At 71.2% G+C, this 55591-nt stretch carries 55 protein-coding genes and 3 tRNA genes (2 of these 58 cut by a window edge); 25 read left to right on the forward strand and 33 right to left on the reverse strand.

The annotated features are described in order from the left end of the window. The 3 genes from ACWDX6_RS10355 to ACWDX6_RS10365 all read right to left on the reverse strand — a co-directional run. Positions 1–471: the 5' portion of an MFS transporter gene (locus ACWDX6_RS10355; RefSeq protein WP_451484520.1), read on the reverse strand. It extends 588 nt beyond the left edge of the window; 471 of the gene's 1059 nt are visible here — the first part of the coding sequence; its start codon is at positions 469–471; the stop codon falls past the left edge of the window. Continuing rightward, a complete protein-coding gene (locus ACWDX6_RS10360) occupies positions 468–692 on the reverse strand; it encodes a hypothetical protein (RefSeq protein WP_451484521.1) in 225 nt (74 codons plus the stop codon). Before ACWDX6_RS10360 ends, ACWDX6_RS10355 begins: the two co-directional genes overlap by 4 nt. Positions 693–760: 68 nt before the next feature. Further along, positions 761–1459, reverse strand: a complete 699-nt coding sequence (locus ACWDX6_RS10365; RefSeq protein ID WP_451484522.1) for a FadR/GntR family transcriptional regulator — start codon at positions 1457–1459, stop codon at positions 761–763. Positions 1460–1577: 118 nt separating this feature from the next. Between ACWDX6_RS10365 and lpdA the strand changes: the two genes are divergently transcribed. Then, positions 1578–2981, forward strand: a complete 1404-nt coding sequence (gene lpdA, locus ACWDX6_RS10370; protein ID WP_451484523.1) for a dihydrolipoyl dehydrogenase — start codon at positions 1578–1580, stop codon at positions 2979–2981. Between the two features lie 44 nt (positions 2982–3025). Beyond that, a complete protein-coding gene (locus tag ACWDX6_RS10375; RefSeq protein ID WP_451484524.1) occupies positions 3026–3784 on the forward strand; it encodes a rhomboid-like protein in 759 nt (252 codons plus the stop codon). 107 nt (positions 3785–3891) lie between these two features. Here the strand turns inward: ACWDX6_RS10375 and ACWDX6_RS10380 are convergent, their stop codons facing one another. From ACWDX6_RS10380 to ACWDX6_RS10420, 9 genes are all read right to left on the reverse strand, one after another. Beyond that, entirely contained in the window at positions 3892–4698 is an 807-nt protein-coding gene (locus ACWDX6_RS10380; protein WP_451484525.1) for an HAD family hydrolase, read from the reverse strand. Beyond that, entirely contained in the window at positions 4695–5984 is a 1290-nt protein-coding gene (serS, locus tag ACWDX6_RS10385; RefSeq protein ID WP_451484526.1) for a serine--tRNA ligase, read from the reverse strand. Before serS ends, ACWDX6_RS10380 begins: the two co-directional genes overlap by 4 nt. Before the next feature lie 573 nt (positions 5985–6557). Continuing rightward, entirely contained in the window at positions 6558–7493 is a 936-nt protein-coding gene (pheA, locus tag ACWDX6_RS10390; protein WP_356887390.1) for a prephenate dehydratase, read from the reverse strand. A 47-nt stretch (positions 7494–7540) separates the two neighbouring features. After that, positions 7541–8803, reverse strand: a complete 1263-nt coding sequence (gene efeB / locus ACWDX6_RS10395; RefSeq protein WP_451484527.1) for an iron uptake transporter deferrochelatase/peroxidase subunit — start codon at positions 8801–8803, stop codon at positions 7541–7543. Between the two features lie 4 nt (positions 8804–8807). Continuing rightward, on the reverse strand, positions 8808–10742 hold the full coding sequence (locus tag ACWDX6_RS10400; protein WP_451484528.1) for a copper resistance protein CopC: 1935 nt from the start codon (positions 10740–10742) through the stop codon (positions 8808–8810). 22 nt (positions 10743–10764) lie between these two features. Beyond that, positions 10765–11232: a copper chaperone PCu(A)C gene (locus ACWDX6_RS10405; RefSeq protein WP_451484529.1), complete on the reverse strand. Its 468-nt coding sequence runs from the start codon at positions 11230–11232 to the stop codon at positions 10765–10767. Further along, complete coding sequence (locus ACWDX6_RS10410) at positions 11229–11939, reverse strand: SCO family protein (RefSeq protein WP_451484530.1); 711 nt, start codon at positions 11937–11939, stop codon at positions 11229–11231. Before ACWDX6_RS10410 ends, ACWDX6_RS10405 begins: the two co-directional genes overlap by 4 nt. Before the next feature lie 35 nt (positions 11940–11974). After that, on the reverse strand, positions 11975–12742 hold the full coding sequence (locus tag ACWDX6_RS10415) for a YcnI family copper-binding membrane protein (RefSeq protein ID WP_451484531.1): 768 nt from the start codon (positions 12740–12742) through the stop codon (positions 11975–11977). A gap of 115 nt (positions 12743–12857) precedes the next feature. Continuing rightward, entirely contained in the window at positions 12858–13673 is an 816-nt protein-coding gene (locus ACWDX6_RS10420; RefSeq protein ID WP_451484532.1) for a hypothetical protein, read from the reverse strand. Positions 13674–13879: 206 nt separating this feature from the next. Between ACWDX6_RS10420 and ACWDX6_RS10425 the strand changes: the two genes are divergently transcribed. Continuing rightward, a complete protein-coding gene (locus tag ACWDX6_RS10425) occupies positions 13880–14332 on the forward strand; it encodes an ATP-binding protein (protein WP_451484533.1) in 453 nt (150 codons plus the stop codon). A gap of 159 nt (positions 14333–14491) precedes the next feature. On the opposite strand, the gene ACWDX6_RS10430 is transcribed toward ACWDX6_RS10425, so the two are convergent. Together ACWDX6_RS10430 and ACWDX6_RS10435 are read right to left on the reverse strand one after the other, a co-directional pair. Beyond that, complete coding sequence (locus tag ACWDX6_RS10430; protein WP_451484534.1) at positions 14492–15976, reverse strand: aminopeptidase P family protein; 1485 nt, start codon at positions 15974–15976, stop codon at positions 14492–14494. A gap of 128 nt (positions 15977–16104) precedes the next feature. Beyond that, positions 16105–17610, reverse strand: a complete 1506-nt coding sequence (locus ACWDX6_RS10435) for a PP2C family protein-serine/threonine phosphatase (RefSeq protein ID WP_451484603.1) — start codon at positions 17608–17610, stop codon at positions 16105–16107. Positions 17611–18025: 415 nt separating this feature from the next. Here ACWDX6_RS10435 and ACWDX6_RS10440 point away from each other — a divergent pair, with 415 nt between their 5' ends. After that, a complete protein-coding gene (locus ACWDX6_RS10440; RefSeq protein ID WP_451484535.1) occupies positions 18026–18721 on the forward strand; it encodes a bifunctional DNA primase/polymerase in 696 nt (231 codons plus the stop codon). A gap of 288 nt (positions 18722–19009) precedes the next feature. Continuing rightward, on the forward strand, positions 19010–19591 hold the full coding sequence (locus tag ACWDX6_RS10445; RefSeq protein WP_451484536.1) for a hypothetical protein: 582 nt from the start codon (positions 19010–19012) through the stop codon (positions 19589–19591). Between the two features lie 213 nt (positions 19592–19804). On the opposite strand, the gene ACWDX6_RS10450 is transcribed toward ACWDX6_RS10445, so the two are convergent. From ACWDX6_RS10450 to ACWDX6_RS10460, 3 genes are all read right to left on the reverse strand, one after another. Continuing rightward, the gene (locus tag ACWDX6_RS10450) at positions 19805–20773 is read right to left on the reverse strand and encodes a DUF5926 family protein (protein ID WP_451484537.1); all 969 of its coding nucleotides are present in this window, start codon (positions 20771–20773) and stop codon (positions 19805–19807) included. Positions 20774–21066: 293 nt separating this feature from the next. Then, entirely contained in the window at positions 21067–21669 is a 603-nt protein-coding gene (locus tag ACWDX6_RS10455) for an ATP-binding protein (RefSeq protein ID WP_451484538.1), read from the reverse strand. A gap of 72 nt (positions 21670–21741) precedes the next feature. Then, positions 21742–22563, reverse strand: coding sequence for a glycerophosphodiester phosphodiesterase (locus ACWDX6_RS10460; RefSeq protein ID WP_451484539.1), 822 nt, complete (start codon positions 22561–22563; stop codon positions 21742–21744). Positions 22564–22741: 178 nt separating this feature from the next. Between ACWDX6_RS10460 and ACWDX6_RS10465 the strand changes: the two genes are divergently transcribed. The 5 genes from ACWDX6_RS10465 (at position 22742) to ACWDX6_RS10485 (ending at position 28233) form a co-directional block, all read left to right on the forward strand. Then, positions 22742–24205 (forward strand): S1C family serine protease, encoded by a 1464-nt coding sequence (locus ACWDX6_RS10465; RefSeq protein WP_451484540.1) that lies wholly within the window; start codon positions 22742–22744, stop codon positions 24203–24205. Between the two features lie 45 nt (positions 24206–24250). Beyond that, a tRNA-Ser gene (locus ACWDX6_RS10470) sits at positions 24251–24337 on the forward strand. A gap of 283 nt (positions 24338–24620) precedes the next feature. Continuing rightward, on the forward strand, positions 24621–25640 hold the full coding sequence (locus tag ACWDX6_RS10475) for a DUF1906 domain-containing protein (RefSeq protein ID WP_451484541.1): 1020 nt from the start codon (positions 24621–24623) through the stop codon (positions 25638–25640). 220 nt (positions 25641–25860) lie between these two features. Next, a complete protein-coding gene (locus tag ACWDX6_RS10480) occupies positions 25861–26427 on the forward strand; it encodes a SigE family RNA polymerase sigma factor (protein ID WP_451484542.1) in 567 nt (188 codons plus the stop codon). Positions 26428–26580: 153 nt separating this feature from the next. Beyond that, positions 26581–28233: a long-chain fatty acid--CoA ligase gene (locus ACWDX6_RS10485; protein WP_451484543.1), complete on the forward strand. Its 1653-nt coding sequence runs from the start codon at positions 26581–26583 to the stop codon at positions 28231–28233. A 164-nt stretch (positions 28234–28397) separates the two neighbouring features. Here ACWDX6_RS10485 and ACWDX6_RS10490 read toward each other — a convergent pair whose 3' ends face one another. Then, positions 28398–32240 (reverse strand): PAS domain-containing protein, encoded by a 3843-nt coding sequence (locus tag ACWDX6_RS10490; RefSeq protein ID WP_451484544.1) that lies wholly within the window; start codon positions 32238–32240, stop codon positions 28398–28400. A gap of 161 nt (positions 32241–32401) precedes the next feature. After that, positions 32402–32869: an SSI family serine proteinase inhibitor gene (locus ACWDX6_RS10495; RefSeq protein ID WP_451484545.1), complete on the reverse strand. Its 468-nt coding sequence runs from the start codon at positions 32867–32869 to the stop codon at positions 32402–32404. A 231-nt stretch (positions 32870–33100) separates the two neighbouring features. Here ACWDX6_RS10495 and ACWDX6_RS10500 point away from each other — a divergent pair. The 3 genes from ACWDX6_RS10500 to ACWDX6_RS10510 all read left to right on the forward strand — a co-directional run bounded on the left by ACWDX6_RS10500 (position 33101) and on the right by ACWDX6_RS10510 (position 34100). Further along, positions 33101–33191 (forward strand) — tRNA-Ser (locus ACWDX6_RS10500). Positions 33192–33478: 287 nt separating this feature from the next. Continuing rightward, positions 33479–33551 (forward strand) — tRNA-Arg (locus ACWDX6_RS10505). 96 nt (positions 33552–33647) lie between these two features. Then, positions 33648–34100 carry a DUF5959 family protein gene (locus ACWDX6_RS10510; RefSeq protein WP_451484546.1) on the forward strand — a complete coding sequence of 151 codons (453 nt, stop codon included), beginning with the start codon at positions 33648–33650 and terminating at the stop codon, positions 34098–34100. 7 nt (positions 34101–34107) lie between these two features. Here the strand turns inward: ACWDX6_RS10510 and ACWDX6_RS10515 are convergent, their stop codons facing one another. The 12 genes from ACWDX6_RS10515 to ACWDX6_RS10570 form a co-directional block, all read right to left on the reverse strand. After that, positions 34108–35331, reverse strand: coding sequence for a site-specific integrase (locus ACWDX6_RS10515; RefSeq protein ID WP_451484547.1), 1224 nt, complete (start codon positions 35329–35331; stop codon positions 34108–34110). Next, positions 35328–35534 carry an excisionase family DNA-binding protein gene (locus ACWDX6_RS10520; RefSeq protein ID WP_451484548.1) on the reverse strand — a complete coding sequence of 69 codons (207 nt, stop codon included), beginning with the start codon at positions 35532–35534 and terminating at the stop codon, positions 35328–35330. The genes ACWDX6_RS10515 and ACWDX6_RS10520 overlap by 4 nt, the downstream gene beginning before the upstream one ends. Beyond that, positions 35531–36925, reverse strand: coding sequence for a replication initiator protein RepSA (repSA, locus tag ACWDX6_RS10525; RefSeq protein ID WP_451484549.1), 1395 nt, complete (start codon positions 36923–36925; stop codon positions 35531–35533). The genes ACWDX6_RS10520 and repSA overlap by 4 nt, the downstream gene beginning before the upstream one ends. Before the next feature lie 5 nt (positions 36926–36930). Further along, on the reverse strand, positions 36931–37110 hold the full coding sequence (locus ACWDX6_RS10530; RefSeq protein ID WP_451484550.1) for a hypothetical protein: 180 nt from the start codon (positions 37108–37110) through the stop codon (positions 36931–36933). A gap of 93 nt (positions 37111–37203) precedes the next feature. Then, positions 37204–37752 (reverse strand): GGDEF domain-containing protein, encoded by a 549-nt coding sequence (locus ACWDX6_RS10535; protein ID WP_451484604.1) that lies wholly within the window; start codon positions 37750–37752, stop codon positions 37204–37206. A gap of 5 nt (positions 37753–37757) precedes the next feature. Continuing rightward, a complete protein-coding gene (locus ACWDX6_RS10540; RefSeq protein ID WP_451484551.1) occupies positions 37758–38090 on the reverse strand; it encodes a SpdD-like protein in 333 nt (110 codons plus the stop codon). An 11-nt stretch (positions 38091–38101) separates the two neighbouring features. Continuing rightward, complete coding sequence (locus ACWDX6_RS10545) at positions 38102–38257, reverse strand: hypothetical protein (RefSeq protein ID WP_451484552.1); 156 nt, start codon at positions 38255–38257, stop codon at positions 38102–38104. A gap of 19 nt (positions 38258–38276) precedes the next feature. Further along, positions 38277–38468 (reverse strand): mobile element transfer protein, encoded by a 192-nt coding sequence (locus ACWDX6_RS10550; protein WP_265862070.1) that lies wholly within the window; start codon positions 38466–38468, stop codon positions 38277–38279. A 12-nt stretch (positions 38469–38480) separates the two neighbouring features. Next, on the reverse strand, positions 38481–39197 hold the full coding sequence (locus ACWDX6_RS10555) for a DUF2637 domain-containing protein (RefSeq protein ID WP_451484553.1): 717 nt from the start codon (positions 39195–39197) through the stop codon (positions 38481–38483). A gap of 84 nt (positions 39198–39281) precedes the next feature. Then, positions 39282–40637, reverse strand: a complete 1356-nt coding sequence (locus ACWDX6_RS10560) for an FtsK/SpoIIIE domain-containing protein (RefSeq protein WP_451484554.1) — start codon at positions 40635–40637, stop codon at positions 39282–39284. A gap of 2 nt (positions 40638–40639) precedes the next feature. Further along, positions 40640–40984: an SCO3933 family regulatory protein gene (locus ACWDX6_RS10565; RefSeq protein WP_392288315.1), complete on the reverse strand. Its 345-nt coding sequence runs from the start codon at positions 40982–40984 to the stop codon at positions 40640–40642. 139 nt (positions 40985–41123) lie between these two features. Then, positions 41124–41903, reverse strand: coding sequence for a GntR family transcriptional regulator (locus tag ACWDX6_RS10570; RefSeq protein WP_265862714.1), 780 nt, complete (start codon positions 41901–41903; stop codon positions 41124–41126). Positions 41904–41921: 18 nt separating this feature from the next. Between ACWDX6_RS10570 and ACWDX6_RS10575 the strand changes: the two genes are divergently transcribed. Together ACWDX6_RS10575 and ACWDX6_RS10580 are read left to right on the forward strand one after the other, a co-directional pair. Next, positions 41922–42392: an NUDIX hydrolase gene (locus tag ACWDX6_RS10575; protein ID WP_451484555.1), complete on the forward strand. Its 471-nt coding sequence runs from the start codon at positions 41922–41924 to the stop codon at positions 42390–42392. Further along, the gene (locus tag ACWDX6_RS10580) at positions 42389–42742 is read left to right on the forward strand and encodes a hypothetical protein (RefSeq protein ID WP_451484556.1); all 354 of its coding nucleotides are present in this window, start codon (positions 42389–42391) and stop codon (positions 42740–42742) included. The genes ACWDX6_RS10575 and ACWDX6_RS10580 overlap by 4 nt, the downstream gene beginning before the upstream one ends. Before the next feature lie 358 nt (positions 42743–43100). On the opposite strand, the gene ACWDX6_RS10585 is transcribed toward ACWDX6_RS10580, so the two are convergent. Both ACWDX6_RS10585 and ACWDX6_RS10590 read right to left on the reverse strand, forming a co-directional pair. Further along, positions 43101–44516: a hypothetical protein gene (locus ACWDX6_RS10585; RefSeq protein WP_451484557.1), complete on the reverse strand. Its 1416-nt coding sequence runs from the start codon at positions 44514–44516 to the stop codon at positions 43101–43103. Positions 44517–45061: 545 nt separating this feature from the next. Next, positions 45062–45373 carry a hypothetical protein gene (locus tag ACWDX6_RS10590; RefSeq protein ID WP_451484558.1) on the reverse strand — a complete coding sequence of 104 codons (312 nt, stop codon included), beginning with the start codon at positions 45371–45373 and terminating at the stop codon, positions 45062–45064. A gap of 116 nt (positions 45374–45489) precedes the next feature. Here ACWDX6_RS10590 and ACWDX6_RS10595 point away from each other — a divergent pair, with 116 nt between their 5' ends. The 10 genes from ACWDX6_RS10595 to ACWDX6_RS10640 all read left to right on the forward strand — a co-directional run. Further along, positions 45490–45855: a PH domain-containing protein gene (locus tag ACWDX6_RS10595; protein WP_403292597.1), complete on the forward strand. Its 366-nt coding sequence runs from the start codon at positions 45490–45492 to the stop codon at positions 45853–45855. A 132-nt stretch (positions 45856–45987) separates the two neighbouring features. Then, the gene (locus tag ACWDX6_RS10600; RefSeq protein WP_451484559.1) at positions 45988–46857 is read left to right on the forward strand and encodes a BRO-N domain-containing protein; all 870 of its coding nucleotides are present in this window, start codon (positions 45988–45990) and stop codon (positions 46855–46857) included. A gap of 155 nt (positions 46858–47012) precedes the next feature. Further along, positions 47013–47855: a DUF2797 domain-containing protein gene (locus ACWDX6_RS10605; protein WP_451484560.1), complete on the forward strand. Its 843-nt coding sequence runs from the start codon at positions 47013–47015 to the stop codon at positions 47853–47855. A gap of 85 nt (positions 47856–47940) precedes the next feature. Next, positions 47941–48276 carry an antibiotic biosynthesis monooxygenase family protein gene (locus ACWDX6_RS10610; protein WP_451484561.1) on the forward strand — a complete coding sequence of 112 codons (336 nt, stop codon included), beginning with the start codon at positions 47941–47943 and terminating at the stop codon, positions 48274–48276. Beyond that, on the forward strand, positions 48233–49195 hold the full coding sequence (locus ACWDX6_RS10615; RefSeq protein ID WP_451484562.1) for an amidohydrolase family protein: 963 nt from the start codon (positions 48233–48235) through the stop codon (positions 49193–49195). The genes ACWDX6_RS10610 and ACWDX6_RS10615 overlap by 44 nt, the downstream gene beginning before the upstream one ends. Before the next feature lie 156 nt (positions 49196–49351). Continuing rightward, positions 49352–50089 carry a response regulator transcription factor gene (locus tag ACWDX6_RS10620; protein WP_403292588.1) on the forward strand — a complete coding sequence of 246 codons (738 nt, stop codon included), beginning with the start codon at positions 49352–49354 and terminating at the stop codon, positions 50087–50089. A 115-nt stretch (positions 50090–50204) separates the two neighbouring features. Next, positions 50205–51797, forward strand: coding sequence for a sensor histidine kinase (locus tag ACWDX6_RS10625; protein ID WP_451484605.1), 1593 nt, complete (start codon positions 50205–50207; stop codon positions 51795–51797). A gap of 25 nt (positions 51798–51822) precedes the next feature. Beyond that, on the forward strand, positions 51823–53229 hold the full coding sequence (locus tag ACWDX6_RS10630; protein WP_451484563.1) for a glycosyltransferase: 1407 nt from the start codon (positions 51823–51825) through the stop codon (positions 53227–53229). Beyond that, entirely contained in the window at positions 53226–55310 is a 2085-nt protein-coding gene (locus ACWDX6_RS10635) for an ArnT family glycosyltransferase (RefSeq protein ID WP_451484564.1), read from the forward strand. The genes ACWDX6_RS10630 and ACWDX6_RS10635 overlap by 4 nt, the downstream gene beginning before the upstream one ends. Positions 55311–55417: 107 nt before the next feature. Next, positions 55418–55591, forward strand: partial view of an MFS transporter gene (locus tag ACWDX6_RS10640; RefSeq protein WP_451484565.1) — the beginning only. It continues 1371 nt past the right edge of the window; only the first 174 of its 1545 coding nucleotides appear in the window; its start codon is at positions 55418–55420; the stop codon falls past the right edge of the window.

A 55591-nucleotide genomic window follows, 5' to 3' on the forward strand; every position in this document is an offset into this window, starting at 1 on the left:
GCCCAGGCCGCCTGCGGGTACGCCCGCACCCACCGCGTGGCCCGTACGGCCCCGCGCGATCAGCACCTGCGGCAGCCACGCCACCGCCGCGAGCGCCGCGAGCAGCGACCAGAAGGCGAGCGAGGCCTCCCAACGCCCGCCGAAGGCCCGCTCCAGCGGAACGGAGGCCGCCGCGACCACCGTCGCACCCGCGATCATCGCGCCCGTGTAGAGCGAGGTCATGGACGCCGCCCGGTCCGGGAAGTCCCGCTTGATCAGGCCCGGCATCAGCACATTGAGCAGCGCGATCGCCGTACCGACCAGCACCCCGCCGCCGTACAGCGCGTACACCGACGGCAGGACACGCACCAGGATGCCCGCCCCCAGCAGTACCAGAGCGGCGAGGAGCACCGGTTCGGCGCCGAAGCGCCGCCCGAGCCACGGAGCCACCAGCGCGCCGACCCCGAGGAAGAGCACCGGCACCGATGTCACCAGCGAACTCGCCGTCGACGACAGCCCGAAGCCGTCGAGATCTCGCTCACCAGCGGCGAGACACTGGCCAGCGCGGCTCGCATGTTGAGGGAGGCGAGGACGATCCCGACCATCAGCAGGGCGGGGTGGGTGAGCAACGCCCGCCGCCCGCCGCCCCCTTGTGGCGAGAGCCGGACATCGGCCTCGGCGTCGACGAGCAGGGGTGTTACGGGGCGGGACAAGAGACCGTTCCTTTTTCTTCTGCGTACGGGTTCGTTCTGCGTACGGGTTTCTTCTCCGTACGGGATATTCAGCGGCCGGGCGGCGGGGGCACGGCGGTGCCGGCGAGCAGGGCGACCGTGTCCATCGGGACGCGCAGCAGCTCCCGGGCACCCGCCTCCGCGCCCGCCGCGTCCCCCGCCTCGATCGCCCCGACCAGCGCCTCGTGCGCGTCGATGTCGACCGGGGGCATCTCCCGGTCGCCCAGCGCCTCCACCAGCACCTCGTGCACCTGGGCGGAGAAGAAGCGGTACACCTCGACGAAGGCGGCGTTGTGCGTGGCCTCGACGACCGCGAGGTGGAAGGCCATGTCCGCGTCCGCGTCGCGGTCGCCCTCCTCGCGCAGGGTCGCCAGGGCCGCCCGCAACCGCAGCAGGTCGCGGGTGTCCCGCCGTACCGCCGCAAGCCGCGCGGCCTCGGTCTCCAGGGCGACCCGCAGCTCCAGGACGTCCCGCGCACCCGCGTGGCGCATGCCGCGCAGGACGGCGGCCGGGTCGGCCGTCGACCTGACGAATGTGCCGTTGCCCTGGCGCGACTCCAGCAGACCCGCGTGGACCAGCACCCGTACCGCCTCGCGGACGGTGTTGCGCCCGACGCGCAACTGCTCGGCGAGCTCGTGCTCGGTCGGAATGCGGTCGCCGACCGCCCACTCGCCCTCCGCGAGCTGGGCCCGCAGCTGCTCCACCACGGAGTCCACCAGCGAGGTCCGACCCGCCGCCTTGAGCGCCATCACCACTCCCTATTCGCCCGGTTGCCCAGTCATCCTACAAGTGGGTCGCTCGGGTCCCCGGGATTACTGTGGGCTCGTACGCGGACACGAACATCCTCACCACCTTCGGGAGTCAGCCATGTCAGACCGCTTCGACGTCGTCGTACTCGGAGCTGGCCCCGGCGGCTACGTCGCCGCCATTCGCGCCGCTCAGCTGGGCAAGCGGGTCGCGGTCGTCGAAGAGAAGTACTGGGGCGGTGTCTGTCTGAACGTCGGCTGCATCCCCACCAAGGCACTGCTGCGCAACGCCGAGCTCGCCCACATCTTCAACCACGACGCCAAGACGTTCGGCATCAAGGTCGACGGCACGCTCTCCTTCGACTACGGCGAGGCGTTCCGCCGCAGCCGTACGGTCGCGGACGGCCGGGTCAAGGGCGTCCACTACCTGATGAAGAAGAACGGGATCACCGAGTTCGACGGCCGGGGCACCTTCCTCGACGCGAACACGCTCCAGGTGGCGAAGTCCGACGGCACGACGCAGACGATCGCCTTCGACAACTGCATCATCGCCACCGGTGCCACGCCCCGCCTGCTGCCCGGCACCGCCCGCAGCGAGCGCGTGGTGACCTACGAGGAGCAGATCGTCGCCGAGGACGTCCCGCAGTCGATCGTCATCGCGGGCGCGGGAGCCATCGGCATCGAGTTCGCGTACGTCCTGCACAACTACGGCGTGAAGGTCACCATCGTCGAGTTCCTCGACCGGATCGCCCCGCTGGAGGACGAGGACGTCTCCAAGGAGCTGGCCAAGCAGTACCGCAAGCTCGGCATCGACGTCCTGACCTCCACCCGTGTCGAGACGATCGACGAGTCGGGCCCGCAGGTCCGTGTCACCGTCACCGGCAAGGACGGCGCCCAGAAGGTCCTGGAGGCCGACAAGGTCCTCCAGGCCATCGGCTTCGCTCCCAACGTCAGCGGCTACGGCCTGGAGAACACCGGCGTCGCCCTCACCGAGCGGGGCGCGATCGACGTCGACGGCCGCTGCCGCACCAGCGTGCCGCACATCTACGCGATCGGCGACGTCACCGCCAAGCTGATGCTCGCGCACACCGCCGAGGCCATGGGCGTCATCGCCTCCGAGACCATCGCGGACGCCGAGACGATGGAGCTCGACTACCCGATGATCCCGCGCGCCACCTACTGCCAGCCGCAGATCGCCAGCTTCGGCTGGACCGAGGCGCAGGCGCGGGAGAAGGGCTTCGACGTCAAGGTCGCCAAGTTCCCGTTCACGGCGAACGGCAAGGCGCACGGCCTCGGCGACTACACCGGCTTCGTGAAGATCATCAGCGACGCGAAGTACGGCGAGATCATCGGCGCCCACCTGATCGGCCCCGACGTCACCGAACTGCTGCCCGAGCTGACCCTGGCCCAGCAGTGGGACCTGACCGTCCACGAGGTGGCGCGCAACGTGCACGCCCACCCGACCCTGGGCGAAGCGGTGAAGGAAGCGATCCACGGCCTGGCCGGCCACATGATCAATTTCTGAGGCTTCTCAGGATTCCCCCATCTCACCGTGGTAGGCACGGTGGCGTGACGGGCGAAACACTCCCGGGTGGCGAACCGTCCCGGCCGATCAGGTCGTGGGTGCGTTCGTCACCCGGTACGCATCTCTGGCTGCTGATCATCGTGATCACCGGCCTCGTCATCGGGCTGTCCTCCGACGGCCTGGAGCACTATCTGCTGCACCGCAACAGCAGCAATCTGCACCAGCTCTCCCGCCACCCCGTCCAGGCGCTGCTCGGCAGCGCGTTCTGGATCGAGACCCCGTCGGCCCTGCCGCTGTACGCGTTGCTCTTCGAGGCCCTCCACGCGCCCGTCGAACGGTGGATCGGGACGCCGAGGTGGCTCCTCACCGTCGCCACGGCCCATGTCGCGGCGACGCTCATCAGCCAACAGCTGGTCCTGGAGGCCATCCAGGACCACGACGTGCCACGCAGCATGGCGCATGTGGTGGACATCGGCGTCAGCTACGGCCTCGCGGCGTCGGCGGGCGTCCTGACGTACCGGCTGCCCCGGCCGTGGCGTCGGCTCTACCTGGCGGCGGCGGTGGCGTTCTTCGCCGTACCGCTGTGCATCCGGCACACGTACACCGACGTCGGTCACGCGCTCTCGCTGGTGATCGGCCTGGCGTGCCGGCCGCCGGCGCGCGGAAAACCGGTGGCCGTCCACGGGCCCCCTCCCGCACACTTGTTCGGCGGGGGACGTCTTCCTCGCCTGGGACCGGGGAGGAGTACGACGATGACCGACGCCAGTTCGAGCCGGAGTTCGAGTCCGTCGGACTTCTCGTAGCGCGGCGCTTTCCGAGCGCCGCCGGGGCGGTCGCTTCGAGCGCGCGGTTCCACCGCGCGGACCGCCCTCCCGCCGTCTCGGGGCTAGCGCCCCAACAGGCTCCGGGGCTAGCGCCCCAGCAGGCGCTCCAGGACGACCGCGATGCCGTCGTCCTCGTTCGACGACGTCACCTCGTCCGCCACGGCCTTCAGCTCGTCGTGCGCGTTCGCCATCGCCACGCCCCGCGCCGCCCACGCGAACATCGGGATGTCGTTCGGCATGTCCCCGAACGCGATCGTCTCCGCCGCCTTCACGCCGAGCCGGCGCGCGGCCAGCGACAGGCCCGTCGCCTTGCTCAGGCCGAGCGGGAGGATCTCCACGATGTCCTGCCCCGCCATGACGACGTCCACCAGACTGCCGACCGTCGCGCGGGTGACCCGGGCCAGCTCGTCGGCCGACAGGGTCGGGTGCTGGATGTAGACCTTGTTCAGCGGGGCCGACCACAGCTCCGAGGGGTCCTCGTACGGGACCGACGGCAGCCGGCCTCCGAGGACGCGGTAGCCGGGGCCGACCAGGACTTCCCCGTCCAGGCCGTCGCGGCTCGCGGCCAGCGCCAGCGGGCCCACCTCCGCCTCGACCTTCGACAGGGCCAGTCCCGCGAGCTGCCGGTCCAGCGTGAGCGAGGTCAGCAGGCGGTGCTCGCCCGCGTGGTACACCTGCGCGCCCTGACCGCACACCGCGAGCCCGTCGTAACCGAGGTCGTCGAGGATGTGCCGGGTCCACGGCACGGACCGGCCGGTGACGACGATGTGCGCCGCCCCCGCCGCCACCACGGCGGCGAGAGCGTCACGCGTGCGCTCCGAGACGGACTCGTCGTCACGCAGCAGCGTGCCGTCCAGGTCCGTCGCGACGAGCCGGTAGGGAAAGGAGCTCACTTGGAGATCGGCTCCAGGACCTCGCGGCCACCGAGGTACGGCCGCAGGACCTCGGGCACCCGCACCGAGCCGTCGGCCAGCTGGTGGTTCTCCAGAAGCGCCACGATCGTGCGCGGTACGGCGCACAGCGTGCCGTTCAGCGTCGCCAGCGGCTGGACGACCTTCTTGCCGTCGCGGTCGTCACGCATCCGCACGGACAGCCGGCGCGCCTGGAAGCCGTCGCAGTTCGACGCCGAGGTCAGCTCGCGGTACTTCCCCTGCGTCGGGATCCACGCCTCGCAGTCGAACTTCCGCGAGGCGGAGGCGCCCAGGTCGCCGGTGGCCACGTCGATGACCTGGAACGGCAGCTCCAGGCTGGTCAGCCACTGCTTCTCCCACTCCAGGAGACGCTTGTGCTCGTTCTCGGCGTCCTCCGGAGCGACGTACGAGAACATCTCGACCTTGTCGAACTGGTGGACCCGGAAGATGCCCCGGGTGTCCTTGCCGTAGGTGCCGGCCTCGCGGCGGAAGCACGGGGAGAATCCGGCGTAGCGCAGCGGCAGCTTGTCCGCGTCGATGATTTCGTCCATGTGGTACGCGGCGAGCGGCACCTCGGACGTACCGACGAGGTAGTAGTCGTCCTTCTCCAGGTGGTACACGTTCTCGGCGGCCTGGCCGAGGAAGCCCGTGCCCTCCATGGCGCGCGGACGGACCAGCGCCGGCGTCAGCATCGGGATGAACCCGGCCTCCGTGGCCTGCGCGATCGCCGCGTTGACGAGCGCGAGCTCGAGGAGCGCGCCGACGCCCGTGAGGTAGTAGAAGCGCGAGCCGGAGACCTTGGCGCCCCGCTCGACGTCGATGGCGCCCAGCGCCTCGCCCAGCTCCAGGTGGTCCTTGGGCTCGAAGCCCTCGGCCGCGAAGTCGCGGATGGTGCCGTGCGTCTCCAGGACGACGAAGTCCTCCTCGCCGCCGACCGGCACGTCCTCGTGGACGATGTTGCCGAGCTGGAGGAGAAGGGCGCGCGCCGTCTCGTCGGCCTCGTTCTGCTCGGCCTCGGCGGCCTTGACGTCGGCCTTCAGCTGCTCGGCCTTCCGCAGGAGCTCGGCGCGCTCCTCCGGGGTGGCCTTGGGGATCAGCTTGCCGAGCGCCTTCTGCTCGGAACGGAGCTCGTCGAAGCGGACGCCGGACGACCTGCGCCGCTCATCGGCGGAGAGCAGGGCGTCGACGAGCTCGACGTCCTCTCCACGGGCGCGCTGGGAGGCGCGAACACGGTCGGGGTCCTCACGGAGCAGGCGAAGGTCAATCACCCCACCAGGCTACCGGTGCGGGCTCTCGGCCCCCCACCCGATATAGCCGAGCGTGTCACTTTGCCCTAATTGCCGCAAATGGGAAATGCTCTGCCTATTCGTCAATAAACAGGGGGCGAGCCCCGAAAAGGGGCGGAGCGCCCGGGGCGGCTCGACCGAACCGCCGAGTCGATCACGTGACTTCTCCACAGGAGGGCGAGGCTCCGGCGAGTTATCCACAGGGTGTGCGGGAGTTCTGTGGATCACGGAGGAGATCATTCCGAATCGGGCACCGGCGCTCGAGAATTCTCCGACCAAACCCCCCTCGCCCACTCATTCGGGTGGGAATTCCTCGCCCTAAAGAGTTGATCAAGGGAATTGAGCTGACACGGGCAGACGTGCGGCGCTGTGGACGCATGCGAGTAACTAGGGCGATTTGTCGATCATGTCTGCAAGCATTATCGACTTGTCCCCAGGTCGAGAGAGGGTCTGTGGATAACTTCTGTGGGCAAGTGAAAAGTATGCAGGTAGGACTAATGGTCCAAACCTGTGGACGGCCGCCCCCGGCCACGGGAGCGATCGGGGACTATCTCCTCAGGCCCGACCGTCCTGGGCCCTCGCCAGCCAATCGGAGGCCGCCATGAACTCCGCGTCCGACGTCCCGAGCCGCAGCGCCCGTACGTCCTTCTTCGCGACGCCCGCTCGCGGGTACGACCCGAGGAACCGCACCTGGGGGCAGATCCGCTTCAGCCCCATGAGCGCCTCGCCCACGCGCCGGTCCGAGATATGGCCCTCGGCGTCCACGGCGAAGCAGTAGTTGCCGATGCCGGCGCCGGTGGGGCGGGACTGGATCAGCATCAGGTTGACCCCGCGCACGGCGAACTCCTGGAGCAGTTCGAGGAGCGCACCGGGGTGGTCCTCGCGCAGCCACAGCACGACGGAGGTCTTGTCCGCGCCGGTGGGCGCCGCCGGCCGGGCAGGGCGGCCGACGAGGACGAAGCGGGTCTCGGCGTTCTCCGCGTCGTGGATCTCGGTGACCAGCGACTCCAGACCGTAGGTCGCGGCCGCGAACTCACCGGCGAAGGCCGCGTCGAAACGGCCCTCCTGCACGAGCCGGGCACCGTCCGCGTTGGACGCGGCCGACTCCCACAGGGCATCGGGCAGATGGGCGCGCAGCCAGTTCCGTACCTGCGGCTGGGCGACCGGATGGCCGGTGACGGTCTTGATCTCGGAGAGCTTCGTTCCCGGCCGTACGAGCAGGGCGAAGGCGATGGGGAGGACGACCTCGCGGTAGATCATCAGCGGTTCGCCGGAGGCCAGCTCGTCCAGGGTGGCGGTGACCCCGCCCTCCACCGAGTTCTCGATCGGTACGAGCGCGGCCGCGGCCTCTCCGTTGCGTACGGCGTCCAGCGCGGCCGGGACGGAGACCATCGGGACGAGTTCCCGGGTCGCCGCCTCGGGCAGCGTACGCAGCGCGGCCTCCGTGAAAGTGCCTTCGGGGCCGAGATACGTATACCGGGTGGCTGACATACGGTCACCCTAATAGGCGCCGACGGCGCACGCCTCGCCCGAGCGGGTCACGACTCCAGAAGCCGCTGGCCCACGTACTCGCCCTCGGCGGGCCCGCCGGGTACCGCGAAGAGGCCGCTCGACTCGTGCCGGACGAAGGGGGACAGGGCGTCGCCCCGGTCGAGCTTGCGCTGGACCGGTACGAAGCCGCGCAGCGGATCGGCCTGCCAGCAGATGAAGAGGAGACCGGCGTCGGGAGTCCCGTCCGGGCCGATCCCGTCATGGAAGGAGAAGGGCCGGCGCAGCATGGCAGCTCCGCCGTTCTGTTCGGGGGCGGAGATACGGGCATGGGCGTTGTCGGGGATGACCGGTTTCCCGTCCGGGCCGAGCTTCTCCAGGTCCGGCTCGGTCGTCTCGGTGCCGCCGGTGAGCGGGGCGCCGTCCGCCTTGCGCCGTCCGATGACCTTCTCCTGCTTGTCCTGGGACAGCTTCTCCCAGTCGTCGAGCAGCATCCGGATCCGGCGGACGACGGCGTACGAACCTCCGGCCATCCATTCCTGCGTCCCGGCCGCCCCCTGCGGGACGAAGATCCGGCGGTCGAAGTCGGGGTCGCTCGGCTTGGGGTTGCCGGTTCCGTCGATCTGGCCCATGAGGTTCCGGGCCGTCATCGGGCGGGCGGTGGCGCCGGCCGACCGGTTGAAGCCGTTCATCTGCCAGCGGACCCTGGCCGCGGCGCCCGCGTCCTTCTGCAGCGCGCGCAGGGCGTGGAAGGCGACCAGCGCGTCGTCGGCGCCGATCTGCACCCACAGGTCGCCCTCCGACCGCTTCGGGTCGAGGGCGTCGGCGGAGAAGGCGGGCAGCGGGTCGAGCTGCGCCGGGCGGCGCGTGGTGAGTCCGGTACGGCCGAAGAAGGAGTGGCCGAAGCCGAAGGTGACCGTCAGAGAGGAGGGACCGGCGTCGAGCGCGATGCCCGTGTCGTCGGTGGACGGCTTGCCCTCCATGAGCGCCTTCGCCGTCACCGACCAGCGGCGCAGCAGGGCGGCGGCTTCCTTGCGGCCCGCGCCGGGGGCGAGGTCGAAGGCGACGAGATGACCCCGGGACTGAAGCGGAGTGGTGATCCCCGCTTGATGTTTCCCGTGAAACATCACCTCTGTCGACCCGACCGTGGTCAGGGCGGGGGAGGCGCCGGACCCGGCCTCCGAGCCGCCCCCCGAGACGGCCGCGTACATCCCGGCGCCGCCGGCGGTGCCGAGCGCGAGACCGGCCGCGCCCGCCGCACCGACCGTGCCGAGCATCCGCCGCCGGGAGATCTCAAGGTTGTCGTCGCTCATGAGGTCAGCCGATCTTCACGTTCTTGTCGATGGTGGTCTGGTCGATGTCGGAGGTGCGGACGGTCACCTGGATCTGCCATTCGCCGGGCATCGGGATCTGTACGCCGCTGGCGCTCCAGTGCCCGGTCTGGATCCGGTCCGGTACGACGGGGAGCGGGCCGACGTCCTTCTCCTTGAGGGTGAAGGCAACCTTGACCTCCGGGACGTCGAGGGGGCGTCCGTTGGGCCGGTCCACATAGATGTGCAGGGCGTTGGCTCCGGTGCGGCCCGGATCGAGGCTCAGCCGTACGGTGCCCTTGCCGTCCACGCCCCCGGTGTCGAACGGGAGGCGGATGTCGACGGGCCGGTCGGGTACGGCGGTCGAGCCGGAGACGGAGGACCGGCCGGCCTCCTCCTCCGTACGGGCGGGCTCCGTCGACGTCAGTACGGTCGTCACGGCGAGCAGCACCACGGCGACGGCGGCTTCGGTCAGTACGGAGCGCCGGAGTCCGGAGCGCTCGGGGTCGGCGTCCCTGTCCCGCTTGCGGCGGGCGGTGGCGACGGCGGCCCGCTGCCGGGCGAGCTGCGCGGCGCGCTCGGGGTCAACGGTTTCCGCCCGTACGCCCTCGGCGACCTCCGCGCCCTCGGCGACCCCCGAGCCCTCCGCCGCCTCGTCCTCGGTGGCCGTGTCCGTCTCGCCGGACGCCTCGGTCCTCGCCGGTGCGCCCAGTCGCCGGGTCCAGCGGCGCGAGACCCAGGCGATGCCGACGAGCACGGCGACGAGTCCGATCTTGACGAGCAGGAGCCTTCCGTACGAGGTGCCGGTCAGCGCGGACCACGATCCGACCTGCCGCCAGGACTGGTACAGCCCGGTCGCCGCCAGGACGAGCACGGCGCCGAAGGCGATTGCGGAGAAGCGCTCCACGGCGGCCCGTTCGATCCCGGGTGCCCGGTACAGCGCGACGAGCAGGGTCGCGAGGCCGCCGAGCCAGGCCGCCACCGCGAGCAGGTGCAGGATGTCGACGGGCATGGCGACACCCGGCTGGAGACCCGTGGAGGCGTGTTCGGCGAGTGCCCAGGTACCGGCGATGCCGGCCGCCACCACCGTGCCGCCGATCGCGAGTCCGAAGGTGAGGTCCTTCTTCTCCTTCTCGTCGGTCCGTTTCGTGTACGCCCCGAACAGCACGGCCACGAAGAGCGCCGCCGCGCCGAGGAGCATCAGCCGGGAGATCAGTGCCGCGCCCGTCTTGGTCTCCAGGACCGCCTTCAGTCCGCCGAGGTCGAAGGCGTCGGCGAGCTCTCCCGATCCGGTGTACGGGTTGCGGAGCAGCAGCATGGCGAGGGTGGCCGCGGTGAGGGTCAGCCAGCCCCGGACCACGAGCCGTTGGACCGGCCGGGCGCTCGCGCCGCGCGGCCAGCAGGCGAGGACGAAGACGCCGCCGCCGACGAGGACGGTGAAACCGGCGTACGCGAGATAGCGCGCGATGCCGTACAGCGCGCCGACGAGTCCGCCGCCGGCCTCCCGGTCGGGCAGGGCGACGGAGGTCTGCGACGGGGCGCCGATGGAGAAGGTGAAGGCGCCCGCGATGGGGTGGCTGTCGGCGGAGACGGTCTGCCAGGCCACGGTGTAGGTGCCCTCGGGCAGGCCGGAGCGGAGCCCCACGCCGTACCGGACGATCGATCCGCTGCACAGATCGCGGATCTCGCCGGTGTCGACGCGCTTTCCCGACGGGTCGAGGACCCGGATCGAGTCGGCGCTCATGGCGACCTGTTCGGAGAAGGTGAGGTTGACGTCCTTGGGGGCGGTGGCGACCACCGCCCCGTCCCTCGGGTCGCTGCCCGTGAGCGCGGCGTGCGCGGACGCGGGAGCGGCACCGGCGAGCAGGGTGCCCAGCAGTGCGGCCACGACGAGCAGCAGCCGGGTCAGGGCGGTTCCGAGGCGCGGGGCGGTGGCTGGCATGTGTGTCAGTCCCTCGACTGGCTCAGTGCTGCTTCGGGTTGTGGGTGGCGGCCTCGACGGGGAGGTCGACCTTGATGGGGCCCGACTTCTCGAAGTGCAGCTCGATGCTGACCTTCTCGCCCTGCTTCGGCTTCTGCTTGATGTTCATGAACATGATGTGGTCGCCGCCCCGCACGAGCTTCAGCTCGCCCTTGGCGGGGATGTCGAAGGACTTCACCTCCCGCATCTTCTGGTCCTTCGTCTCGTGGATCTCGACGTCGTCCGAGAGGGGGCTGGTGACGGAGGTGAGCTTGTCCGCGGTGTCGCTGTCGTTCTCGATGGTCAGGAAGCCGCCGGCCATGTCCATCACGGGCTGGGGCATGAAGGCGCCGCTGACCTTCAGCCTGGGCTCGTCGCCGGAGCCGTCGGACGAGCACCCGGTCAGCGCGGACCCGCAGGAGAGCGCGAGGGCGGCGAACAGGACGGTGGTGCGGGTGGTGCGGCGGTTCACGGGTTCTCCCCCTTGATGAGCTTCGGCAGGTCCTTGGCGTATTCGTCGACGGTGGTGTCCTCGCCGTACAGGACGTAGCCCTGGTCGGTCGTGGGCGAGAACGCGATCACCTGGGCTCCGTGCATGGAGACGACCGAGCCGTCCTTCTCCTTCTTCGGCGGGTCGATGCCGATGCCGATCTGGCGGGCACCCGCCTGGATGGTGGAGAAGTCACCGGTGAGGCCGGTGAAGGAGGGGTCACCGGCGGCCGGCAGCCACTTGGCGAGCTCGGCCGCGGTGTCCCGCTCGGGGTCGGTGGTGACGAAGACGACCTGGAGTCTGTCCTGGTCGGCCTTGGGGAGCTGCTTCTTCGCGATGGCGATGTTGCTCATCGTCAGCGGGCAGACGTCGGGGCAGTGGGTGTAGCCGAAGTAGATCAGGGTCGGCTTGCCCTTGGTCCGCTCGCGCAGGTCGTACGTCCTGCCCTGGGTGTCGGTGAGGACGAGGTCGGGCTTGGCGAACGGGCGGTCGAGGACGGTGGCCGCCTTGGTGGTGTCGGTGGCGCTGGAGATCTCGGCGACGGGACCGGCGCCGGCGCTCGTGGTGTCGTCACCGGACAGGCTGACGACGGCCGTGACGCTCAGGGCCGCGACGGCGGCGGCCACGGCGACGATCAGGGGGGCGCGTCGGCTGGGCCGGGTCCGCTCGTCGTTCTTCTGGACAGACATGGAGTTCTCTCTCGGGAAGGGCTCGGGCCGGGGCGTCAGGCCGAGCGGCGGCGTCCGGCGAGCACGCCGAAGGCGACGCCCGCGATGCCGATGAGGATGCCGACGACGGCGAGGACCCGCGCGACGTTGTCGCTGGAACCGGCGTCGGCGGTCTCGGTGTGGCCGTTGGCACCGGCCTTCTCGCCGTGACCGGCCGAGTCCTCGGCCTTGCCGCCGGCCTGGTCCTCGGCCTGGTCACCGGTGGTGGCGCCGCCGTGGTGGTCGTCCGCCGCCGCGGAGAGCTTCAGTACGGGGGCCGGGTTCTGCGGTTCGGCCGCGCCCTCCTTGGGCTCCTCGATCCAGCGGACGACCTCGTTGTTGTCGTAGGTCTGGATGGCCTTGAGGACGAGCCGGTCGGTGGTCTCCGGCAGCTGTCCGAGGGAGAGCGGGAACTGCTGGAACTGGCCCGGGCCGATCTTCGAGCCGTCGGCGGTCCAGGTGACCTTCGCGACGGCCTCGTTGATCTTCTTGCCGTGCAGCTCCAGCGGCTTGGCGAGCTTGGCCTTGGTGACCTCGGCCTTCCAGCCCGGCACCGGCTGCGGCATGACGGAGGCGAGGGGGTGGGCGGTGGGGAAGTTGATCTCGACCTTGACGGTGGAGGCGTTGTCGCGCTCGTTGGGGACCTTGACGTTGACGGTCGCGTAGCCGCCCTTCGCGGCCTCGCCCTGGGGCTGCACGCTGACATGCGCGAAGGCCGTGCCGGAGAGCAGGACGACGGAGGAGAGGGCGACGCCGCCGACGGCGGCGAGACGGGAAACGTTCATGGCGGAGGACACTCCAGCTCTGAGGAGAAGGTGAGCGTCGCCCGGCGCGCCGACGGTTTCGACCGGTCGTGCGTGCGGGGGCGACCGCGGACCCGCTCCCTTCGAGCGGTCCGCGTCAGGCTGCGAGGACGCAGGCGGCGGCCGGCGGGCCGCGCCGGATCAGCGTGTGCTGGAGTGCCTCCGCCACCGGCGGCGGCGGGTCGTCGGCCGCGGTACGGACGGGGCGGCGCGGCGTGCCCGCCGGGACCCCGGGAAGGCCGGCGAGCAGCGCCCGTACGAGAGCGAGCGCGGCACGCAGCGACTGGACGAGGGCGGCCTCGGCGAGCCCGGTCGCGCCCTGCGCCGAGAGCTGGACGAGCCGGCGCAGCGCGAGGTCGCCTCGGCGCAGCAGCCAGCCGGTGGCGAGTGCGGCCAGGAGGTGGCCGATCACCATGGGCGGGTTCGGCAGCAGCTCGGCGCTCTGCGGAGCGCCGGCGGCCAGGTGGCCGGCGTGGACGTGCCCGCCCGCGGCGGCCGGGTCGAGGCCGGCGTCGGTGATGATCCGGCCGGCGTCGGCCGGGCTGAGGGAGGCGGCACCCGCGCCGCAGACCAGTTTGGCGGCCATGCGGATGAGTGCGTCGTTCGCCTCCGCCCCGAGGCCGGGGCCGGGCGAGGCGCCCGCCCCGAGTGGGAGAGGTCGCTGCCCGAGCCCGAACAGCGTGTGCAGCCCGAGCTGTCCGACGGTCAGCGCCCCGACGACGAACCGCAGCGAGCGTTCCCGCCCCGTGAAGAGCAGGATGCTCGCGAACACCCCCAGGAAACCGGCGAGCACGCTCCACAGGGCGATGCCCGCGCAGGCGGCGAGGGCGTGTCCCAGGCCGGACAGCACGACACAGACCGCGGCGAACACCGCGGCCCGCAGCAGCTGGGGTCCGAGCGTGGGGGCAGACATGGCCGCCCCATCATCGCACCAGCGCCCCCGCCGCCATGCGGCAGGTCCGGAAGGTCACACTTGGGGCGTCTTCAGGCCGACATACACCGGCGCGTGGTTTGCGTGCATCCGCCGAATGAGGGCTGTTGTGCTCCCGGAGGGCTTACGGACGGCAGAGCGCGGCAATACGTATCGGTAATGTCGAGCCGCGGCCGGGAGGCTGGAGCATGAGCATCTGGTGGTCTCTCCATCTGCGGCGCGAGGCTGCGAGCGTTCCGCTCGCCAGGCGGCTCCTCCTCGGCACGATGGAGACGGCGGGCGTCGATCCGGACATCTCCTACGAGCTGTCGGTCGCGCTGACCGAGGCCTGCGCCAACGCCGTCGAGCACGGCGGCGACCAGGCCATGGGCGACGCTTCGGAGGCGTACCGGGTGACCGCCTATCTGGACGGCGAGACCTGCCGTATCGAGGTGGCCGACTCGGGGCCGGGGTTCCCGGGGGGCCGGCCCGCGACGGTCCAGCGGGCGGCACCGGACGGCGAGAACGGCCGCGGACTGCGGCTGATCGAGGAGCTGGCCGACCATGTCCACTTCGGCAACAGAACGGGCCGGGGCGGGGCCGTGGTCAGCTTCGACAAGATCGTGAAGTGGCGGGCCGACGCGCCGCTGGCGCTGACCTGACCCGCACCGGCCTCATCCGCGCCGGCCTGACAGCGCTGACCTGACCCGCGCTTATCCGCGTACGTTCGAGCGCGAGCGCGAGAAAGCCCCCGCCGATACCGATACCGATACAGGTACGCGGATCGGCGAGGGCTTTCTCATGCTCAAGGCGGCGGTGGATCAGCCCTTCAGGCCGGCCATCCACGCCTCGACCTCGTCGGCCTGGCGCGGCAGCGAGTCGGAGAGGTTCCGGTTGCCGTCCTCCGTGACGAGGATGTCGTCCTCGATCCGGACGCCGATGCCGCGGTACTCCTCCGGCACGGTCAGATCGTCGGCCTGGAAGTACAGACCCGGCTCGACGGTCAGGCACATGCCCGGCTCCAGCGTCGTGTCGACGTACGCCTCGGTGCGCGCGGCGGCGCAGTCGTGGACGTCCATGCCGAGCATGTGACCGGTGCCGTGCAGGGTCCAGCGGCGCTGGAGGCCGAGCTCCAGGACGCGCTCGACCGGGCCCTCGATCAGGCCCCACTCGACGAGCTTCTCGGCGAGCACCCGCTGGGCGGCGTCGTGGAAGTCGCGGTAGGCGGCGCCGGGCTTGACCGCGGCGATGCCCGCCTCCTGCGCCTCGTACACGGCGTCGTAGATCTTGCGCTGGAGTTCGGTGTACCGGCCGTTGATCGGCAGCGTGCGGGTCACGTCGGCGGTGTAGAGCTCGTTGGTCTCCACGCCGGCGTCGAGCAGCAGCAGCTCGCCGGAGCGGACCGGGCCGTCGTTGCGGACCCAGTGCAGGGTGGTGGCGTGCGGGCCGGCGGCGCAGATGGAGCCGTAGCCGATGTCGTTGCCCTCGACGCGGGCGCGCAGGAAGAACGTGCCTTCGATGTAGCGCTCGCTGGTCGCCTCGGCCTTGTCGAGGACCTTGACGACGTCCTCGAAACCGCGGGCGGTGGCGTCGCAGGCCTTCTGGAGCTCGGCGATCTCGAAGTCGTCCTTGACGAGCCGGGCCTCGGAGAGGTAGACCCGCAGCTCCTCGTCGCGCTCGGCGGTGACCTTGTCGGTGAGGGCCGCCTCGATGGCGGCGTCGTGGCCGCGGACCACGCGGACCGGGCCGGTGGCCTCCTTGAGGGCGGCGGGCAGCTCGCGCACGTCCTTGGCGGGGATGCCGAGCAGCTGCTCGGCCTCGGTCAGGGAGTGGCGGCGGCCGACCCACAGCTCGCCCTGGCCGTCCAGCCAGAACTCGCCGTTCTCGCGGTTCGAGCGCGGCAGCAGGTAGATCGTCGCGCGGTGGCCGGCCTTCGCCGGCTCGAGCACCAGGACGCCGTCCTGCGTCTGGTCACCGGTGAGGTAGGCGTACTCGGTGGAGGCGCGGAAGCTGTACTCGGTGTCGTTCGAGCGGGTCTTGAGGTTGCCCGCGGGGATCACCAGCCGCTCGCCGGGGAAGCGCGCGGACAGCGCGGCGCGGCGGGCCGCGGTGTGCTCGGCCTGCGCGATCGGCGCCAGGTCGTGCAGCTCGGTGTCGGCCCAGCCGGACTTCATGTTCTCGGCCAGCTCGTCGGAGACGCCCTGGTAAAGGCCGTTCTTGCGCTGCTTGATCGGCTCTTCGTCCGCTGCGTCAGCAACGAGATCCAACTCAGCTTCCGGGGTCTCCGGGGTGAGCTCCTCGGCCACGGGTCTGCCTCCTCTTGGTACGACACTGAACCTTCACCATCGTACGGTCGTACGGAAGAGGGCCCCAGGGCCGTAAGTCCCCTGGCCGGCGAGCTGACCGGTGAGTCATCCGGCCTGTCGTGTCCCGCTCACTCGAAGCGGGCGGCGAGCAGGACCACGTCCTCTCCGTCGGCGGTGTCGCCGAGCCCGTCGGGAAGCATCGTGCGCAGAACATGGTCGGCGACGGCGGCCGGGTCGGTCCGGTCCGCCTTCGGAACGCTCACGGCGGCGGCGTGCAGCCGGGCGAAGGCGCGGTCGATGGGGTCGCCGGTGCGGCGGAGCAGTCCGTCGGTGTAGAGCAGCACCGTTTCTCCGGGCGCGGGGACGAGCTCGACGCTGGGCGCCTCCCAGCAGGCGAGCATGCCGAGGGGCGCCGACAGGGAGGTCTCGACGAACTCGGTGCGGTGGTCCCCGATGATCAACGGCGGGGTGTGCCCAGCGCCCGCCAGCACGATCTTGCGCTGCTTGGGCTCGCAGTAGGCGAAGAGCGCGGTCGCCGAGCGGGCCGGTTCGGTGAGCCGGAGGAGGAGTTCCAGGTCGGAGAGGACGGCGACGGGGTCCTCGCCTTCCATGACGGCGTACGCCCGCAGGGAGGCGCGTAGTCGTCCCATGGCGGCGAGCGCGCTGGGGCCGGTGCCGGAGACGGAGCCGACGGCGAGTCCGAGGGCGCCTTCGGGCAGCGGGAGCGCGTCGTACCAGTCGCCGCCGCCCTGGGGGCCGGTGCGGTGGCGGGCGGCGAGCTGGACGCCGGGCACGCGGGGGAGGCGGCTGGGGAGCAGCTCCTCGGCGACGGTGGCCACCTGGACCCGGGCGCGCTCCAGCTCCAGGAGGCGGGCGAGGTGCTCGGTGGCGTACCGGCCGTAGAGGCCGACGAGATGGCGCCGGCGTTCGGAGGGTTCGGCGGGTTCGTCGTACAGCCAGACGACGGCGCCGAGTCTCCCGGCGGCCTCGGTGGCCAGCGGAAGGGCGTAACTGGCGGCGTAGCCCAGGCGGGCGGCGACTTCGCGGTGGCGCGGGTCGAGCTCGGCCTCGCCGAGCAGGTCGGGTACGGCGACGGGGCCGGGGATCGCGACCGGATCGGGGAAGCCTTCGAGGATGCGGCCGTAGGAGGTGGCGCTGCGCGGCACGGTCTCGATGGTGCCGAGGTCGGCGTGGGCGAGGCCGAGGCCGACGGTGGTGGCCGGGCCGAGTCCGTCGGCGGGTTCGAGGACCGCCATGCCGCGGCGCGCGCCGACGAGGGTGGCTCCGGCGCTGAGCAGTTCGTGCAGCGCGTCGTCAAGTGAACCGGTCCTGACCAGGCGCTCGGTGAGTTCATGGAGGGTGGTGAGGTCGGAGACCCAGCCGGCCAGCCGGTCCTGGATCAGTGCGCCGGGCGGGAGGGGCGCGGCGGGCACGCCCGGGAGGGGCGTCGCAGTGTGCGTGGGAGAGGGAACCGTTGAATCGATTCCAGCCACTTTCGGCAGGTGAGGGGCGCTCATAGCAGTCGGCTTTCCGACTGGTGCGTTTCGCGCAATAGCATCGCAAACCCCCATGTCATTCTGCGCCGCTATCCATGCATCCACATGTACACGCACAAGAGGAGCGATGTCCAGCATTGTCCCCACGGGACTTGTGGTGTCTATGGGGTTCTGCAGAAGGGTTGAAGTGCGAGGGAAGTTGGCCGAAAATTGCCCTCGGTGTGCACCTTTCGCGGTCGACTGGCGACGTTTGAAAGCGCGTCATCCCGAGCGTGCTGGGTACGTAAACGGTGACAGTCAGGGGCAGTTGACGCTGCTCCGGAACCTGACGCGGAGCCCGGGCGTCTTCATCGCCGCAGGCCGCACCGATCCCCGAGTGGCGGGGAACGTGTTTCGAGTGGCCCGAGTGGATGACGAGCTGCGGCTCGGTCCGTCCCGCCCCGTCGGCACGGGGCGGCGAACCGCCGACCTTGTACGCGCTGATACGCACAGTGAAGTGATCTGCACGTGGTGTGATGTGGATTCGGCGTTCAACGGAAAGGAACGAGCGCACATGCGCGAGATCCTCGGAAGGCGACGCAGGCTCCGGTTCCGGCGCAAGGGGAGGACCGCCCAGCTCGACGCGGCGCTCACCTGCGCTCTCGAGTGGGACTGGCCCGTACTGCCCGGCGTGGGGCTGAAGGCGACGACGACACGGGCCGCGGCCCGCGGGTCGGGAGGGGCGGGCTGCGCCTGCCCGGACCCCGAGTGCGTGGTGCCCGGCGCGCACCCCTTCGACCCGGGACTGCTCGCGGCGACCACGGACGAGCGCATGGTCCGCTGGTGGTGGACGCGGCGGCCGGACGCGCCGATCCTCCTGGCGACCGGCGGGGGCGCGCCGTGCGCGGTGAGCCTGCCGGCCGTGGCGGGGGCGCGGGCCCTGGTCGCGCTCGACGCGATGGGCATGCGGCTGGGCCCGGTGCTCGCGACCCCGACGCGATGGTCGCTGATGGTCGCCCCGTACAGCCTTGAGCGGCTGGGCGAACTCCTCTACGCGAAGGACAGCGTGCCCAGTTCGCTGCGTTTCCACGGCGAGGGCGGCTACCTCCTGCTGCCGCCGTCGGTCGCGGGTACGGGCCAGGTGCGCTGGGAACGCGCCCCACTGGCCGGCTCCGCCCGTCCCTGGCTGCCGGACGTGGAGGCCGTGGTCGACGCCCTGGTGGAGGCGAGCACGGGCGCGCCGGGCGGCGGCAGCAGACTCGCCTACTGATCGGCAGCGGACTCGCCTGCTGATCCGATGCGGGCCGGGGCGCGGGGCGTACGCGCACGCCGGCCCGACACCGTAAAGGCATCGGCCTCGGCATCGGCCTCGGATCAGCCTGGGCATCGGCATCGGCCTCGGCAACCTCGGGTTGTCGGGGCCGTTTGTGTCACTCGTACGGGTGCGAGCCGGACCCACTTGTACGGAAACGGGCGCGGGGCGTGCGGCGCGCCCGCGATCCGCCGATATCTTCGGCGCACCGTTCACGAGTCGCAGCCAGCCGGGCAGGTGGGTCCCATGAATCTCCGCATGATCGGGCTGGGGGCCGCCGTGGTGTGCGCCACGCTTCTGCCGCTGGCCGCCCTCGCGAGCCCCGCGGCCGGCCCGGGCCCCTCCGACGACGCGAAGGCGGCGGATGGCCGCGGCGGGGCCGACGGCGGCCTGCTGTCGGGTACCGGCCTGGTCGTCGGGGGTCCGGCTTCCGCGTCCGCGTCCCCTTCATCACCGGCGCACGCCCGGCCGCCCGCGCGCGCCTCGCGCTGCGGACCCGAACTCACCGCTCCCGACGGGATCGAGGCGCAGACCTGTGTCATGACCGAAGGGCCGGACACCTGGGGGCGTACGTACTACCGCAATGCCACCGGTCGGGAGCTCGAATCCGTCCTCACCCTGATGGGGCCCGGCGGACGGACCGTACAAGTGCGTTGCTCGATCACGGCGCAGGACGAACCGGGGGCGTGTGAGACGCCGAAGGAGCGTGCCCGGGGAGAGGCTTCGGCATATTCGGCGGTCTCGGAATTCGCGGGAGCGGGGGAGGGCGGGAGTGCGCCCCTGCTTCTGCGCTCCGGAAGCAACCCGGCGGGGCCGACCGGGAGTTGAGCCGGGCCGGGAACCCGATGCGGGCATGAGAAGGCCCGGTCGCTGGCGACGGGGGATGCACCAGCGACCGGGCTTCTAGAACCGTAACAAGAGATCTGCTGTTCGCAAATTCGATCTCGGTTATTCGGACAGGTATTTTCCCGGCCTCTGCGGGGAGTTGTGGCCGAGGTCACCGACTGGTCGGTCTGTCAGTCACCACCGCCACCCCGGGGGTCAGCTGAGAGTGACCTGGCGGTTGGTCAGGCCACCACGGGCCCGACGCTCCTCCTGCGTGAGCGGGGCGTCCGAGGCCAGCGCCGCGGCCAGCCGCTCGGCGAACTCGGCGGCCGGCTTCTCGCACTCCTCGGCACCCATCGCCGTCGGCAGGTCCCAGACGGGAACCATCAGGCCGTGCGCCCGGAAGGAGCCGACCAGACGGGTGTCGTCGCCCAGCGAGGACGTACCGGCCGCGTGCAGCCGGGCGAGCGCGTCGAGGAGCTTCTCCTCGGGGTGCGGCATGACCCAGCGCAGGTGGTTCTTCTCCGGGGTCTCGCACCAGTACGCGGATTCCACACCGGTCAGCTTCACCGTCGGGATCGCGGCGGCGTTGGCACGCTCCAGGGAGGCCGCGACCTCGGGGTTGGAGTTCTCCGCGGATTCCGGAATCCAGAATTCGAAGCCCGAGTGCACGACCGGCGCGAAATCGCCGTCCGGGTCGAGCAGATCCTGCAGGCGGGGGCCCTCGGCCGGCACGCGACGGGGGGTGACCGGAGTGCCGGGCTCCGCCTCCAGGGCGCGCTGGAGCGTGTCCGCGAGATCGCGGGCGAGGTCGCCGGAGGTGGAGTCGTTCTGCAGCGCGAGGAGCACGGAGCCGTCGTCGCGGCGCAGCGCCGGCCACGCCATCGGCAGCACGGTCGCGAGCGTCACGGACGGCACGCCCTCGGGCAGCCCGTTCTTCAGCGGCAGCGGGACGGTGGCGGCGGGCACCAGCTCGCGCAGGGCGACCCAGTCGCACTCACCCGGCAGGCCCTCGAAGGGGCGCTGGACCAGCTCGGTCACGGCGTGCGCGGCGGCCCGGCCGTGACACGCCTTGTAGCGGCGGCCCGAGCCGCACGGGCACGGTTCGCGTGCGCCGACGACCGGGATCTCCCCGTTCGTGACCTGTGCTGCGGCGGCCTTCGTCTGGGGGCGCTTCTTGGCCATGGTGTGGCTTTCTCCCGATAGCGGCGGTGCGGTGGTGCAGCGCGGTGCGCGGTGCACGGCTCTGTGTCGGGCGAGCCTAGCCGCCCGGACGCGCCACGGGGCTCAGGCGGGAAGTCCGGTCCGCCTGCTGGGCATCCGCCGGGGCCCGGGGGCCCATGTGTGGCTGCCCGATGGCCCCGGCCCTTGGTCCGTACGCCTGTAGAGCCGTCCGTACCGCCCGGGCGGTCGGTCCGGGTCAGTCGTACGTGCCGCCGCCGGATCACCCCGGCTCGTCGTCCGTACCGCCCGCGCGGTCAGTCCAGGTCGTCGTACGCGTCCAGGAAGTCGAAGCCGGAGCCGCCGCCCACCCGGGCCGCGAAGTCCTCGCGGCGATGGCCTTCGGTGACGACCACCCAGACCGTGACCTCGCCCGTCGCGCTGTCCCGTACGCCCCAGTCCCGGGCGAGCGCGCTGATGATGTTCAGCCCACGGCCGCCGCGCGCGGTGACCGAGGGCGTCGACGGAACGGGCCGTGTGGGACCACCGCCGTCCGTCACCTCGACCGTCAGACCGCCCGACGCGTCGATGTGCCAGGCCGCACGGACGTCCCCCTCGCCCATCTCTGCCCGGCCCAGCGGCCTGCCGTGCCGGCAGGCGTTGCTGAGCAGTTCGGAAAGGATCAGTACCGCGTCGTCGACGACCGATTCGGACATGCCGCTGCGGTGCAACTGCTCCCGCATACGGTGTCGCGCCTCACCCACGCCCGCAGGGCCATGGGGTACGGCCATGCTCGACGACGTGGGCACCTCCTGTGCCACCACCAACGCCACCCCCGAGACCTCCTTTGCCCCACGCCACGGTGTGGATGCCCCAATGGACTGGACCGGAAACCGGCCGATACGCGTGCGGTGACGCACTCGTGACGATCGAGTACGGACCGAACGCGCCGGTGCACTCCCTGTAAGGCGCGATACGGGAGGGGAAAGGGATTAAAGACGTCCCAATTGGGACAGGACCTGCTTCGGCCGATTGGTGATGATCGCGTCGACACCGAGCCGCTCGCACAGCTCGACGTCCTCAGGGTCGTCCACCGTCCACACGTGGACCTGGTGCCCCGCCTTCTGGAGCCGCATGATCACGGTGGGGTGGTGGCGGACGATCCGGATCGACGGTCCGGCGATCCGCGCGCCCGCCGGCAGGCGTCCGTCGCGCAGCCGGGGGGTGAGGAACTGCGTCAGGGAGACGGTGGGCAGGTGCGGCGCCGCGGCCGCGATCCGGAGCAGCGAGCGGGCCGAGAAGCTCATGACGCGTACGGGCGATTCCTCCGGGGCCGACGGCGCGGCCAGGCCGAACCGCTGGAGCAGCTGGATCAGCCGCTCCTCCACCTGGCCCGCCCAGCGGGTGGGGTGCTTGGTCTCGATGGCCAGCTCGACGCGCCGCCCGGCGTCGGAGACCAGCTCGAGGAGCCGTTCCAGGGTGAGTACGGAGGTGAGTCCCGGGTCCTTCCAGTCCGGGCTCTCGCCCGCCTCCTCGCGGCCTTTCCAGACGCCGAAGTCGAGGGCGGCGAGGTCGGCGAGCTCCAGGGCGGAGACGGCGCCGCGACCGTTGGAGGTGCGGTTGACGCGCCGGTCGTGGACGCAGACGAGGTGGCCGTCGGCGGTGAGGCGGACATCGCACTCGAGGGCGTCGGCTCCGTCCTCGATGGCCTTCACATAAGCGGCGAGGGTGTGTTCCGGGGCGTCGTCGGAGGCTCCGCGGTGGGCGACCACCTGGACGGGGCCGCGGTTCGTGTGCTGCCGTGCGTGGGTCACCGCGACATGGTGCCATTGGCGGCGCGGTCGTACGGGATCGCGTCCGTTCTGTCCGTAAATAAAGAAAGGCGTGCGGACGCACAGCTCCGGCTTACAGTGGCCTGACACGCTGTGGGAAAAGCTGTTCGCACACAGAGCCCGCATTTCATCCACCCGCGCAGTACACGAGGAGAGAGCTGTGAGCACCGAGAACGAGGGCACGGCGGTTCCGGCGGACCCGACTGCCCCGTCCGCCCCTCCCGCCCCTCCCACGCCTCCAGCCCCTTCCGTACCGCCTGCGTCGACGGTGGACGCGCCCGAGCCGGCAGCGGTGCCGGAGGCGGCGCCCGGACACTCCCCCCGGTCCGAGCCCGCCACGGCGCCGCTGCCTGTGACGCCCCCGGCCGACGTTCCGGCCGGCGCGGCCGCGCACGCGTCGGCGGCCGACCAGGCGACGGGGCACGCGGGCGGCTGGTCCCCGCCCCCGCCGGCTCCGCCGGTCTGGGGCGCGCCCGTCCCGACCCCGCCGACGGGCCCGCGGAAGCGGACCGGCGGCCTCGTCGCGGCGGTCCTGGCGGCCGCGCTGGTGGCCGGCGGTGTCGGCGGCGGGATCGGTTACTGGGCGGCCGAGCGCGGGGAGAGCGGGACGAGCTCCACGACGGTGTCCGCGGGCGACTCCCCGGCCTCCTTCAAGCGCGACCCGGGCACGGTGGCGGCCGTGGCCGCCAAGGCGCTGCCGAGCGTCGTGACCATCCAGGCGAAGTCCGGCGGCGGCGAGGGCGAGGGCGGCACGGGCACCGGCTTCGTGTACGACAAGGAAGGCCACATCGTCACCAACAACCACGTGGTGGCCTCCGCGGCGGAGGGTGGCGGCACGCTCTCGGCCACCTTCTCCAACGGGAAGACGTACGACGCGCAGGTGGTCGGCCGGGCGGAGGGTTACGACGTGGCCGTCCTGAAGCTCAAGTCGGCGCCGGAGGGCCTGACTCCGCTGCCGCTCGGCAACTCCGACGCCGTGGCGGTCGGCGACTCGACGATCGCGATCGGCGCGCCCTTCGGGCTGTCGAACACGGTCACCACCGGCATCATCAGCGCCAAGAACCGGCCGGTCGCCTCGGGCGACGGCTCCAGCGGCAAGAACTCGTACATGAGCGCCCTGCAGACCGACGCCTCGATCAACCCGGGCAACTCCGGCGGCCCGCTGCTCGACGCGAGCGGCGCGGTGATCGGCATCAACTCGGCGATCCAGTCGACCGGCAACGGTTTCGGCCAGTCCCAGGCGGGCTCGATCGGCCTGGGCTTCGCGATCCCGGTCAACCAGGCCAAGAACGTGGCCGAGCAGCTGATCAAGACGGGCAAGCCGGTCTACCCGGTGATCGGCGCGACGGTGAACATGACCGAAGAGGGCGAGGGCGCGACCATCGCGGACCAGGGCGCGGGCGGCACGCCGCCGGTCACCCCGAACGGCCCGGCGGCGAAGGCGGGCTTGAAGGCGGGCGACGTGATCACCGGCTTCGGCGACCGCCAGATCGACAGCGGCCCGACGCTGATCAGCGAGATCTGGACGCACAAGCCGGGCGACTCGGTCAAGGTCACCTACGAACGCGACGGCAAGACGGCGACGACCACGGTCACCCTCGGCGAACGCACGGGCGACAACTGACCGGCTAGGCTGTCCCCCGCGCCGACCCTTACGGGACTGGCGCGGGGTGGGTTGCCCGAGCGGCCTAAGGGAACGGTCTTGAAAACCGTCGTGGCAGCGATGTCACCGTGGGTTCAAATCCCACACCCACCGCAGGTGAACGGCCCCTGACCAGCAACAAAGGTCGGGGGCCGTCTCGTTCCCGGCACCGAGACACTCGGTGTTTCCCGTGAGTTCCGGGTCGATCGCGGCGCCGGACGCGCCCGGGAGGCGATGACCAGCTTCTACCGCGTCGACCTGACCGGTCTCGGCGCGGCCAGGGCACTGGTCACGGCAGGCACCGGGGTTCCCACGTCCGGGTTGATCCTGGGCACGGACGGCTGAGGCGACGGCCCGAGCGGTGGCCGGACCGGGCGGGTGGCCCTTCACTCGCCCCATGGAAAGCTCCCTGAACGTGACGGGGCCTCACCACCGGTCCGTACGGGCACGGGTCCTGGGCCCCGCCGTCGCGGCCGCGCTCACCGCCACGGTGCTCGCCGCCCCGGCCACGGCGCCAGCGCCCCCGGAAGCGGCCCCCGCCCCACCCGCCCGCGCCGACGCCCCCGCCCCGCCCGCCCCGGCCTTCGCACCCCCGGCCGCCCCTTCGCCGTCCGATCCCCTGCCGGACGACCCCTCGCCGGCCGCGTCCACGTCCCCCGCCAGCGTGCCGCCCGCCGCTCCCGCCGCTCCGTACCAGCGCTTCCTGGGCCGGGCCTTCGACACCTGCGAGGCGCCCTCCCTGGCGGTGATGGAGGCCTGGCGCGCCTCCCCGTACCAGGCCGTCGGCATCTACTTCGGAGGCCGGGGCCGAGGCTGCCTCACCCAGCGGCACCTCACGCCGTCCTGGGTCGCCTCGGTGCACGCGATGGGCTGGCGGCTGCTCCCGCTCTTCGTCGGCTCCCAGGCGCCCTGCGTCTTCGCCGAGCACAAGAAGGACGTCCCGATCGGGTCCACCCCCTGGCTCCAGGGCACCCAGGAGGCCGGTGAGGCCGTGAAGGCGGCCCGCGCGCTGGGGATCGGCCCCTCGAGTCCGCTCTATCTCGACATGGAGGCCTATCGGTTCACCGACACGTCCTGTGCCGCGACCACCTTGCTCTTCGTCCGCGCCTGGAATCGCGAGGTCCGCCGCCACGGCTATCTGCCCGGCTTCTACAGCAGCGCCGACACCGGCGTCCGCCACATGGAGCAGGCGCGGAAGGCCGGGGCCGAAGACCTCCCGGCGGTGATCTGGTTCGCGCGCTGGGCCGGCGCGCCGGCGCTGTACACGGAGCCTGTGCTGCCCTCCACGGCCTGGCGGGAGTACGGGCGGATCCACCAGTACGCGGGCAACGTCGCGGAGTCGTACGGCGGCAGCCGGCTGGTGATCGACCGCAACTCGACCGACGCCCCGGTCGCCCACGTCCTGCCCGCCTCCTGACCCCCGGCCCCCGACACGCCCGGCCCTTCCGGCGCCCCGCCCCCCGACACGCCCGGTCCTTCCGGCGCCCCGCCCCCGACCCGTCGACCCTGAGCCCGTCCCCCACCCCCGACTCCACCTTCAGGAGGTCCACCCGTCCTCCCCCCTACAACCTGAGGCGGAGTGCGGTTCGGGACCTGGGGCCGATCCACGCGATCGCCGCCGCTTCTAGCGTGTAGGCATGACTCCGCCACCCTCTGGCCCCGTCTGCGCCGGCGCCTCCACGGTCGCCCTGGGGGCCGCCGTGACCACCGGCTACCCGTCCTTCTCGTCGTACGTACGGGCTCGCGGGCCCGTGCTGCTGCGCACCGCGCGCTCGCTGACCGCGAACCCGTCGGACGCCGAGGACCTGCTGCAGACCGCGCTGGCCAAGACCTTCGTCGCCTGGGAGCGGATCGAGGACCACCGCGCCCTGGACGGCTACGTCCGCCGTGCGCTGCTGAACACGCGTACGTCCCAGTGGCGCAAGCGCAAGGTGGACGAGTTCAGCTGCGACGAGCTGCCGGAGCCGGCCGGTCTGCCGGAGTCCGACCCCGCCGAGCGGCAGGTCCTGCACGACGCCATGTGGCGCGCCGTGATGAAGCTCCCCGAGCGGCAGCGGGCGATGGTCGTCCTGCGGTACTACGAAGACCTCAGCGAGGCTCAGACGGCCGAGGTGCTCGGGGTGTCGATCGGTACGGTCAAGAGCGCGGTGTCGAGGGCGCTCGGGAAGCTGCGCGAGGATCCGGAGCTGGCCCCGGTCCGCTGACCAAGGCCGCATCTCCGCCGAGTCCGCGCCGACCAGGGCCGCCGCGTCGGCGGTCACCGGCATTTCCGTACTCCCGGGTAGTGACATACCGCGCGGTACGTGCGCAGAATCTGCACACCCTTACTGCCACGTAGCGCCCACCGGGAGGACGCCGTGCTGAGCACCATGCAGGACGTACAGCTGACTGTGACCCGCATCCTGAACCACGGGATGACGATCCACGGGAAGTCCCTGATCACCACCTGGACCGGCGAGCCCGAGCCGCAGCGCCGCACCTTCGCGGAGACGGGGGCACGCGCGACCCAGCTGGCCAACGCCCTGCGCGACGAGCTCGGAGTCACCGGCGACCAGCGGGTCGCGACCCTCATGTGGAACAACGCCGAGCACGTCGAGGCGTACTTCGCGATCCCGTCGATGGGCGCGGTGCTCCACACCCTCAACCTGCGGCTCCCCCCCGAGCAGCTCGTCTGGATCGTCAACCACGCCGCCGACCGCGTCGTGCTGGTCAACGGCTCGCTGCTCCCCCTCCTCGCGCCGCTGCTGCCGCACCTGCCGACCCTCGAGCACATCGTGGTCTCGGGCCCCGGCGACCGTTCCGTCCTCGACGGCGTGGCACCCCGCGTGCACGACTACGAGGAGCTGATCGCCGGCCGCCCCACCACCTTCGACTGGCCGGAGCTCGACGAACGCTCGGCGGCCGCCATGTGCTATACCTCCGGCACCACCGGCGACCCCAAGGGTGTCGTCTACTCCCACCGCTCGATCTACCTGCACTCCATGCAGGTGAACATGGCCGAATCGATGGGGCTGACGGACAGGGACACGACGCTCGTCGTGGTCCCGCAGTTCCACGTCAACGCCTGGGGTTTGCCGCACGCCACCTTCATGACCGGCATCAACATGCTCATGCCGGACCGCTTCCTCCAGCCGGCCCCACTCGCCGAGATGATCGAGCGGGAGAAGCCCAGCCACGCCGCCGCCGTCCCCACCATCTGGCAGGGCCTCCTCGCCGAGGTCACCGCCAACCCGCGCGACCTCTCCTCCATGCGCCAGGTCACCATCGGCGGCGCGGCCTGCCCGCCCTCCCTCATGGAGGCGTACGACAAGCTCGGCGTCCGCCTCTGTCACGCCTGGGGCATGACGGAGACCTCCCCGCTCGGCACCATGGCCCACCCGCCGGCCGGTCTCACCGAGGAGGAGGGGTGGCCGTACCGCGTCACCCAGGGCCGTTTCCCGGCCGGCGTCGAGGCCCGGCTCGTCGGCCCCGGCGGTGAACACCTCCCCTGGGACGGCGAGTCGGCCGGCGAGCTGGAGGTCCGTGGCACCTGGATCGCGGGCTCGTACTTCGGCGGGATCGACGGCGAACCGATCCGCCCGGCGGACAAGTTCAGCGAGGACGGCTGGCTGAAGACCGGAGACGTCGGCGTCATCAGCCCGGACGGCTACCTCACGCTCACCGACCGCGCCAAGGACGTCATCAAGTCCGGGGGCGAATGGATCTCGAGCGTCGAGCTGGAGAACGCGATCATGGCGCACCCGCAGGTCGCCGAGGCCGCCGTCGTCGCCGTGCCGGACGAGAAGTGGGGCGAGCGGCCGCTCGCGACCGTCGTCCTCAAGGAAGGTTCGACGGCCGACTACGCGACGTTGAAGGAGTTCCTCGCCACGGAGGGCGGCATCGCCAAGTGGCAGCTGCCGGAGCGCTGGGCGATCGTGCCGGCGGTGCCGAAGACGAGCGTGGGGAAGTTCGACAAGAAGGTGATCCGCAGGCAGTACGCGGAGGGCGGGCTGGACGTGACCCAGCTGTAGGGCGGACGCACGGGACACCGGGTGTACGGGGAGGGGCCCCGGCCCCCTCCCCGTACGGCGGTTGGTCCATGGCCTGTCCGGCCATGATCCGCCTGACAGGCCTTGAACCGACTGACAGCCCTGATCCGACCGGACAGCCCTGATCCGCCGGGCAGGCCCTGGTCCTAGTTCGTTCCGATCTTCGCGAGCAGGTCCACGATCCGCGCCTGCACCTCGGTGCTGGTGGAGCGCTCGGCCAGGAAGAGGACCGTCTCGCCGGACGACAGCTTCGGCAGTTCGGTCTCGTCGAGGCCGGCCGAGGTGTAGACGACGAGCGGGGTGTGGTTCAACTGCCCGTTCGCACGGAGCCAGTCGATGATCCCGGCCCGGCGGCGGCGCACCTGCATCAGGTCCATCACCACCAGGTTCGGCCGCGTCTGGGTGGCCAGCGCGACCGCCTCCGTGTCGGTGGCGGCCCGCGCCACCTGCATCCCACGCCGCTCCAGCGTGGCGGCGAGCGCCTGCGCGATCTCCTCGTGCTCCTCGATCAGCAGCACGCGGGACGGGTGCTGCTCGCTGTCGCGGGGCGCCAGCGCCTTCAGGAGTACGGCGGGGTCGGCGCCGTACGCCGCCTCGCGGGTGGCCTGCCCGAGACCGGCCGCGAGCAGCACCGGGACCTCGGCGGCGACCGCGGCCTGGCGGAGCGACTGGAGCGCGGTACGGGTGATGGGCCCGGTCAGCGGGTCGACGAAGAGCGCGGCCGGGAAGGCGGCGATCTGGGCGTCGACCTCCTCGCGGGAGTGCACGATCACGGGGCGGTAGCCGCGGTCGCTCAGGGCCTGCTGCGTGGCGACGTCCGGCGCGGGCCAGACGAGCAGACGGCGCGGATTGTCCAGCGGCTCCGGGGGCAGCTCGTCGTCCACGGGCTGCGGAAGCGGCCTGTTCGCGACCTCGACCGCACCGCCGGGACCGTCGAGCGGCTCGGGGCCCTCGGCGGCGCCCTCGGCGGGTGCCCCTATGGCGTACGCGCGGCCTTCGGGGGCGGGGGGAGCGAGCTTGGGCGCGGGGGTGGCCTGCTGCGGGTGTGGCTTGGCCACCGGTTCGGCGGGGGTGGCCGCCGGGCGGTCGCCCTCGGGCGGGGTGGCGAGCCTGCGCCGCCGCCCGGAGCCGTTGGACCCGGGCATGCCGTGCGCGCCGGTCCCACCGCCACCTCCGACGGGTGTGCCGCCGCTGACAGGTGTCCCGCCGCTCGGGCTCTGAGCGCTCTGCGGGCCCGGCTGGTGCTGAAGGATCGGCTGGCTCTGCGGGCCTTGCTGGTTCTGCTGGTTCTGCTGGGCCGCGATCTGCTGGGCGAACGGGACGCCCTGACCGAGCGTCCGGACGCTGAACGCCCGCCCGCCCTGCGTCCCGTCCTTCCGCGCCTGATTCTGCTGCGCCTGGTCCTGCCGCACTCGTTCCTGCTGCCCGGCCACCTCGGACGGCAGGGGCTGAGCGGTCGGGGGCAGCGGTGCGGAGCCGGTGGCGGCCCGGGTCTCCTGCGGAGCACCCACCGGAATCCCGGCCGACGTGTCCTGGGCCGCCCGGCGCCGACCGGTCGGCTCGGGCAGCGGGTGCGGCTGCGGGTGTGGCTGCGGGGACGGCTGAACGGTGTCCGGCCGGGGCGGTACGGCGTCGTGCCGCCCCTCGTCGCTCACAGGGAGCGGGCCCGGCGCGGCCGGTGCGGGAGCCTGTCCCGGCGCCGGGACGTGGACCTGGGCCTGTGCCGGGTCCCGGTCCACGTCCGCCGGGGGGAGCGCGAAGGGGGTACGCGGCCCGGCGTCGGCCGCCGCCGCCCGCTCCTGCGCTGCCGCGAGCGCCCGCCGCCGGCGCCCGGTGGGATGGTCCTCCGGCGCCTCGTCGGAGCTGGCGACGGCGGGCAGAGCCCGTGCCAGGGCGGGTGCCTCGGCGGGGACGCCCTGCGGGGGAACGGTGGCCCCCAGCGCGGCACGGCCCTGCGCGCCTTCGGCGGCGGTCACCACGGAGCCCTCGGCCGGACGGCCGCGACGACGCCCGGTGGGCCCGGTCGCGCCCGGCCCGGCCTCCGAACCCGTACCCATGCCCGTACTCGTACTCGTACCCGTACTCGTGCCCGTACCTGTGCCCGCGCTCTGGGCAGGGATCAACTCGGCGGCGGCCGGTGCGTCCGCCGTCTCCGTACGACCACGCCGACGACCCGTCGGCCCGGCGCCCCCGCCGACACCGCCGGATCCGTCCTCCGCCGCCACCGAACTCTCGAGGAAGGCGTCGGTCGACGCCCGCCGGGCTCGCCGCCGGCCGCCTCCCTCGGTCTCCGAGGCCTGCGCGGGCAGCGCGAGCTGCCCCCCTGGGGGCGCTGTCTGCGGCCCCGGACCGGAGGCGGGACGGGGCGTCGGCTCCAGTTCCGCGGCGGGCGGCGGAGCGACCGTCCCCCGCCCGCTCCCGAGCGGAACCTCCAGGACGTACGCGCTACCGCTCATCCCGGGCACCTCGTGCGTCTGCACCACACCGCCGTGGGCGGCCACGATCCCGCGCACGATGGGCTGGTGGACCGGGTCGCCACCGGCGTACGGCCCGCGTACCTCGATCCGTACGACGTCACCGCGCTGCGCGGCCGCCACCACGATCGTCGAGTCGGCGTATCCGGCCCCCGGCACCACCCGGGCCTTGCCGGTCGAGTCGACGCCGGCCACGTCCGCGACGAGATGTGCGAGCGCGGTCGCGAGGCGCCCCGCGTCCACCTCGGCCTCGATCGGCGGCGCGTGCACGGCGAACTGGACGCGGCCCGGCCCGATGAGCTCCACGGCCCCGTCGACGCCGGCGCTCACGGCCGAGTCGAGGAACACCACGCTCTTGTCCAGGGTCTCCGCCCCGGCATCGAGGCGCTGATAGCCCAGGACGTTGTCGACGAGGGTGGTCATCCGGGCGTACCCGGCGGCCAGATGGTGCAGCAGCTGGTTGGCCTCGGGCCACAGCTGCCCCGCGTCGTCGGCGGCGAGCGTGGCGAGCTCCGTACGCAGCTCCTCCAGGGGCCCGCGCAGCGACTCCCCGAGGACGGCCGTCAGCTGCTCGTGCCGGGCGGCCAGCTCCTCGTACCGCTCCTTCTGCCGCTCCAGTTCGGCGGCGTGCCGCTCGGTGCGGTCGGCGAGCTCGGACGCGTGCCGCTCCGTGTGCTCGGCGAGTTCGGCGGCGTGCTTGTCGAGGAGCTGCTGGTACGGCCGGCGGTCGGTGAAGGTCATCACCGCGCCGACGAGCTGGTCCCCGTCCCGTACGGGAGCGGTCGTCAGGTCGACGGGCACCTGCGAACCGTTCTTCGCCCACAGCACCTGCCCCCGGACCCGGTGCTTGCGGCCCGACTTGAGCGTGTCCGCGAGCGGTGACTCCTCGTACGGGAACGGCTCGCCGTCCGGCCGCGAGTGCAGGATCAGCGGGTGCAGCTCCTTGCCGCCGAGATCACTGGCCCGGAAGCCGAGGATCTGCGCGGCGGCGGGGTTGACGAGGACGACCCGCCCCTCGGTGTCCGTCCCGACGACGCCCTCGGCGGCGGCGCGCAGGATCATCTCGGTCTGGCGCTGCGAGCGGGCGAGTTCGGCCTCGGTGTCGAGGGTGCCGGTGAGATCGCGTACGACGAGCATGAGCAGCTCGTCGCCGGTGTAGCCGCTGTACGAGTCGTAGGCCTCGCGGCCGTCCTCCAGGCTGGCGCTGGTCACCTCGACGGCGAACTCGCTGCCGTCGGTGCGGCGGGCGATCATCCGGGTCGGCTTGGTGCGGCCCCGCTCGTCGGCGCCCTCGGGGCGCCGCATGGAGCCGGGGATCAGCCGGGAGTCGAAACCGGGCAGCAGATCGAGCAGCCCGCGCCCGACGAGCGCGGTGCCGGGGGTCTCGAACATGCCGAGGGCGATGGTGTTGGCGTTGACGACCGTGCCGTTGCAGTTGACGAGCACGAGGCCGTCGGGGAGGGCGTCAAGTATGGCTGCGAGGCGAGCAGCGCCTCGGGATGGCCTGCTGCTCACGACGACGCTTCCTCCCTGACCCACTGCACCTTGCCCGGCGGCTGGCCGGCCCCATCTTGCCCCTAGGGCCGCAGCCTGTCACTGAAGGAGTCTAAGGGCAGGCTCGGAGGGAGGGGGGCGAGGTCTCGTGCCCCCGGCAAGATCCGAACCTCTTCCTCACGTCATCCGCGCACCCGGGGCAGGACGGGCTCCAGGTTCTCCCAGCGGTCGATCTCGCATCCGTTGGCCCGGGAGAAGCGGGCGTCGATGGTGCGGCCCTGCCAGGTGCCCTTGATGTGCGCGACGGCGGCGCCGCCGTACATCTGGGTGCAGAACTGATTCCTGTTGACCGGCCGGAACGGGTCCTTGCCGTCCCGCGCGAGCTGGGCGAGCCGCCGGCAGGCGTTCTGGGCGGCGGGATGGTCGCCGCCGGCCTTGGCGCCGCATTCGAGCCTGAACGTGCCGTCGGCCTGGCGGTGACCGCTCTTCTCGACGGTCACGGTGAGGGTGTCGGCCGGGGCGAGAAGCGACAGGGGCGGCAGCGGTCCCTGCCCGATGGGAACGATCGCGCCGGCGGTGGTCGCGGTGGTGGCGGTGGCGAGGGTCGCGACGGCGGTGGTGACGGTCGCGAGGACGAGGCGACGCAGCATACGAACTCCAGGACGGCGAGGGTGGAGAGATGCGGAGGGGCAACGGACTCGGGGCCCGTCTTCTCTAACGCTCCGTACGGCCGTTCGTTGCGCAAGCGGGAGAGGCCGTGCGATGCGCCGACGGGCTTTGCTCTCCGCCCCGGAGGGCTAGTACGGTGAGAAGCGATTGGTGGCACGAGGCCCGCCTGTGTCATCATCTGCACGCACCACTCGCGCCCGCGCGGGGTGCATGGAGGCGTCGCCTAGTCCGGTCTATGGCGCCGCACTGCTAATGCGGTTTGGGTCTTAAAGCCCATCGAGGGTTCAAATCCCTCCGCCTCCGCCCCACCCGAAGCCCCGGCCCACACGGCCGGGGCTTCGACCGTTCCGGGGACCTTCCCGGACCCATCCCCGGGACGTCCCCGACCTCTTCCCCGAGCCAGGCTCGACCGCCCCGCGCCCTCTCCTCGCGCCGGGCGCTGGTCACTCTCCTGGGGGACGCGATGAGGCCCCGTAATGGCGTTTCCGCAGGTCAGAGGGGGTCTGACTAATGGATTTCGCGCTACGGCGCAGGTCATGTAATGTTGTTCCCGCAACGCCGACCGGCAAGAAAAAAGCCGGGAAGCACAAGCACTCGTAGCTTAACGGATAGAGCATCTGACTACGGATCAGAAGGTTGCAGGTTCGAATCCTGCCGAGTGCACACAGGTGAGAGGCCCCCGGAGAGATCCGGGGGCCTCTTGTGTTGGGGCCGTACAGCAGCGAAGTACAGCAACCGTCTGAGGGGGAGCGACGTCCAATGGCCGAAGCCGGGGAGCCGCTGGAGTTGATCGCGCTGGCGAGCGGGACACAGAGCGTCGCGGTCCGACTGCTGTCGACGATTCCGTCCTTCACCGGCGTATCGGGCCGCTACTTCGACGCAGAGATCCAGATCCGAAGCGACTTCGTGAACGCCTCCGTGCGGATGGGCGTCTTCGACCAAGAGGTCGAGGAGTGGGGCCACCTCCTCGACGCCCTCGAAGAAGCCATGGAAGACGCCGCCGAGGACGACGACGATGTGTTCGCCGGCGACTGGCCCAGAGAAGGCCGTACGGCGTACCTCCGCTTCGTGGCCGAGGACCCTCTCGTCATCGAAGTCTGCGACGCACCCAGCACCGGCATCTGCGTCCAGGTACCACTTGCCTTGGACGACGATTGGATCGCAGAGGCCAGGGCCCGGCTTGCGAGCGCCCGCGAAGCGCTCAAGGTCTAAAAGCAGATCACATCTGTCCCATGGCGTCGGACAGCTTGCCGATCGCGGCACGTACCGCTTCCTCGCTCGCCTCGGCGTAGACCTCCATCGTCATCGCGATCTGCGAATGCCGCAGGATCCGCTGCGCCACCTTCGGGTGGACCTTGAGCGCGACCAGGAGCGAGCTGCACGTGTGGCGAGTGTTCCGCAGCGGGATCACGCGAACGCCGGCGCGACGGGCCCGCAGGGCGAACATCCGGGTCAGGTTCCCCGGCTCGATCGGGGTGCCGTACTTCGTCGTAAAGATCAGATCATGGCTGTCCTGCCACAGGTCCCCAGCGGCTTTCCGGTCGCCGAGCTGCTGGGCACGACGCATTCGCAGGGCCTTGAGGCAGAGTGTCGGCAGGGGAAGGAAGTCGTCGGAGTCCTCGGTCTTGGTCTCCCGGTGGAGGATCAGGCGCCCGGCGCGCTGAATCTGGTGGTCGACGTACAGCTCGCCCGTCTCCAGGTCGATGGACTTCCACGTCAGGCCCAGGACCTCACCGCGGCGCAGGCCGAGGCAGAGCACGAGCACCCAGGCCGCGAAGAGGTGGTCATCGCGCGCAGCGGCGTCGGTCAGGAACTGACCCGCCTCGGCGACGGACCACGGCTTGATCCGGTGACGACGAGGCTTAGGCACCTTGACGAGAGAGGCGACGTTCTTCCCGATCTCCTCTTCGGTGACGGCGTGCGTGAGAGCGGCGCGGAGCGCGTCACGGGCGCCCTGGACGACGCGGCGGGACGGGTACGCCTCGCAGCACTCCCCGACAGCGCAGCACTTGCGGCTGCCCGGCTCCCTCTTGGCGTCCTTCTTCTGCGCGCAGCACTGGCAGATGGTCGCGAGCTTGGTCAACCACTCGCGCACGTCCCGGACGGTCAGCTTGTCGAGCCGCTTCGTGCCGAGGTGCGGGGCGATGTAGAGCCGGACGTACCCCTCGTACGAGACGTACGAGAGCGGGGCCAGGTTGGGCTTCACGATCGAGTCGAGCCAGTACGAGAGGAACGCGGCAAGGGTGCGGTGCCGGGTGGCCACGGGCCCCTTCTTCGCCTCGGCGTGGAGCATGAGCCACTTGTCGTGCACCTCTTCGCGGGTCTTCCCGTAGGCGTACTTCCGGGCCCGCTTGCCGTCTGGCTTCGTGACCCAGACGTAGGCCGCGTAGCCGTTCTTGTACGGGTAGATGGAGCCTTCGCCGTTCCCGCGCTTCCCGCTCATGCGGCCCACCCTTCGGCGCCGGCGGCGACGCGCTCGACGTACTCGTCGACCCACGCGGGGAGGATGCGGCGGTTGCGGCCGACCTTCACGGAGCGGATCTCCCCAGTGAGGACGAGCATCTTCGTCTTGGACAGGCCGAAGCCGAGCATGGCGGCGACCTCGGCGGTCGTGTGCCACTTCGGCGTGATCACGGTCGTGGTCATACTTCCGTCCCTTCAAGGGCGAGGTGGTCGTGCAGGGCTTCGCGAGCGGTCTCGCGGTTGAGCGCGATGTCCCGGGCGATGGATGCGGCGAGGACGGCCTCTCCGGGGCTGTGACCCTGGCCGGCGTACTGCCAGGAGGCGAGGACGAGGACGGTGTCCGGCTCGATGTCCTCCAGGCCCCGGGCGGCGTGTTCCTGAGCGGCGCGGTAGTCGGCGCGGGTCTGACGGAGTTCGCCCAAGGTGGTCGAGTAGTGCCGGGACTTGGTGGAGAAGTGGCCCCGGAAGCCGAGCATGTGGGCCCAGGCGAGGAGGCGCCGGTCCGGGTAGAGCGGGTCGAGGTCGAAGCAGGCTTCCACCAGGCGCCGGGTGTGGGCGGGAACGCCGAGGAGGACCAGGGCCTCGCGGTTGCCGATGCGGCGGTCGAGGCTGCTGGTGGTCTCCGCGGCTTTCGTGGAGTACTTGGCGATGTAGGAGGCGACGGCCTGTTCGGTGATGTCGGAGCCGTCGCCGAAGGCCTTGACGGGCCGGATGTCGAGCTGGGTGCCCCAGCGGAGGCGGCGGGCGGGCTGCTCGCCGGCGGCGGGGACGGTGACGGTGGTGTACGCGTGCACGGCAGCGGCACGGATCGAGCTGGTCAGCAGGTCGGTGGTGGCCCAGGACGGCGGACGGCTGTCGGGGCCGTCCGGGCCGTCGATGCGGACGACGGCGTGGAAGTGGACGGCGCCGCGCTTCTGGAACTCGGCCACCTTCCCGTACGAGATCCGCGCGACCTCCCTCAACTCCCGCTGGGAGAGGCCCGCGGACGCGGCGATCTCGCGGCGAAGGCGGTTCGTGAACCTCTGCCAGAGCTGCCCCGCGTGGTTGTTGAACAGGACGGCGGCGGCGTAGTCGTACGTGTCGGGGTCGAGCGGAGTGCCGAGCGCGGGATCATCCTCGGCGTGCTGGGTGCCGCAGCGGCAGGGGCGGTTGCCGGGCCGGTTGTGGACGGGGCCGAAGGACGGAGCGGTGAGGGTCAGGAACACGCGAGGGTGGTCGCGGACGGCGGCGGGGATGTCACGGCGGTCGTCCCCGGCGAGGCCGGCGCGGATGAGGTGGAAGGTGTCCCCGGCGTAGGTCCAGGCGCAGGCGGGGCAGCGGGAGGACCGCCGGTTGCCGCAGGCGACCCGGAGCCGTCCGCCGGGCTCGGTGTCGGTGGAGTACCGGTGCAGGGTCTCGCCGGTGGTCCTGTCCTGGGTGAGGGTCCAGCCCTGGAGGTGGACGGGGTTGGAGCAGCCACCGGTGCGCTGGATCTGCTCCTTCCAGCGGTCGAAGCCGGTGGACCCGGCCACCCGGAGCATGTCGTCGAGGGTGGCCGAGTCCAGGCCCGCCGCGGTGAGGGCGGTGTCGTTCAAGAGGGTCACTTCCCGGCACGGACGAGGGTGGTCGGGACGGTGTGGCCGAGGCCCCGGCAGACGGGGCAGGTGGCGGGGAGCGTCTGGCGCCGACCGTCCGGGGTGGTGGTGCCGGTGGTGACGTGGACGACCGGGAAGCCGTCGCAGTGGGAGCAGACGCGCGTGGTCGGGGTGTGGGGCATCATGAGCTGTCCCTTTCGGGTCCGTTGGATCTAGGAGGGGTTCAGGCGCCCGGGTGGCGGCGGAAGTTTGGCGACAGAGGCCGTCCCGGGGGCCGCTTAGCGTGTGTTGCGCCTGCCGTGGCCCTTGGCCGCGTACATCGAGGCGTCGGCGGCCGAGAGGGCGTCGGTGAGGGTCGGCGCGGGCAGCTGGTCGCGGTGGCAGTGGCCGACCGAGGCCGAGACCCGGAGGACGTGGCCGTTGTGCGTGACCGGTTGGTCCAGGGCGGTCCGGAGCGCCGGGAGCCCTGGGGTGTGGTCGGGTTCGGTGACGATGGCGGCGAACTCGTCTCCGCCGAGGCGGGCGGCAATGCCGTGGCGTCCGCACCAGTCGGTCAGTCGGCGGGCGGTCTCGGTGAGGACCGTGTCTCCGGCGGCGTGGCCGTGGGTGTCGTTGATGGCCTTGAAGTCGTCCAGGTCGACCAGGAGCACGAGGGCGTTGGGATGCTTGGCCATCAGGTGCTCGGCGCGGGCGGTCCAACCGGCGCGGGTGTGCAGGCCGGTGAGTGGGTCGCGCCGGGCGGTGGCCAGGCGGCGGAGGAGCAGACCGCCGTGCAAGGCCCAGCCCAGGGCCGGTAAGCCCGCGGCTGCAATGGTCTGCGTGTCCATGCTGGTCACCGGCCCTTCTGCAGGTCGCGGACGAGCAGCCGCAGGACCACGGCGCTCACGGCGACGGAGGCGCCGGTGATGGCGACCGCGAGCAGCAACGAGACGAGGACCGTGCCGATGACCAGGACGACTCCGGCGCCGCCCGCGACGACGGTGACGAGGCCGGTCGGAGTGAGGCGGATGGCCGGCACCTGGACGCGAGGCGCGGCCTGGGTGAGCTCCGGGGCGTGGTTGTGGTGGCAGGGCGTCGGCTCGATCGATGTCGGGTCGGTCGGCTGGACGAGCGGGGTGACGATGCCGGTCGGCAGCAGGTTGACCGGGATGTGCGGACGGAACATGGCGGTTCTCCCTACTTGATCGTGTTGTCGATGAGCGGGGCGATGACGCTGTCGGCGAGGAGGTAGCCGCCGAGGAGGATCACGGCGACGAGCCACCAGGGCGGGCGGATCAACTTGATGCCGAGGGCGCCGACGACGATCAGGGCGAGCCAGAGCGGGACGTCCATGACGCGGTTCTCCTTCGGGTCAGCGAACGGTGCAGCGGTGGGTGCGGGCGGCGAGCTGGGCGGCGGAGGAGCTGGAGTAGTCGGCGGACCAGCCGCAGCGGTCGGCGGTGCAGACGGCGGCGTACTTGGTGCGGCCGTTGCGGTCGCGGTAGGTGCCGATCTGCACGGGGCCGATCCGCATCACGGAGTGGAAGCGGTCGCGGGCGGGCATCGCGCTTTCCTTTCACTCGAGTTGGGCAGCGATGGCGTGGGCCATCTGGGGCGGGACGCCGAGGCGGGCGCGCAGGGTGTCGGCGTCGATCGGGTGGCCGGTGCGGGCGCGGTGGTCGTCAGCGACCTTCCGGGCGTGAGCGACGAGCGCCGGTGGTACGGCCACGAGGGCGAGCCCCGGCTCCGGTGCAGGTTCCGGGACAGGCTCCGGCTTTGGTTCCAGGGAAGGGAGGGCGGGGGCCGTAGCGATCTCCGGCTCCGGCTCGGCCACCGCGTCCCGCTCGATGACCCCTTCCACGGCCGGGGCGTGCTCGGTATCCCTGTCTGGCTCGGCGGCGGACTGGTCGGACGCCGAATGGCCAGGGGCGTGGACGAGGAGCGTGCCGCCGAGGAAGGCCAGGGCGGGCCACCCGGCGACGAGGATGCGCAGCCAGTCCGGTACGTCGGTGAGGTCGAGGAGCCCGGCGGTGGCGACGTTCGCGCCGAGGGACGCGGCCAGGGCCACGGCAAACCAGGTCCAGGCCGAGCGGGCCGGGGTGCCGGCGGCCCGGAGGCTCCGGAGTCGGTGCCAGGCGGCGACGAGGAGGAGATCGACGGAGACCGGATAGGCCCACGCCTTCCATCCGGTCTGTCCGGCGGCCTGGGCGAGGTCGTGCAGGTGGGCGAAGGACAGGGCACCGGCGATCACGGCTTGCACGAGGACGGCGTCCGGCCGGAGCGTGGGGCGCATCGCGGTTCCTCCATTCCGATTTCAGGCATGGGAGGGGTAGGGACCTGGCGTGAGGCGGTCACGCCAGCCGTGGGGCGGGGATGATCAGACGGTCGCGGGGGCCGTGGCGATGGCGGTTGCCGCGGACTTCGCCAGGGGCGGCAGGACGGGCCGGAAGGCGTCCAGCGCGGGGACTCCCGGGGTGCGATGGGTGTGGGCGTTGCAGAGGTTCACGGCCCGCCGCAGGGTGAGATGCGGGGTACGGATGCGGACCCAGCCGCCGGAGGAGTCTCCGACGACGGCTGTGCCGGGTCGGTCGGTGGGGATCTGGATGGTGGCGAGTACGGCGTCGGGTGAGATGTCGCCGAAGGCCATGTTGGCGGACGTTTCGTCGTTGACGCGGTGGGCGGTACGGCCGGTGAGCTGGGCTCGGAGCATGGTGATGCCCTTGCCGAGTTCGGAGCCGAAGCGCTGTCCGCAGATCTCCAGGTAGATGCCGGCGGCGCGGCCGAGCTGCGAGAGCCGGACGAGGGAAGTGATGATGCGGTCCCGGCGCTTCTCCTCGTCCTTCGTGGCGAAGAGGGCGAGTTCGGCGACCTCATCGACCAGCAGGACGATGGGAGTCGGCCGGAGGTCGGCGGGGAGGTCCCAGATGTCGGCGGTGATCTCCGCGTCCGGGATGTCCGCGCTCAGCCTCTGCTCGCGGCGGATGAGCTGATAGACGCCTTCCATGTGCTCGACGAGTGCGTCGAGGAGTTCGGCGGCGGTGTCGGGGTTGTCGGCCAGGGCGGTGAACCTCCGAGCGAGCGGGGCGAGTTCGACTCCCTGTTTGCAGTCGATGCCGACCAGGGCGACATCGTGCGTGGCGAGGGCGGCTACAAGGTTGCGCTGGTAGACGGACTTGCCGGACTGCGTGGCGCCGACGTTCAGCGCGTGCGGGATCTGGCGGTAGTCGCGGTAGTAGACCTCTCCGTCCTCCCGCAGGGCGACTGGTACTCGCATCGCCTTGCCGCTGGGCAGTGCCGGCATCTGCACGCGCTTGAGGACGTCGTAGCCGGTCATCCGCAGTTCGACCACACCCGAGCGGATCTCGCGGGTGGTGACGTTCCGCATCACGAACGAGTGCCGCAGACGGTCGGAGGCAGCCGAGAAGTCGAACGCGTCCTGGCCCGGGCGGAGCTTCACCCGAAGCACCACCCCCGTACGCGTCGGCCGCAGCCGCAGAATCCGGGGGGAACGTGACTCGGGAATCGGCCGTCCGGTCAGGCGGGCCAAGGTGAGGCGCCAGCGCGAGGGTGGGACGGTCAGCCCGCACGCGTCCATCACGGACGAGTACCGGACCAGGACCCGCCCGATCGCGAGACCGATGCCGAAGCTCAGCCAGTACCAGGCCGGACGCTGCCACCGCAGCAGCAGCGCGGTCCCAGCGACCAAGGCGAGGAGGACTGTTAAGGCAGTCACGGTCAGGCCGCCTTCGCGGCGGTGAGGGAGGTGACGGCCACCGCGCGGAAGCTGATGCCGTGGCGCTTCTGGCCGTTGAACTCGTTCTCCCACGGCCGGGCGACGACGCCGGTCAGGGCGACCGGGGTGCCCATGGTCAGCTCACCGGAGATGCCGGTCTCGGGGACGGTCAGGTTCAGGATCTCCGCGTTGCCGTCCATGACGAACATGACGTCGATCGTCATCAGGGTCGCGCCGGTTTCGCGGTCGGTGGCGAGCTCTCCGGTCTGGCGGTTCGCGATCTTGGGGGTCGGGGGCTGAGCCACCATCACCATGGCCGTGGAGGTGTCGACGGGGATCTGACGCATAGCAGAACACTCCTCTATAGAGGCTTGACTCGTTCACTCCTGTACAGGAGTGACATGAAGAAGAGTGCAGCACTCCTGTACATGAGTCAACCCGCCGCAAAGAAGAAATCGCGGCGGGCTGCTGGAAGTTGAGCGGACGTCAGTCCGTGGCGGGGATGCGGTACTGGAAGACGAACTGGTCAGCGGCCATGAGGGTGTCGCAGACCTCGACCACGAGTCCTTCCTCGGTGACCGCGTTCCGAAGGAGGTGGATCACAGGAGCGCCAGGGCTCAGCGCGAGTTCCGATGCCTCTGCCTTCGTGGCCGGCCGGGCCTGGAGTGTCTCGACGAACTCGGCGAAGACGTGGCCGTGGTCTTCGAGTCGGGCGTAGATCCCGCCGGGGCCCGGGTTCTCCTCGAACAGCTCGGGGATGTCCTTGACCACGTCCCACGGCAGGTAGGAGGAGGCCGTCTCGACCGGGGTGCCGTTCCGGAAGTACAGGCGGCGACGAGCGAGAACCTTCGTGCCAGCGTCGAGGTCCAGGCGCTCGGCGACCTCGGCCGGCGCTTCCATGGGACCGATGTAGAGGACGCTCACCTTCGCCGTGGCACCGGACTGCTCGGACTCGGCGAGGTACGCGGCCTTGCCCCCGCGGCGGTGCGAGGCCCGGAACCGGTCCGACGAGCGGAGCCGTACGGGCGGCCGGTCCTTCACGATCGAACCCTTGCCGTGCCGGGTCTCGACCAGGCCGCTTGCCCTGACCTCCACCATGGCCTTGCGGATGGTCCCGCCGGCGACGCCGTAGCGGTCGACGAGCTCGGACTCGCTCGGCACCATGTCGCCCGGCTTCAGGACGCCTTCGCGGATCTGTTGAACGATCTCATCGGCGATCTGAACGTACCGAGGTACCGCTCGACCACCTCCTACTGGAGTTCCCACGGTCCTCTTCACTCTCCTATGCTCCTGTACATGAGTAACAGCGCCCGCGAAGGCCAGTCAACGCCACTGCACTCCGTATCGGTGGCGGGAGCGGTCGTCCGGGAGGACGGGCGCCTCCTCGCGATCCGGCGAGCCGACAACGGGACGTGGGAGCTTCCGGGCGGCGTCCTCGAACTCACGGAGGCCCCGGAGGAGGGTGTCGTCCGTGAGGTCTGGGAAGAGACCGGCATCCGCGTCGAGGTGGACGAGCTGACCGGGGTCTACAAGAACACGACGCGGGGCATCGTCGCTCTGGTCTTCCGATGCAAGCCCGCAGGCGGCGCCGAGCGAACGTCGGACGAGTCGACGGCGGTCGAGTGGCTGACGCCGGCGGAGGTCGAGGAGCGCATGGCCGAGGTCTTCGCGATCAGGTTGCTGGACGCCCTGGACGGTGCGGGACCTCACGTGCGCAGCCACGACGGCAGCCACCTCCTGAGGAGGTCCGCATGACCGAGGCGAAGCATGTCAGCGAGTGCCGCGATGTCTATGACTTCTTGGACCAAATCCGCCTGCGCCCAGCAATGTTCATTCGCGGTGGCTCGCTCTTGGAACTGCAATCCATGCTGTACGGCTTCCGTGTCGCCTCCGAGATCTACGGTCCCCAGGCAGTGACGGACTTCGAGCACGAGGGCCCCTTCACTGAGTGGCTGTGGCCGCGACTAGGCCAGAGATACAGCAGTCCCTTGGGGTGGGCCGTCGAGATCACGAAGGCTGCTCAAGCAGCCGATAGGGCAGCCACCGACCTGTTCTTCGATCTGCTGGACGAGTTCAAAGCCGAGCGAGACCCGCAAGCGCGGTAAGACTTTCTCTACTTCATCAAGGCGGCTCGCTCCGCTCGCCGCGCGCGGCCCCGGCTCCAGCGCCGGGCCCCGACGCTCCTGTCTCCGCCCCGCTCCGGGCCCCGGCTCCGCCGGCCGCGCGGCTAGAGCGAGCACACCTGATGCAGTGGACGGTAGCCCGCGGTGGCTGGGGCCGGTCGGCTCCACGGCTTTAGGCAGCCACCATGGGGCGAGCCTCGAAGATCGGGGGCCCACATCGGGCTATTGCGGGCAGGTCCAGAGACTGCCCGAGTCGCGGGAAGCTTACGGGCCCCCGATCTCTCGCCCCATGGCAGCTCCCGCCCAAAGCCGCTCCACCGACCTGTGAATCGCGCCGCGGCTACTGGATGACACCGATCGCCTTCCCGTAGTTGTTGATCTTGCCGAGTACGTAATTTGCGATGGTCGCCCTGCCGGTCTTGGCGCGCCACATCAGTTCAAGGCGAATTGGCGCCCCGCCCTTGATGCAGTAAATGTCGCTATGGAAGACGAGATCTGTCCCAAGGTTTCGCTCGGTTTCATAGGTGTCGATGAGTCCCGTTTCGACCAAGCCTCGCCCAAGCGCATCATTCAAGAGTCCGTCGTTCGTTCTGGAAATCTCCACCAGCTTCGCGAACGCTTCCTTCGTGTTAGACCCCGGCTTGGGGCCACGCTTGCGGGTTCCCAACGGCTTGTCTTGCAGCAAAATCCCCAGATCGCTCTCAAGGAGTCGCCTAGCCGCACTGCTGTCCTTGGCCGTGATCATGTCCTTGGACTGCATCACCTTGTGTAGCTCGGGGCTGCCGTAAGTTCGCGTGATGGCGAGCATGCAGACCATGTCCATGTTTATGATCCGGGCGTCGAGGACGGTTCCCAGAATTCCCGTTTGCTCTGGGTGCTTCTTGAGGTCGCTGACGACATTTGCACCGGTAGAGCTCAAGAGTCGATCAACATCAGCAGCTGAGAACCCGCCCCTTGTGAGGGCCGCAACGTCACCCTCAACATCATTTCCAGATACAGTGACAGTCCACAAGCGGTAGCGTTCCTTCGTGAGGAGCTTCTCTACTCGACTGCCAGCGCGCACGGCAGCGGCTCGAACTCTAGCCAGATAGTTACCGATCGTGTCGGACTGATTGGCGAGATCCTCGGCCAAATCTGCCGAGATCCCCAAGGCGTCGAGTGAGGCGCCTTCGTTCAGGACTGAGACGGTCTGCTGAGCGATTCTTGCATACTCAGACTTGGGTGGCCCTTGGAAGGACGTGACAGGGTTTGAGATCCCGAATAGCGCCTCTCGCCCCAAGCTTTCGCCGAGTCCGACCAACAGATCCGTGAGGTCGTCGCGGTTAGTCGGCCACACGACAAGGGATCGCCTGCCAGCTTCCGATCTAATGAATTGATTGATTTCATGCATGGCGGACTCGATCTCGGATCCAGAGACGTCCCCTAGGGCCTCCCGGCCCTCAAAAACAATTACGGTATTCTCAGAATCCGCAGCTTCGAGGAGGGCTTGGCCAACGTTCGCGTCCCGGGCAATTCGGCGGGTCGAGATTTGCTGGCGGAAGAAGGCGATCGTGTCAAGAAACGTCGACTTCCCGGCCCCGGACGTTCCTCGGAGAATCATGAGCGAACCGCGGTCCGCAGCGCGCATGTCCATGAACCGCTCGTCGATCTCCTCCAGCATCGGTTCAACCGGGATGATGATGGAGCTCAGCGTCTCGTCCCCAAGATCGCGAAGTCGTTCAAACCGGTCCGGGATGCGCAGGTTGTTGACGTCCATGAGGACATTGTGAGGGATGCTTAGCTCATGGTCTGGTGATCGGGTGAAGCCTGTTCAGTTGCGCAGGACCATGCCTCTGCCGCACCCTGCCTGGCGGTACAGCAGCGCCGTACCGCAACCCCAGTAACCGTCCCCGTCTCGTAGCGTCCTCCCAGGGCCATGAAGCGACGGGTATGACCGTTGCTGACCGATCCGGCTAGAGCTACGGATCAGAAGGTTGCAGGTTCGAATCCTGCCGAGTGCACAGCAGGCGAGAGGCCCCGGACGAGAGTCCGGGGCCTCTCGCGTTGGGCCGTCGGGACGGTGTTCCAGGCGAGGGCCGCTGCCGCCGAATAGCTGTCTAGCGCGGTGCGGCGCCGGGTGGGCGTCAGTGCCAGAAGGCCTTGACGATGGCGTGGCCCGTCTGGGACGTGTGGGGGTAGAAGGCGCGCAGGTCGGTGTCGTGGGTGAGGGATTAGCTCTTGACCTCTGTTTCGTCGAGGTGGGCGAAGGGGGCAGGACCTTCTGGCGGGTGGCCGTCCACCGGGTGTCGAAGGAGGATGCCATCAGCAAGGCCGCCACCGTGCGGACCTGGTCGGGCGGAGGATCAGGAACGGGGGTCGGTCGTGGGTCGGGTGGTGGACCGGGGCGCCGCCGGAGACCGGCAGGGCGCGGGTGCGGGCGTCCTCGGGGGTGTATGCCGTCGTGTAGACCGTGTGGAGGGCCGGGAAGTGGTGCTCCACGGCTGCCGCGATGCCGGCCTCGCGTACCGCCTGGAAGCGGTCGGATTCCCCGGCCGCGCCCGTGAACTCCTCCCAGGCCCGGTCCTCCCGGATCTCCGACTCCGGCATGGCGCGCAGCTGCGTCTCGATACTCACGCCGCGCATTTGGCCGAGGCCGCTGACGACGACTCACGCGAGCGCGAGGGTGGCGACGGCCAGGCGCCAGATAGAGTCGGAAGATCCTTTTGTCGTCTTTTCTTGGGGGGTCCCACATGGCGCTGTTCGGGAACGCGCACGCGATCAATCCGGCGCAGGCGCAGCAGGACTACGCGCGGCTGCTCGGGCAGGGGGAGCAGATCCACGCCGCGTACCTGCTGATCCGCGACACGATCTTCTTCACCGACCGGCGGCTCGTGCTCGTCGACAAGCAGGGCATCACCGGCAAGAAGGTGGAGTACCACTCCATCCCGTACCGGAGCATCACGCACTTCTCCGTCGAGACCGCCGGGACCTTCGACCTCGACGCCGAGCTGAAGATATGGATCTCCGGCAACTCCATGCCGATCCAGAAGACCTTCACCAAGGGCGTGGACATCTACGAGGTGCAGGCGATCCTGACCCAGTTCGTGGCGCGGTAGTCCGCACCCGCCGGATGCGGAGCGAGGCCCCCTGGTTTCCGGGGGGCCTTCTTCTTTCGGGTGAACGCGCCCGGATTTTCATGTCAGTTGAATATGCCATCGGCCTAGCGTCGCTTCTGGAGGTGAGGCTCGATGGACGAGCAGCTCGGGCAGAAGGACGCGATCGATGTCGACGACTTCGTGTTCGCGGCGACGGGCGCGCGCATGCGGAGGCTGACGATGCCGGACGGGACGCACTGGTTCCCGGCGGTCGACGCCGCCAAGCAACTGGGGTACGTCAACACCCGGCAGGCGGTTCTCGCGCATGTGGCGGCAGAGCGCCAACAGGTGCTCGGTGACCTCGCACGGGGTGCCCTCGGACCGGACGTCGCTCGCAAGATCGCGGGTCACGGCCTCAAGAAGTCGATGAAGGTGGTGGATCTGCGCGGGCTCGTCCAGCTCGTCAACGCCTGTACCAAGCCCGAGTGCGCGCCCTTCAAGGCCTGGGTCTCCGACGTCGTCGCCACCGTCCAGCGCGATGGGGCCTACGCGCTCGAACCCTCCCCCGTGCACGCCGGCTACCTCATGCCCCGGGAGGTCGTCGACATCATCGTCCGGCTCGAGAAGCGGAACCTGCGGCTGGAAGCGGAGTTCGCCCGGCAGGACGAGCGGAACGCGCTGCTCTGGGACGCGAACCGGAACCTCTCCCGCATCGCCGACTCCCTCGAACGGCTCGCCGTCCCCGCCCAGCGCACCGGCCACACCCCGACCCCCGAGGAGCTCCTCGCCTCCTGGCAGGACGGCCACCTCGCCCTCACCGGGGACGCGCACGCCGTCGCCGCCTACCTCGCGCCCGCGCTCGTACGGGGTGGGGCCCGGTACCGGCTGGAGGAGATCGCGCGGCGGACCGGACTCGCCGTCGAGCAGGTGCGGGACTGCGTGGCGTTGCTCGTGGCGCGCGGCTGCATCCGGCAGACCGGCACCGCGCCGGACGGGACCCGGATCTACCTGCTGCCGGAGTGAGGCCCCGCCCTCCGCGGCGACGTGCCCGTCCGGCCGGGGCGGCGGACCCGCCGGGATGTTCGACGGCGTCCGCGGACCCGCCGGGCGTGGCGCAGACTGGCAGTCGGACGGCCGACGGCAAGGGGAGAGCGCACATGGTGTGGCGGTGCGCCGGAATGCGATGGAGCGGGGGGACACCGGGGCTGCGCTGGGTCGGCGGGCGCGTGTCCGGCCTGGAGTACGGGCAGCCGATCGGTTTCCGGGCCGCCGACGGCCGGCTCTGCCCCGGCGCCCGGGGCAACCCCTGCCCGCTCGGCGCGACCGTCCCCGGGCGGGCCACCGGAGGCCAGTGTGCCGAGTGCGCGCGGCTCGACCGGTTGCGTTCGGTGGCCGCCGACACGATCGCGGACGATCCCCGGCCGTACCGCGTCTACCTCGCCTGGTTCGGGCCCGGCATGACCAAGGTCGGCATCACGGCCGAGGCCCGTGGCGACGCCCGGCTCCTGGAGCAGGGGGCCGTCGCCTTCAGCTGGCTCGGACGTGGGCCGCTCATGGCCGCGCGGCGGACCGAGGAGGTCCTCCGGCACGCCCTGAAAGTCCCCGACCGGATCCCGTACGCGCGGAAGCGGGGCGTACGGCACGACCTGCCTCCCGCCCCTGAGCGGGCCCGGCAGATCGAGGAGCTGTACCGGAGGGCCGTCGCCCTGCCCGGCTGGGCCGAGACCCTGGAGCCGGTCGGGCTCCACGTGCACGACCACGCGGACGCCTTCCGTCTCGATGGCCTGCCGCCGCTCTCCGGAACCGTCACCGAACTCGTCGAGGGCGGTGCCGTCGCCGGCCGCCTCCTCGCCGCCGCCGGGCCCGACCTGCACCTTCTCGACTCCGAGGGGCGCTGCCTCGCCCTCGACACCCGGCTCATGAGCGGCTGGGGCCTCGTCTCGGCCGACCCCGGCGCACCCGTCACCGTGCCCGTCGCCGAGACCGGCCCCGTACCGCCGGACCAGCCCGAGCTGTTCTGACCGGGCCCCCGCCTCCGTAAAGACTTGGATCCCTTCCGGCGGCCCGTATGGACATACCCGCCTCCCCCGGCCCAGGGTGATCCGCATGACCCAGCGCCTGGTGGCGGGCCTCGAACCGCCTTACTACACCGTCGTCTTCACGTCCGTGCTCCCCGGCAACCCCGAGGGGTACGCCGAGACCGCCGCCCGCATGGCCGAACTCGTCCAGGACGTCCCGGGCTTCCTCGGCAGCGACTCCGCCCGCAGCCCCGGCGGCGTCGGCATCACCGTCGCGTACTTCCGCGACACCGAAGGTCTCGACGCCTGGCGCCGCAACGCCGAGCACCAGGCGGCCCAGCGCCATGGGCGGGAGCACTGGTACGAGAGCTACAGCGTCCATGTCGCCAAGGTGGAGCGGAGTTACGGCTTTGACAGGCGGTGACCGCGGGCAGGGGCTGCTGGGGGACGGGCACCTCGGGGAGGACGGACTCGGCGCCGACGGCCCCCGGGCGTTCGCCGCGGCCCTCGGGCTTCCCGGGCTCGTCGACGTCCACACCCACTTCATGCCCCAGAACGTCCTCGACAAGGTCTGGGCCTACTTCGACGCCGTCGGCCCCCTGACCGGCCTGGAGTGGCCGATCACCTACCGCGAGGAGGAGGACCGCCGGGTCGATCTCCTGCGCGGTTTCGGTGTCCGCGCCTTCACCTCGATGCTCTACCCCCACAAGGCGGGCATGGCCCGGTGGCTCAACGGCTGGGCCGCCGACTTCGCCGCCCGTACCCCCGACTGCCTGCACACCGCCACCCTCTACCCCGAGCCGGAGGCCACCGGCTATGTGGACCACGCCCTCGCGTCCGGCGCCCGCGTCCTCAAGGTGCACCTCCAGGTCGGCGGCTTCGACCCCAACGACGATCTGCTGGACGACAGCTGGGGGGCGATCGCCGACGCACGCGTCCCCGTCGTGATCCACTGCGGCTCGGGGCCCGCGCCCGGCAGGTTCACCGGCCCCGGGCCCGTCGGACGGCTGCTCGCACGCCATCCCCGCCTGCGGCTGATCGTCGCGCACATGGGCATGCCGGAGTACGCCGACTTCCTGGATCTCGCCGAGCGGTACGAGGACGTCCACCTCGACACCACCATGGCCTTCACCGACTTCAGCGAACGCCTCGCGCCCTTCCCGGCCGACGAACTGCCGCGGCTGCGGGCCCTCGGCCACCGGATCCTCCTCGGTTCCGACTTCCCGAACATCCCCTATCCGTACGTCCACCAGCTCCACGCCCTCGAACGGCTCGGGCTCGGCGACGACTGGCTGCGCGGGGTCGTGCACGACAACGCGGCGGCCGTCTTCGGCCTCGCGTAGCCCGTCGCCCGTACATAGCCCGTAGCCCGTCGCCCGTACATAGCCCATAGCCCGTACATAGCCCGTAGCCCGTAGCCCGAGCCCGTCTCCGTCGTTCTCAGGGAATTCACAGGGAAGCGAAAGGGAGCTTTCAGCACCTCCGGCCAGCGTGGAAGCATGACCGCGACCACGCCTCAACGGCGCACCGACATGCTCCGGCCCGACGGCTCCGCCGTCCGTGTCCTCGTCGTCGACGACGAGGCGTCGCTCGCCGAGCTGCTCTCCATGGCCCTGCGGTACGAGGGCTGGCAGGTGCACAGCGCCGCCGACGGAGCCGGCGCCCTGCGCACGGCGCGGGAGTTCCGGCCCGACGTGGTGATCCTGGACATGATGCTGCCCGACATGGACGGGCTCACCGTCCTCGGCGGTCTGCGGCGTGAGCTGCCCGAGGTGCCGGTGCTGTTCCTGACCGCCAGGGACGCCGTCGAGGACCGGATCGCCGGGCTCACGGCGGGAGGCGACGACTACGTCACCAAGCCGTTCAGCCTGGAGGAGGTCGTGGCGCGGCTGCGCGGGCTCATCCGGCGCTCCGGGGCCGCGCAGGCGCGCAGCGAGTCGATGCTCGTGGTCGGCGACCTCACCCTCGACGAGGACAGCCATGAGGTCACCCGCGGCGGTGAGTCGATCCATCTCACCGCCACCGAGTTCGAGCTGCTGCGCTACCTCATGCGCAACCCGCGCCGGGTCCTCAGCAAGGCGCAGATCCTCGACCGGGTATGGTCGTACGACTTCGGCGGCCAGGCGAACGTCGTCGAGCTGTACATCTCCTACCTCCGGCGGAAGATCGACGCCGGGCGCAGCCCGATGATCCACACGCGGCGCGGCGCCGGTTACCTGATCAAGCCGGGGGAGTAGCCCGGTGCACGGATTCCGTGCGCGGCCGGTCGTCCGGTGGCCGCTCCGTGCGCGGCCGGCTGCCCGGTGGTCGTTCCGTGCCCGGCCGGGTGTCCCATGGTCGCGTCGTACGCGGCTGGTCGTCCCGTGGTCGCTCCGTACGCGGTTGGTCGTCTCCGCCGTCGCCCTGATCGCCGTCGTCGCCGCCGTGATCGGGACGGTGACGACGGTCGCGTTCCGGTCCTATCTCCACGACCAGGCCGACGCCCAGCTGCGGAACGTCGCGAACCGGGCCGCCGGGCCGCCGATCACCGCTCCGGGTGGGCCGGGCGGCCTGCCCGGTGGCGGCTCGCACGATCCGCTCGGCTTCGTCGTCGGTCCCGGCGCCCCGCTCGGCACGCTCGGCGCGGTGGTCGTCGACGGCGAGCTGGGGAAGGCCGGGGTCTCCGACCCGCCGAGGCAGGGCGCGTACGGGCCGATGTACAGCGTCCGCGACCTGGGCCCCGCCCAGCGCGCCGCGCTCGCCGGGGTCCCGCGCGACGGCGAGCCGCACACCGTGGAGCTGCCGGGCCTGGAGGACGCCTATCGCGTCCAGTACGCCACCGGGGAGCGCGGGGACTATCTCGTCGGGCTTCCGCTCGGCGAGGTCGAGGACGCCCTCTCCACCCTGATCCTCGTCGAGGTGAGCGTCACCGGCGCCGGGCTCGTCGCCGCCTCGCTCGCCGGCGGGGCGATGGTCGGGATCGCGCTGCGGCCGCTGCGGCGGGTCGCCGCGACCGCCACCCAGGTCTCCCGACTGCCCCTGCACAGCGGCGAGGTCGCCCTTCCGCAGCGGGTGCCGGACGCCGAGGCCGATCCACGGACCGAGGTCGGGCAGGTCGGCGCGGCCATCAACCGCATGCTCGACCACGTCCACTCCGCGCTCCACGCCCGCCAGCGCAGCGAAACACGGGTACGGCAGTTCGTCGCCGACGCCAGTCACGAGCTGCGCACCCCGCTGGCCTCCATCCGCGGGTACGCGGAGCTGACCCGGCGCGGCCGTGAGGAGTGCGGGCCCGACACGCGTCACGCGCTCGGACGGATCGAGTCCGAGGCGACCCGGATGACGGGTCTGGTCGAGGATCTGCTGCTGCTCGCCCGACTGGACGCCGGACGTCCGCTCTCGTACGAGGAAACGGACCTCGCCCCGCTGGTCGTGGACGCCCTCGGCGACGCCCGTGCCGCCGGGCCCGGCCACCACTGGCGTCTCGAACTGCCCGAGGAGGCGGTCGGGATCCGGGCGGACGGCGCGCGTCTGCACCAGGTCCTCGTCAACCTCCTCGCCAACGCCCGGACCCACACCCCGCCCGGCACCACCGTCACCGCGCGCGTGCGCCGTGACGGCGGCGGTGACGGCGGCGGTGACGTCCTCGTCGAGGTCGAGGACGACGGGCCCGGTGTCCCCGCCGCGCTCCTCCCGTACGTCTTCGAGCGGTTCGCCCGTGGTGACGCCTCACGCTCCCGCCGGGCGGGCGACCAGGCGGGGAGTACGGGGCTCGGTCTGGCCATCGTCCGGGCCGTCGTCCTCGCGCACGGCGGCGAGGTGAGCGTCGACAGCGTCCCCGGCCGGACCGTCTTCACCGTCCGGCTGCCCGGCCGCGACGACGCCGGATCCAGCTCCGGTGACCCCGGCCGCCCCGGCTCCCGCGACGACTCACAGGCGGGGCACAGGCTCATCACACAGCCGTGACAGCGGCCCCGGCGAGGGTCGGGGCATGCGAACCCAATCGACAGCGGGGCCCGCGTCCGGCGCCCTTCCCGCCCGGGAGCATCTGCCCGTCGGCGTGGCCGGGCGGCCCGTCCTCGACGTGGTGATTCCCGTCCACAACGAGGAGAAGGACCTGGAACCGTGCGTGCTGCGGCTCCACGACCACCTCTCCCGCACCTTCCCCTACGGCTTCCGCATCACCGTCGCCGACAACGCCTCCACCGACAGCACACCGGCCATCGCGGGCGCCCTCGCCGCCGAACTGCCCGAGGTGCGCTCCGTACGCCTGGAGCAGAAGGGCCGCGGCCGTGCGCTGCGTACCGTCTGGTCGCACTCGGACGCACCCGTCCTCGCCTACATGGACGTGGACCTGTCCACCGACCTCAACGCGCTCCTGCCGCTCGTCGCCCCCCTCATCTCCGGGCATTCGGACCTCGCGATCGGGTCCCGGCTCGCCCGCTCCTCGCGGGTGGTGCGCGGGCCGAAGCGGGAGTTCATCTCCCGGGCCTACAACCTGATCCTGCGCGGCTCGCTCGCCGCCCGGTTCTCCGACGCGCAGTGCGGGTTCAAGGCGATACGGGCAGAGGTGGCGCGGCGCCTGCTGCCGATGGTCGAGGACACGGGCTGGTTCTTCGACACCGAGATGCTGGTCCTCGCCGAACGGGCCGGGCTGCGCATCCACGAGGTCCCGGTGGACTGGGTCGACGACCCCGACTCCACCGTCCACATCGTGCGGACCGCGACCGACGACCTGAAGGGCGTCTGGCGGGTGGGCCGGGCCCTTGCCACCGGCTCGCTGCCGCTCGACCGGCTCGCCCGCCCCTTCGGGGACGACCCCCGGGACCGTCAACTCGTCGGCGTACCGGGGGGACTGGCCCGGCAGCTCGTCGGCTTCTGCGTCATCGGTGTCCTGTCCACCCTCTGCTATCTGGCGCTGTACTCGGCCTTCCGGCTCGGTGCCGGACCCCAACTCGCCAACGCCGGAGCGCTGCTGGTGTCGGCCGTCGCCAACACGGCCGCGAACCGGCGTCTCACCTTCGGGGTACGGGGCCGGGACCGCGCCCTGCGCCACCAGGCCCAGGGGCTCGTCGTCTTCGGCATCGGCCTCGCGCTGACCAGCGGCTCCCTCGCCGCGCTCGCCGTGGCCACCGGTGATCCCGCCCACTCCACCGAGCTCGCCGTGCTGGTCACGGCCAACCTGGCCGCGACCGTCCTGCGCTTCCTGCTCCTTCGGCTCTGGGTCTTCCCGGACCGCCGTACCGACTCCACCGATGCGGACGCCGATTTCCCCGGTGCGGACGCCGATCCCGCCGGTGTGGCCGCCGATCCCCCATATCCCGCCGACGTGGCCGCCGATCCCGCCGCCTCCCGCACCAGCTCCGCCGCCGCCTCCCCCGCAAGGACTTCCCGATGACCACCGCACAGGCGCCCTCCCCACCCCTCCCCCACGCCGAGGCGACCGCCTCGCGCCTCGGCCGCCTCTGGCGGGGGCGGGCCGACGACGACCCCTGGGTGCGGCCCGCGTTCCTCGCGCTCCTCCTCGCCACCGGCGTTCTCCACCTCTGGAACCTGTCCGCCTCCGGCTACGCCAACTCCTTCTACTCCGCCGCCGTCCAGGCGGGCAGCGAAAACTGGAAGGCCTTCTTCTTCGGCTCGCTCGACGCGGCGAACGCCATCACCGTCGACAAGCCGCCGGCCGCGCTCTGGCCGATGGCGCTCTCCGTCCGCCTCTTCGGTCTCGGCTCCTGGCAGATCCTCGTGCCCCAGGTGCTGATGGGCATGGCGACCGTCGCCGTCCTGTACGCGGCGGTACGGCGCCGGTTCGGCGCGGGCGCCGGGCTGATCGCGGCCTCGGTCCTGGCCCTCACCCCCGTCGCGGCGCTGATGTTCCGCTTCAACAACCCGGACGCGCTGCTCGCGCTGCTGATGACGGTCGCCGTGTATCTGGTGCTCCGGGCCCTGGAGGACGGGCGGACGAAGTGGCTGGTGTGGGCGGGGGCCGCCTTCGGTCTGGCGTTTCTCGCCAAGACGCTCCAGGCGTTCCTGATCCTGCCGCCGCTGGCGCTCGTGCACGCGGTGTGCGCGCCGGCCGGGATCGGCCGCCGGATCGGTCAACTCGCCCTCGCCGGGCTCGCGTTGATCGTCTCGGCGGGTTGGTGGGTGGCTCTGGTCGAACTGTGGCCCGCGTCCTCCCGCCCGTACATCGGAGGATCGCGGAACAACAGCTTCCTGGAGCTGACCTTCGGCTACAACGGCCTCGGCCGGATCAACGGCGACGAGACCGGCAGTGTCGGCGGCGGTCGGGGCGGTGGCTGGGGTGAGACGGGCATCGGCCGGATGTTCAACGACGCCGTCGGCGGCCAGATCTCCTGGCTCCTGCCCGCCGCGCTGATCCTGCTCCTCGCCGGCCTGGTGCTCACCTGGAAGGCGCCTCGGACGGACACCGCCCGGTCGGCGTTCCTGGTGTGGGGCGGTTCGCTGCTGCTGACCGTCACCGTGTTCAGCTTCATGGCCGGGATCTTCCACGAGTACTACACGGTGGCCCTGGCTCCGTACATCGCGGCGCTCGTCGGCATGGGGGCGAGCGTCCTGTGGGAGGAGCGGACGCATCTCCTCGCCTCGGCGGTCCTCGCGGTGACGGCCGGTGCGACGGCGGTGTGGGGCTGGACGCTCCTCGGCCGGACGCCGGACTGGCTGCCGTGGCTGCGCTGGGCCGTGCTGATCGGGGGCTCGGTGGCGGCGATCGGACTGCTGCTCGCCGGGCGGCTGGACCGGCGGTTCGGTCTCGCGGTCGCGGGGCTCGGTCTGGCGGCGGGGCTTGCGGGCCCGTTGGCGTACACGCTGTCCACGCTGGGCAGCGGCCACCAGGGGTCGATCGTGACGGCGGGCCCTTCGGGCGGTGCCATGGGCGGAAGGCCGGGCGGGATGCGCGTCTTCGAGGGCGGACCTCCGGACGGCCAGGGCCGGACACCCGGCGGCCCCGGCGGCCAGGCCGGCCAGGCGCCGGGCGGAGCCCCCGGCGGTACTCCTCCGCAGGGCGTGCCCACCGGTACCGGCGACGGTCGTACGGAACGCTTCGCTGGCCCGGGCGGTCGCGGTGGCGGCGGCATGGGCGGCCTCCTCGACGGCGCGAACGTCGGTGCGAAGGCCGAGGCCGCCCTTCTGGAGGGCGCGGACGCCTACACCTGGGTGGCGGCGACCGTCGGCGCGCAGAACGCCGCCAGTTACCAGCTCGCCACCGGAGAGCCGGTGATGGCGATCGGCGGCTTCAACGGCAGCGACCCGTCGCCGACCCTCGCGCGGTTCAAGCAGTACGTCGCCCAGGGGCGGATCCACTACTTCATCGGCGGCACCGAGTCGGGGACCGCCGAGGGCGGGATGCGTGTGGGCGGCGGTCCCGGCGGCGGCTCCGCGATCGCCACCTGGGTCTCCGCCACCTTCGAGAAGGTCACGCTCGACGGCGCCACCTTCTACGACCTGACGCGGAAGAAGTAGCCGGAGGAAGCAGCCGGAAGGAGCCCGCGAAGAAACTCCTATACGCCGTACGTGAACCCTTGTACGGTGTACGAGACCGAGTCCCGTACACCGTACAAGGGGGAGCCATGACGGCGACGACCGCCGAGAACCGACCCGCCGCCGGGAAGCCATCCGGCGGCCACCCGCAGCGCTGGCTGATCCTGGGCGTCATCTGCCTCGCCCAGCTCACCGTGCTGCTCGACAACACCGTGCTCAGCGTCGCCATCCCGTCGCTGACCTCCGAGCTCCACGCCTCGACC

The sequence above is a fragment of the Streptomyces sp. NPDC003027 genome (genome assembly GCF_053591435.1).

Excerpts from the sequence above, each read along its gene's own strand:
- ACWDX6_RS10365 (WP_451484522.1), bottom strand. The coding sequence starts at position 1,459 with ATGGCGCTCAAGGCGGCGGGTCGGACCTCGCTGGTGGACTCCGTGGTG.
- lpdA (WP_451484523.1), top strand. The coding sequence starts at position 1,578 with ATGTCAGACCGCTTCGACGTCGTCGTACTCGGAGCTGGCCCCGGCGGC.
- pheA (WP_356887390.1), bottom strand. The coding sequence starts at position 7,493 with ATGTCAGCCACCCGGTATACGTATCTCGGCCCCGAAGGCACTTTCACG.
- efeB (WP_451484527.1), bottom strand. The coding sequence starts at position 8,803 with ATGAGCGACGACAACCTTGAGATCTCCCGGCGGCGGATGCTCGGCACG.
- ACWDX6_RS10400 (WP_451484528.1), bottom strand. The coding sequence starts at position 10,742 with ATGCCAGCCACCGCCCCGCGCCTCGGAACCGCCCTGACCCGGCTGCTG.
- ACWDX6_RS10410 (WP_451484530.1), bottom strand. The coding sequence starts at position 11,939 with ATGTCTGTCCAGAAGAACGACGAGCGGACCCGGCCCAGCCGACGCGCC.
- ACWDX6_RS10415 (WP_451484531.1), bottom strand. The coding sequence starts at position 12,742 with ATGAACGTTTCCCGTCTCGCCGCCGTCGGCGGCGTCGCCCTCTCCTCC.
- ACWDX6_RS10420 (WP_451484532.1), bottom strand. The coding sequence starts at position 13,673 with ATGTCTGCCCCCACGCTCGGACCCCAGCTGCTGCGGGCCGCGGTGTTC.
- ACWDX6_RS10425 (WP_451484533.1), top strand. The coding sequence starts at position 13,880 with ATGAGCATCTGGTGGTCTCTCCATCTGCGGCGCGAGGCTGCGAGCGTT.
- ACWDX6_RS10435 (WP_451484603.1), bottom strand. The coding sequence starts at position 17,610 with ATGCTGGACATCGCTCCTCTTGTGCGTGTACATGTGGATGCATGGATA.
- ACWDX6_RS10440 (WP_451484535.1), top strand. The coding sequence starts at position 18,026 with ATGCGCGAGATCCTCGGAAGGCGACGCAGGCTCCGGTTCCGGCGCAAG.
- ACWDX6_RS10445 (WP_451484536.1), top strand. The coding sequence starts at position 19,010 with ATGAATCTCCGCATGATCGGGCTGGGGGCCGCCGTGGTGTGCGCCACG.
- ACWDX6_RS10450 (WP_451484537.1), bottom strand. The coding sequence starts at position 20,773 with ATGGCCAAGAAGCGCCCCCAGACGAAGGCCGCCGCAGCACAGGTCACG.
- ACWDX6_RS10475 (WP_451484541.1), top strand. The coding sequence starts at position 24,621 with ATGGAAAGCTCCCTGAACGTGACGGGGCCTCACCACCGGTCCGTACGG.
- ACWDX6_RS10480 (WP_451484542.1), top strand. The coding sequence starts at position 25,861 with ATGACTCCGCCACCCTCTGGCCCCGTCTGCGCCGGCGCCTCCACGGTC.
- ACWDX6_RS10495 (WP_451484545.1), bottom strand. The coding sequence starts at position 32,869 with ATGCTGCGTCGCCTCGTCCTCGCGACCGTCACCACCGCCGTCGCGACC.
- ACWDX6_RS10510 (WP_451484546.1), top strand. The coding sequence starts at position 33,648 with ATGGCCGAAGCCGGGGAGCCGCTGGAGTTGATCGCGCTGGCGAGCGGG.
- ACWDX6_RS10515 (WP_451484547.1), bottom strand. The coding sequence starts at position 35,331 with ATGAGCGGGAAGCGCGGGAACGGCGAAGGCTCCATCTACCCGTACAAG.
- ACWDX6_RS10520 (WP_451484548.1), bottom strand. The coding sequence starts at position 35,534 with ATGACCACGACCGTGATCACGCCGAAGTGGCACACGACCGCCGAGGTC.
- ACWDX6_RS10530 (WP_451484550.1), bottom strand. The coding sequence starts at position 37,110 with ATGATGCCCCACACCCCGACCACGCGCGTCTGCTCCCACTGCGACGGC.
- ACWDX6_RS10535 (WP_451484604.1), bottom strand. The coding sequence starts at position 37,752 with ATGGACACGCAGACCATTGCAGCCGCGGGCTTACCGGCCCTGGGCTGG.
- ACWDX6_RS10540 (WP_451484551.1), bottom strand. The coding sequence starts at position 38,090 with ATGTTCCGTCCGCACATCCCGGTCAACCTGCTGCCGACCGGCATCGTC.
- ACWDX6_RS10545 (WP_451484552.1), bottom strand. The coding sequence starts at position 38,257 with ATGGACGTCCCGCTCTGGCTCGCCCTGATCGTCGTCGGCGCCCTCGGC.
- ACWDX6_RS10550 (WP_265862070.1), bottom strand. The coding sequence starts at position 38,468 with ATGCCCGCCCGCGACCGCTTCCACTCCGTGATGCGGATCGGCCCCGTG.
- ACWDX6_RS10555 (WP_451484553.1), bottom strand. The coding sequence starts at position 39,197 with ATGCGCCCCACGCTCCGGCCGGACGCCGTCCTCGTGCAAGCCGTGATC.
- ACWDX6_RS10565 (WP_392288315.1), bottom strand. The coding sequence starts at position 40,984 with ATGCGTCAGATCCCCGTCGACACCTCCACGGCCATGGTGATGGTGGCT.
- ACWDX6_RS10575 (WP_451484555.1), top strand. The coding sequence starts at position 41,922 with ATGCTCCTGTACATGAGTAACAGCGCCCGCGAAGGCCAGTCAACGCCA.
- ACWDX6_RS10580 (WP_451484556.1), top strand. The coding sequence starts at position 42,389 with ATGACCGAGGCGAAGCATGTCAGCGAGTGCCGCGATGTCTATGACTTC.
- ACWDX6_RS10585 (WP_451484557.1), bottom strand. The coding sequence starts at position 44,516 with ATGGACGTCAACAACCTGCGCATCCCGGACCGGTTTGAACGACTTCGC.
- ACWDX6_RS10595 (WP_403292597.1), top strand. The coding sequence starts at position 45,490 with ATGGCGCTGTTCGGGAACGCGCACGCGATCAATCCGGCGCAGGCGCAG.
- ACWDX6_RS10600 (WP_451484559.1), top strand. The coding sequence starts at position 45,988 with ATGGACGAGCAGCTCGGGCAGAAGGACGCGATCGATGTCGACGACTTC.
- ACWDX6_RS10605 (WP_451484560.1), top strand. The coding sequence starts at position 47,013 with ATGCGATGGAGCGGGGGGACACCGGGGCTGCGCTGGGTCGGCGGGCGC.
- ACWDX6_RS10610 (WP_451484561.1), top strand. The coding sequence starts at position 47,941 with ATGACCCAGCGCCTGGTGGCGGGCCTCGAACCGCCTTACTACACCGTC.
- ACWDX6_RS10615 (WP_451484562.1), top strand. The coding sequence starts at position 48,233 with ATGTCGCCAAGGTGGAGCGGAGTTACGGCTTTGACAGGCGGTGACCGC.
- ACWDX6_RS10620 (WP_403292588.1), top strand. The coding sequence starts at position 49,352 with ATGACCGCGACCACGCCTCAACGGCGCACCGACATGCTCCGGCCCGAC.
- ACWDX6_RS10630 (WP_451484563.1), top strand. The coding sequence starts at position 51,823 with ATGCGAACCCAATCGACAGCGGGGCCCGCGTCCGGCGCCCTTCCCGCC.
- ACWDX6_RS10635 (WP_451484564.1), top strand. The coding sequence starts at position 53,226 with ATGACCACCGCACAGGCGCCCTCCCCACCCCTCCCCCACGCCGAGGCG.